This is a genomic window from Cellulomonas sp. Leaf334 (genome assembly GCF_001424195.1).
In the GTDB taxonomy this organism is placed as follows: Bacteria; Actinomycetota; Actinomycetes; order Actinomycetales; family Cellulomonadaceae; genus Cellulomonas.
The window spans coordinates 341047-396630 of sequence record NZ_LMOO01000008.1 but is presented as its reverse complement, the minus strand read 5'-3'; the positions used below and the strand labels follow the sequence as shown (position 1 = coordinate 396630).

56 protein-coding genes, 2 tRNA genes, 1 other RNA gene and 1 pseudogene (1 of these 60 only partly in view) are annotated in these 55584 nt (G+C 72.4%); 34 read left to right on the top strand and 26 right to left on the bottom strand.

The window, feature by feature from the left end; genetic code table 11:
* Positions 1-56: 56 nt before the first annotated feature.
* The 3 genes from ASF78_RS22500 to ASF78_RS19920 all read right to left on the bottom strand — a co-directional run bounded on the left by ASF78_RS22500 (position 57) and on the right by ASF78_RS19920 (position 1243).
* Positions 57-239, bottom strand: a complete 183-nt coding sequence (locus ASF78_RS22500) for a hypothetical protein (RefSeq protein ID WP_056593678.1) — start codon at positions 237-239, stop codon at positions 57-59.
* Positions 240-323: 84 nt separating this feature from the next.
* Complete coding sequence (locus tag ASF78_RS19925; RefSeq protein ID WP_056593675.1) at positions 324-950, bottom strand: LytR C-terminal domain-containing protein; 627 nt, start codon at positions 948-950, stop codon at positions 324-326.
* Positions 947-1243 carry a type II toxin-antitoxin system VapB family antitoxin gene (locus ASF78_RS19920; protein ID WP_055919049.1) on the bottom strand — a complete coding sequence of 99 codons (297 nt, stop codon included), beginning with the start codon at positions 1241-1243 and terminating at the stop codon, positions 947-949. Before ASF78_RS19920 ends, ASF78_RS19925 begins: the two co-directional genes overlap by 4 nt.
* A 269-nt stretch (positions 1244-1512) precedes the next feature.
* Between ASF78_RS19920 and ASF78_RS19915 the strand changes: the two genes are divergently transcribed.
* The 4 genes and pseudogenes from ASF78_RS19915 to ASF78_RS19900 all read left to right on the top strand — a co-directional run bounded on the left by ASF78_RS19915 (position 1513) and on the right by ASF78_RS19900 (position 7456).
* A complete protein-coding gene (locus ASF78_RS19915) occupies positions 1513-4104 on the top strand; it encodes a rhamnogalacturonan lyase (RefSeq protein WP_056593672.1) in 2592 nt (863 codons plus the stop codon).
* A 142-nt stretch (positions 4105-4246) separates the two neighbouring features.
* The gene (locus ASF78_RS19910) at positions 4247-4801 is read left to right on the top strand and encodes a PadR family transcriptional regulator (RefSeq protein WP_056593669.1); all 555 of its coding nucleotides are present in this window, start codon (positions 4247-4249) and stop codon (positions 4799-4801) included.
* Positions 4798-5531, top strand: a pseudogene (locus ASF78_RS19905) (ABC transporter ATP-binding protein). The gene ASF78_RS19910 and the pseudogene ASF78_RS19905 overlap by 4 nt, the downstream one beginning before the upstream one ends.
* A complete protein-coding gene (locus tag ASF78_RS19900; protein ID WP_056593665.1) occupies positions 5528-7456 on the top strand; it encodes an FtsX-like permease family protein in 1929 nt (642 codons plus the stop codon). Before ASF78_RS19905 ends, ASF78_RS19900 begins: the two are co-directional and overlap by 4 nt.
* A gap of 79 nt (positions 7457-7535) precedes the next feature.
* Here the strand turns inward: ASF78_RS19900 and ASF78_RS19895 are convergent, their stop codons facing one another.
* Both ASF78_RS19895 and ASF78_RS19890 read right to left on the bottom strand, forming a co-directional pair.
* Positions 7536-8615 (bottom strand): acyl-CoA desaturase, encoded by a 1080-nt coding sequence (locus ASF78_RS19895; RefSeq protein ID WP_056593662.1) that lies wholly within the window; start codon positions 8613-8615, stop codon positions 7536-7538.
* 136 nt (positions 8616-8751) lie between these two features.
* A complete protein-coding gene (locus ASF78_RS19890; protein WP_028049733.1) occupies positions 8752-8955 on the bottom strand; it encodes a cold-shock protein in 204 nt (67 codons plus the stop codon).
* Between the two features lie 298 nt (positions 8956-9253).
* On the opposite strand from ASF78_RS19890, the gene ASF78_RS19885 reads away from it, so the two are divergent.
* Together ASF78_RS19885 and ASF78_RS19880 are read left to right on the top strand one after the other, a co-directional pair.
* Entirely contained in the window at positions 9254-9661 is a 408-nt protein-coding gene (locus tag ASF78_RS19885; protein ID WP_056593659.1) for a YchJ family protein, read from the top strand.
* Between the two features lie 55 nt (positions 9662-9716).
* A complete protein-coding gene (locus ASF78_RS19880) occupies positions 9717-11237 on the top strand; it encodes an ATP-dependent DNA ligase (protein ID WP_056593658.1) in 1521 nt (506 codons plus the stop codon).
* An 8-nt stretch (positions 11238-11245) separates the two neighbouring features.
* Here the strand turns inward: ASF78_RS19880 and ASF78_RS19875 are convergent, their stop codons facing one another.
* Positions 11246-11581, bottom strand: a complete 336-nt coding sequence (locus ASF78_RS19875; RefSeq protein WP_056593655.1) for a hypothetical protein — start codon at positions 11579-11581, stop codon at positions 11246-11248.
* Positions 11582-11748: 167 nt separating this feature from the next.
* On the opposite strand from ASF78_RS19875, the gene ASF78_RS19870 reads away from it, so the two are divergent.
* Positions 11749-12066 carry a DUF2314 domain-containing protein gene (locus tag ASF78_RS19870; protein ID WP_056593652.1) on the top strand — a complete coding sequence of 106 codons (318 nt, stop codon included), beginning with the start codon at positions 11749-11751 and terminating at the stop codon, positions 12064-12066.
* Between the two features lie 121 nt (positions 12067-12187).
* Positions 12188-13399 (top strand): TIGR03862 family flavoprotein, encoded by a 1212-nt coding sequence (locus ASF78_RS19865; RefSeq protein ID WP_056594091.1) that lies wholly within the window; start codon positions 12188-12190, stop codon positions 13397-13399.
* Between the two features lie 3 nt (positions 13400-13402).
* Here the strand turns inward: ASF78_RS19865 and ASF78_RS19860 are convergent, their stop codons facing one another.
* The 3 genes from ASF78_RS19860 to ASF78_RS19850 form a co-directional block, all read right to left on the bottom strand.
* Positions 13403-13822 carry a hypothetical protein gene (locus ASF78_RS19860; protein ID WP_235518714.1) on the bottom strand — a complete coding sequence of 140 codons (420 nt, stop codon included), beginning with the start codon at positions 13820-13822 and terminating at the stop codon, positions 13403-13405.
* 165 nt (positions 13823-13987) lie between these two features.
* Entirely contained in the window at positions 13988-15142 is a 1155-nt protein-coding gene (locus ASF78_RS19855; protein ID WP_056593649.1) for a hypothetical protein, read from the bottom strand.
* A 112-nt stretch (positions 15143-15254) separates the two neighbouring features.
* Positions 15255-15339: transfer RNA gene (locus ASF78_RS19850), tRNA-Ser, on the bottom strand.
* A gap of 99 nt (positions 15340-15438) precedes the next feature.
* Here ASF78_RS19850 and ASF78_RS19845 point away from each other — a divergent pair.
* From ASF78_RS19845 to ASF78_RS19840, 3 genes are all read left to right on the top strand, one after another.
* A complete protein-coding gene (locus ASF78_RS19845) occupies positions 15439-15981 on the top strand; it encodes an inositol monophosphatase family protein (RefSeq protein ID WP_162243380.1) in 543 nt (180 codons plus the stop codon).
* A complete protein-coding gene (locus ASF78_RS22635) occupies positions 15923-16081 on the top strand; it encodes an inositol monophosphatase family protein (protein WP_369816349.1) in 159 nt (52 codons plus the stop codon). The genes ASF78_RS19845 and ASF78_RS22635 overlap by 59 nt, the downstream gene beginning before the upstream one ends.
* 69 nt (positions 16082-16150) lie before the next feature.
* Positions 16151-16705, top strand: a complete 555-nt coding sequence (locus ASF78_RS19840) for a DUF5134 domain-containing protein (protein WP_056593644.1) — start codon at positions 16151-16153, stop codon at positions 16703-16705.
* A gap of 1 nt (position 16706) precedes the next feature.
* Here the strand turns inward: ASF78_RS19840 and tsaA are convergent, their stop codons facing one another.
* The 4 genes from tsaA to ASF78_RS19820 are packed head-to-tail and all read right to left on the bottom strand — an operon-like array spanning position 16707 to position 20658.
* The gene (gene tsaA / locus ASF78_RS19835; RefSeq protein ID WP_056593641.1) at positions 16707-17117 is read right to left on the bottom strand and encodes a tRNA (N6-threonylcarbamoyladenosine(37)-N6)-methyltransferase TrmO; all 411 of its coding nucleotides are present in this window, start codon (positions 17115-17117) and stop codon (positions 16707-16709) included.
* Positions 17114-18580: a Si-specific NAD(P)(+) transhydrogenase gene (sthA, locus tag ASF78_RS19830; protein ID WP_082495217.1), complete on the bottom strand. Its 1467-nt coding sequence runs from the start codon at positions 18578-18580 to the stop codon at positions 17114-17116. The genes tsaA and sthA overlap by 4 nt, the downstream gene beginning before the upstream one ends.
* Positions 18581-18625: 45 nt before the next feature.
* Positions 18626-20161 carry a PH domain-containing protein gene (locus tag ASF78_RS19825; RefSeq protein ID WP_056593638.1) on the bottom strand — a complete coding sequence of 512 codons (1536 nt, stop codon included), beginning with the start codon at positions 20159-20161 and terminating at the stop codon, positions 18626-18628.
* Entirely contained in the window at positions 20158-20658 is a 501-nt protein-coding gene (locus ASF78_RS19820) for a PH domain-containing protein (protein ID WP_056593635.1), read from the bottom strand. The genes ASF78_RS19825 and ASF78_RS19820 overlap by 4 nt, the downstream gene beginning before the upstream one ends.
* A gap of 88 nt (positions 20659-20746) precedes the next feature.
* Between ASF78_RS19820 and ffs the strand changes: the two genes are divergently transcribed.
* Positions 20747-20843: signal recognition particle sRNA small type (ffs, locus tag ASF78_RS22125), an RNA gene on the top strand.
* On the opposite strand, the gene ASF78_RS19815 is transcribed toward ffs, so the two are convergent.
* The gene (locus tag ASF78_RS19815) at positions 20842-21270 is read right to left on the bottom strand and encodes an Lrp/AsnC family transcriptional regulator (RefSeq protein ID WP_056593632.1); all 429 of its coding nucleotides are present in this window, start codon (positions 21268-21270) and stop codon (positions 20842-20844) included. The genes ffs and ASF78_RS19815 overlap by 2 nt on opposite strands.
* A gap of 78 nt (positions 21271-21348) precedes the next feature.
* Between ASF78_RS19815 and ASF78_RS19810 the strand changes: the two genes are divergently transcribed.
* Entirely contained in the window at positions 21349-21963 is a 615-nt protein-coding gene (locus tag ASF78_RS19810) for a LysE family transporter (RefSeq protein WP_162243378.1), read from the top strand.
* Here the strand turns inward: ASF78_RS19810 and ASF78_RS19805 are convergent, their stop codons facing one another.
* Together ASF78_RS19805 and ASF78_RS19800 are read right to left on the bottom strand one after the other, a co-directional pair.
* On the bottom strand, positions 21964-22338 hold the full coding sequence (locus ASF78_RS19805; protein ID WP_056593627.1) for a roadblock/LC7 domain-containing protein: 375 nt from the start codon (positions 22336-22338) through the stop codon (positions 21964-21966).
* A gap of 73 nt (positions 22339-22411) precedes the next feature.
* A complete protein-coding gene (locus ASF78_RS19800) occupies positions 22412-22780 on the bottom strand; it encodes a hypothetical protein (RefSeq protein WP_056593624.1) in 369 nt (122 codons plus the stop codon).
* Positions 22781-23038: 258 nt separating this feature from the next.
* Between ASF78_RS19800 and ASF78_RS19795 the strand changes: the two genes are divergently transcribed.
* The 6 genes from ASF78_RS19795 to ASF78_RS19770 all read left to right on the top strand — a co-directional run bounded on the left by ASF78_RS19795 (position 23039) and on the right by ASF78_RS19770 (position 29977).
* Complete coding sequence (locus tag ASF78_RS19795) at positions 23039-23725, top strand: ABC transporter ATP-binding protein (RefSeq protein WP_056593621.1); 687 nt, start codon at positions 23039-23041, stop codon at positions 23723-23725.
* The gene (locus ASF78_RS19790; RefSeq protein ID WP_056593619.1) at positions 23722-25083 is read left to right on the top strand and encodes an ABC transporter permease; all 1362 of its coding nucleotides are present in this window, start codon (positions 23722-23724) and stop codon (positions 25081-25083) included. Before ASF78_RS19795 ends, ASF78_RS19790 begins: the two co-directional genes overlap by 4 nt.
* 114 nt (positions 25084-25197) lie before the next feature.
* Entirely contained in the window at positions 25198-26550 is a 1353-nt protein-coding gene (locus tag ASF78_RS19785) for an FAD-binding oxidoreductase (protein WP_056593616.1), read from the top strand.
* Between the two features lie 40 nt (positions 26551-26590).
* Complete coding sequence (locus ASF78_RS19780; protein WP_056593613.1) at positions 26591-28735, top strand: DNA polymerase III subunit gamma and tau; 2145 nt, start codon at positions 26591-26593, stop codon at positions 28733-28735.
* Between the two features lie 65 nt (positions 28736-28800).
* Entirely contained in the window at positions 28801-29400 is a 600-nt protein-coding gene (recR, locus tag ASF78_RS19775) for a recombination mediator RecR (protein WP_056593610.1), read from the top strand.
* A gap of 10 nt (positions 29401-29410) precedes the next feature.
* Positions 29411-29977: a DUF5063 domain-containing protein gene (locus tag ASF78_RS19770; RefSeq protein WP_056593607.1), complete on the top strand. Its 567-nt coding sequence runs from the start codon at positions 29411-29413 to the stop codon at positions 29975-29977.
* Between the two features lie 11 nt (positions 29978-29988).
* On the opposite strand, the gene ASF78_RS19765 is transcribed toward ASF78_RS19770, so the two are convergent.
* The 3 genes from ASF78_RS19765 to ASF78_RS19755 all read right to left on the bottom strand — a co-directional run bounded on the left by ASF78_RS19765 (position 29989) and on the right by ASF78_RS19755 (position 33341).
* Positions 29989-31119 (bottom strand): ABC transporter permease, encoded by a 1131-nt coding sequence (locus tag ASF78_RS19765; protein WP_056593604.1) that lies wholly within the window; start codon positions 31117-31119, stop codon positions 29989-29991.
* Positions 31116-32072, bottom strand: a complete 957-nt coding sequence (locus tag ASF78_RS19760) for an ABC transporter ATP-binding protein (protein WP_056593601.1) — start codon at positions 32070-32072, stop codon at positions 31116-31118. The genes ASF78_RS19765 and ASF78_RS19760 overlap by 4 nt, the downstream gene beginning before the upstream one ends.
* A gap of 75 nt (positions 32073-32147) precedes the next feature.
* A complete protein-coding gene (locus tag ASF78_RS19755) occupies positions 32148-33341 on the bottom strand; it encodes a cellulose-binding domain-containing protein (protein WP_056593598.1) in 1194 nt (397 codons plus the stop codon).
* A gap of 205 nt (positions 33342-33546) precedes the next feature.
* Between ASF78_RS19755 and ASF78_RS19750 the strand changes: the two genes are divergently transcribed.
* Together ASF78_RS19750 and ASF78_RS19745 are read left to right on the top strand one after the other, a co-directional pair.
* On the top strand, positions 33547-34818 hold the full coding sequence (locus ASF78_RS19750; protein ID WP_056593595.1) for an aspartate kinase: 1272 nt from the start codon (positions 33547-33549) through the stop codon (positions 34816-34818).
* 4 nt (positions 34819-34822) lie between these two features.
* Positions 34823-35872, top strand: a complete 1050-nt coding sequence (locus ASF78_RS19745) for an aspartate-semialdehyde dehydrogenase (RefSeq protein ID WP_056593592.1) — start codon at positions 34823-34825, stop codon at positions 35870-35872.
* A gap of 66 nt (positions 35873-35938) precedes the next feature.
* Here the strand turns inward: ASF78_RS19745 and ASF78_RS19740 are convergent, their stop codons facing one another.
* The gene (locus ASF78_RS19740; RefSeq protein WP_056593590.1) at positions 35939-37432 is read right to left on the bottom strand and encodes a heme peroxidase family protein; all 1494 of its coding nucleotides are present in this window, start codon (positions 37430-37432) and stop codon (positions 35939-35941) included.
* 141 nt (positions 37433-37573) lie between these two features.
* Between ASF78_RS19740 and ASF78_RS19735 the strand changes: the two genes are divergently transcribed.
* The 9 genes from ASF78_RS19735 to ASF78_RS19695 all read left to right on the top strand — a co-directional run bounded on the left by ASF78_RS19735 (position 37574) and on the right by ASF78_RS19695 (position 47855).
* On the top strand, positions 37574-37936 hold the full coding sequence (locus ASF78_RS19735; protein ID WP_056593587.1) for a GntR family transcriptional regulator: 363 nt from the start codon (positions 37574-37576) through the stop codon (positions 37934-37936).
* Complete coding sequence (locus tag ASF78_RS19730) at positions 37933-38829, top strand: ATP-binding cassette domain-containing protein (RefSeq protein ID WP_056593586.1); 897 nt, start codon at positions 37933-37935, stop codon at positions 38827-38829. The genes ASF78_RS19735 and ASF78_RS19730 overlap by 4 nt, the downstream gene beginning before the upstream one ends.
* Positions 38826-39566: a hypothetical protein gene (locus tag ASF78_RS19725; RefSeq protein ID WP_056593583.1), complete on the top strand. Its 741-nt coding sequence runs from the start codon at positions 38826-38828 to the stop codon at positions 39564-39566. Before ASF78_RS19730 ends, ASF78_RS19725 begins: the two co-directional genes overlap by 4 nt.
* A 72-nt stretch (positions 39567-39638) precedes the next feature.
* Positions 39639-40538 (top strand): ABC transporter ATP-binding protein, encoded by a 900-nt coding sequence (locus tag ASF78_RS19720; protein ID WP_056593580.1) that lies wholly within the window; start codon positions 39639-39641, stop codon positions 40536-40538.
* Positions 40539-40540: 2 nt separating this feature from the next.
* Complete coding sequence (locus ASF78_RS19715) at positions 40541-41329, top strand: ABC transporter permease (protein WP_056593577.1); 789 nt, start codon at positions 40541-40543, stop codon at positions 41327-41329.
* Positions 41330-41574: 245 nt separating this feature from the next.
* On the top strand, positions 41575-44874 hold the full coding sequence (locus tag ASF78_RS19710) for a glycoside hydrolase family 48 protein (RefSeq protein WP_056593574.1): 3300 nt from the start codon (positions 41575-41577) through the stop codon (positions 44872-44874).
* A 127-nt stretch (positions 44875-45001) separates the two neighbouring features.
* The gene (locus tag ASF78_RS19705) at positions 45002-46339 is read left to right on the top strand and encodes a sensor histidine kinase (RefSeq protein WP_056593571.1); all 1338 of its coding nucleotides are present in this window, start codon (positions 45002-45004) and stop codon (positions 46337-46339) included.
* Positions 46327-46995, top strand: a complete 669-nt coding sequence (locus ASF78_RS19700; RefSeq protein WP_056593569.1) for a response regulator transcription factor — start codon at positions 46327-46329, stop codon at positions 46993-46995. Before ASF78_RS19705 ends, ASF78_RS19700 begins: the two co-directional genes overlap by 13 nt.
* A complete protein-coding gene (locus ASF78_RS19695; RefSeq protein ID WP_056593567.1) occupies positions 46992-47855 on the top strand; it encodes a hypothetical protein in 864 nt (287 codons plus the stop codon). Before ASF78_RS19700 ends, ASF78_RS19695 begins: the two co-directional genes overlap by 4 nt.
* Positions 47856-47934: 79 nt before the next feature.
* On the opposite strand, the gene ASF78_RS19690 is transcribed toward ASF78_RS19695, so the two are convergent.
* The 4 genes from ASF78_RS19690 to ASF78_RS19675 form a co-directional block, all read right to left on the bottom strand.
* Complete coding sequence (locus ASF78_RS19690; protein WP_156374248.1) at positions 47935-48405, bottom strand: peptidoglycan-binding domain-containing protein; 471 nt, start codon at positions 48403-48405, stop codon at positions 47935-47937.
* Positions 48406-48766: 361 nt separating this feature from the next.
* Positions 48767-48840: transfer RNA gene (locus tag ASF78_RS19685), tRNA-Pro, on the bottom strand.
* A 237-nt stretch (positions 48841-49077) separates the two neighbouring features.
* Positions 49078-50028 carry a metallophosphoesterase gene (locus tag ASF78_RS19680; RefSeq protein WP_056593561.1) on the bottom strand — a complete coding sequence of 317 codons (951 nt, stop codon included), beginning with the start codon at positions 50026-50028 and terminating at the stop codon, positions 49078-49080.
* Entirely contained in the window at positions 50028-52478 is a 2451-nt protein-coding gene (locus ASF78_RS19675; protein ID WP_056593558.1) for a transglycosylase domain-containing protein, read from the bottom strand. The genes ASF78_RS19680 and ASF78_RS19675 overlap by 1 nt, the downstream gene beginning before the upstream one ends.
* 233 nt (positions 52479-52711) lie before the next feature.
* Between ASF78_RS19675 and ASF78_RS19670 the strand changes: the two genes are divergently transcribed.
* From ASF78_RS19670 to ASF78_RS19665, 3 genes are read left to right on the top strand one after another with little or no spacing between them, the layout of a single operon-like run.
* Complete coding sequence (locus ASF78_RS19670) at positions 52712-53005, top strand: WhiB family transcriptional regulator (RefSeq protein ID WP_304437713.1); 294 nt, start codon at positions 52712-52714, stop codon at positions 53003-53005.
* Between the two features lie 38 nt (positions 53006-53043).
* A complete protein-coding gene (locus ASF78_RS22495; protein ID WP_146847999.1) occupies positions 53044-53202 on the top strand; it encodes a DUF4177 domain-containing protein in 159 nt (52 codons plus the stop codon).
* The gene (locus ASF78_RS19665; protein WP_056593555.1) at positions 53202-53696 is read left to right on the top strand and encodes a RidA family protein; all 495 of its coding nucleotides are present in this window, start codon (positions 53202-53204) and stop codon (positions 53694-53696) included. Before ASF78_RS22495 ends, ASF78_RS19665 begins: the two co-directional genes overlap by 1 nt.
* Here ASF78_RS19665 and ASF78_RS19660 read toward each other — a convergent pair.
* Both ASF78_RS19660 and ASF78_RS19655 read right to left on the bottom strand, forming a co-directional pair.
* Entirely contained in the window at positions 53693-54370 is a 678-nt protein-coding gene (locus tag ASF78_RS19660) for a Crp/Fnr family transcriptional regulator (RefSeq protein ID WP_056593552.1), read from the bottom strand. The genes ASF78_RS19665 and ASF78_RS19660 overlap by 4 nt on opposite strands.
* Before the next feature lie 126 nt (positions 54371-54496).
* On the bottom strand, positions 54497-54907 hold the full coding sequence (locus ASF78_RS19655; RefSeq protein WP_056593549.1) for a hypothetical protein: 411 nt from the start codon (positions 54905-54907) through the stop codon (positions 54497-54499).
* Positions 54908-55084: 177 nt separating this feature from the next.
* Here ASF78_RS19655 and nth point away from each other — a divergent pair, with 177 nt between their 5' ends.
* On the top strand, positions 55085-55584 hold the 5' portion of the coding sequence (gene nth / locus ASF78_RS19650; RefSeq protein ID WP_056593547.1) for an endonuclease III. The gene runs 202 nt beyond the window's last position; only the first 500 of its 702 coding nucleotides appear in the window; its start codon is at positions 55085-55087; its stop codon lies off the right edge, out of view.

The window sequence follows — 55584 nt, the reverse complement described above, 5'->3', positions numbered from 1 at the left end:
AGGTGCTCAGGCTAGCCCGCCCGTCGGCCTCGTCGCGGCCCTGCTCGCTGTGAGTGTCAGCCGGGGCGGCCCGGGACGATCGGCGGCGGCACCGTGCCCGCCTGCGCACCCGCGATCGGGAACACGGCTCCGCGGGCGGAGTCGACGGACTCGTCGTCGCGCTGCGCGTCGTCGGGTGCGGGCGGTGCCTCCGGGGCCGTCTCGCGGACGGGGTCGGGCGTGCTGTCGGTCTCGGTCATCGTCGACCTCCCTCGTCGTCCGTGGTCGGTGACCACGGCAGACCCTCACGGTCGCACGGTCGTCCCCGCCGCGCACGACGGCCGTCAGCCGGCGGCGGGGGTCTCCGTCGGGGCCGCGGGTGCGGCGACCTCGTCGAACGGGGTGCAGCCCGGCGGGGCCACGAGGGGGACTGCGGGGTCGAGCACGACGGTGTCGGGGGCCTTGAGCTCGGCGAACTTCGCGCCGAGAGCCAGGTCGAGGGTGGCGTCCGCACGGGGGTCGAGGACGAGGACCGCGCCGTCGATGTGTGCCGCGAGCGTGTACGCCTGAGCGACACCGGCGACGCCGAAGATGATGCGTGCCGTGCCGTCGTAGGTGACTGCGGCGTTCTCCGTGGTCACGACGAGGAAGCCGCGCTCCGTCAGGCTCGCGCTCGTGACACCGGCGAGGCCGACGCGGGTCGTCGCGTTGAAGACCTTCACGCTGATCTGGTTGGTGGCCACCGGCAGCGCCCCGGCCGGCGGGCACGGGTACGGGTCCTGCAGCGTCGTGGGGGTGACCGGGGTCGAGAAGTCACGGGCGAACACGGGCAGGTTCAGGCTGCCGGTGAACATCGCCGCGGCACCGAGGCCGGCGAGCGCGAGGGCCGCGAGGAGCACGCCGAAGATGACGGCCTGCCGCTCGTGCATGTGCCGCCGGCGCAGCTGACGGGCGCGGTCCGGCTCGGTCACTTGATCACCAGCACCCGGGCGTGGAGCAGCGCGCGCTGGTGCAGCGCCGCACGGACGGCCCGGTGCAGACCGTCCTCCAGGTACATGACGCCGCGGTACTGCACGACGTGCGCGAACAGGTCCCCGTAGAACGTGGAGTCCTCCGCGAGCAGCGCGTCGAGGTCGAGGGTGCGCTTGGTCGTCACGAGCTCGTCGAGCCGCACCTGGCGCGGCGGGACCTCGGCCCACTGCTTGGCGGTCTCGAGACCGTGCTCAGGGTAGGGCCTGCCCTCGCCCACCGCCTTGAAGATCACGGAGGGAGTCTAGGTGACGCCCCGACGCTCCGTGACGTTCATGCGGGTGACGTCAGCACGGGCCGTGGGAGCAGGGGGAGGGATAGCGGTTTCCGTCGGCGGGAGCGCTCCCGGCGACGGTTTCCGGCGAATGTCGCAGGAAGGGTTGACTCGGGTGATTCAGGCGATACGGTCGTGGGCGGTCGGGGTCAAAGGCGCCCCCGGCTTTCCTCATCGGGAGCAACCCCTTCCCCCGTGGGGGACGCCTAGCCGATTGAAAGGATTCAAGGATGAGTCTGACGCAACGACGAGGACGAACGCTCACGGCGATCGCCGGCTCCGTGGTGCTCGTCGGCACCCTCGCCGCCACCCCCGCCACCGCAGCACCGGCGCCGGCGCACCTCGCCGCGCACGGGCCCACCAAGGGTCCCGACGGCCTCACCCTCGAGCGCCTCGACCGAGGACTCGTCGCCGCCGTCACGCCCCAGGGCGTGTTCCTGACCTGGCGACTGCTCGCCGGCGAGGTCACCGGCGCGACGGCGACCGGACTCGCCGGTCCCGACTTCGCGGTCTACCGCGACGGCACCCTGCTCGGCACGGTCACCGACTCCACGAACTTCGTCGACCCCGCCGGTACGCCGGCCTCGCGCTACCGGGTCGCCGCGGTCGTCGGCGGCGTCGAGGTCGACGGCGCGGAGGCGACCCCGTGGGCGCAGGCGTCGCTCGACATCCCGATGACCAAGCCGGCCGACGGCGTCACCCCCGTGGGCGAGGCCTACACCTACTCCGCGAACGACATGTCCGTGGCCGACGTCGACGGCGACGGCCAGTACGAGTACATCGTCAAGTGGGACCCGTCGAACTCGAAGGACGTCAGCCAGATCGGCTACACCGGCAACGTCTTCGTCGACGCCTACGAGCAGGACGGTACGCAGCTGTGGCGCATCGACCTGGGCGTGAACATCCGCGCCGGCGCGCACTACACGCAGTTCCCCGTCTACGACTACGACGGTGACGGCAAGGCCGAGCTCATGATGAAGACGGCCCCCGGCAGCAAGATCACGACCTACAAGGCCGACGGCTCCGTGGCGAGCGAGAAGTACGTGTCGCTGCCGAAGCGCGACCGTGCCGCGGGTGTCACCGACGCCACCGACTACCGGCTGAGCAAGCAGGGCTACTTCGACCACCTGGTCACCATGCTCCAGGGCTGGAGCAGCCACCCCGAGGTCGTCGCGGGCCGCTGGCCGTCCACCGTCGAGGCGGCGCTCGGCATCGCACCGCAGTACGCCTACCCGCTCTCCACGGAGGATGCGACGGCGCTGGCGAACTACTTCATCGACGTCTATGCGCCCGCCCGCAGCGCGCGCAACGTGCTGCGCAACTTCGAGGGCTTCATCGTCGACGGTCCCGAGTACCTCACGGTGTTCGCGGGAGCCACCGGCAAGGAGCTCCAGACGATCGACTACAAGCCGGGTCGCGGCGACGACGGTCTGCTCTGGGGCGACTACGCGATGGCCCGCATCGAGCCGGGCAACCGCGTCGACCGCTTCCTCGCCGGGGTCGCGTACCTCGACGGGCAGACGCCGTCGGCGATCTTCGCCCGCGGCTACTACACGCGCACCACGCTCGTCGCGTACGACTGGGACGGCAAGAAGCTCAAGGAGCGCTGGTACGTCGACTCGGGCCACGTCCCGCTGACCAACCCGTTCAACGACGGTCCCCACGGCCGCGACGGCACCGACCCGGTCTACGGGAAGATCACGACGCAGGGCTTCCACTCGCTGGCGGCGTCCGACGTGGACGGCGACGGCAAGCAGGAGATCGTCTACGGCGCCGCCACGATCGACGACGACGGCTCCGTCCTGTACTCGTCGTTCGACACGCTGCCCCCCGGCAGTGCCGCACCCGGCGAGGTGGTCCGCCTGGGCCACGGCGACGCGATGCACGTGACGGACATCGACCCGGACCGCCCGGGTCTGGAGATCTACACGGCCCACGAGGGCGGCACGTTCGCGCCCTACGGCATGGCGATGCGCGACGCGAAGACCGGCGAGGTCCTCTTCGGCGTGTACTCCGGGCGGGACACGGGCCGCTCCATGGTCGGTGACGTGCTCCCGGACGTCCGCGGCCGTGAGGTCTGGGCCAGCCTGCCCGGCGGCACGGACTCGCTCGGGCTGTACTCGGCGGCAGGCGTCGTCACCCCGGGTGCCATCCCCGGTACCAACATGAGCATCAAGTGGCTGCCGGACGGCACGACGCAGATCGTCAACGGGTCCGCGGCTCAAGACGTGACGATCGACGACTGGACCCGCGGCCGCCAGCTGACCGCCACGGGGACGCGGTCGAACAACGGCACCAAGGGCAACCCGTCGCTGGTGGCGGACGTCCTGGGCGACTCGCGCGAGGAACTGCTGGTCCGTACCGAGGACTCCACCGCGATCCGGCTCTTCATCAACACCGACCTGAGCCACACGAAGATGTACACGCTCATGCACGACCCGCAGTACCGCGTCGAGGTCGCCCGTCAGCAGACGACCTACAACCAGCCGTCGGACGTGGGCTTCTACCTGGCCTCGGACACGGACTACACGCAGGTGCCGGTGCCGTCGTTCTACGCCCCGGGCAGCATCGACGCGCTGCGTGACGCCACCAAGGCGCAGATATCCTCCGGTGCGGTCAAGGGGGTCGCGGCCGCCGGGCTGCTCGCCGCGGTCGAGGTGGCCGACAAGGCGGCCGACGCCGGCAACGAGAAGATCGCCGTGAAGTCGCTGAAGGCGTACGTGGAGCTCCTCACGCCGCGGACGCGGCTCTCCACCGTCACCCCGGCCGCCCGGGCGATCCTCGGGTACCAGGCCCAGCAGGTGATCTCGATGCTCGACTGAGTATCGAGGGGTCCGCGAGGGCAACGCGCGACCCACAGGGCGCCGGTCGGGGTCACTACCGACCGGCGCCCTTCTGCGTGTCGCTTGACCGTCGACGGGTTACTGCGAAACTTCTAGTTACCGAGTAACTACGGAGGTCGAGATGTCGGTCCGGCAAGGGATGCTCGCGCTGCTCGCGGACGAGCCGATGCACGCCTACCAGCTCCGCCAGCAGTTCGAGCAGCGCACCGGCGGCACCTGGCCGCTCAACATGGGCCAGGTGTCGACGACGCTCGACCGGCTGGTCCGCGACGGCCTCGTCGAGAGCCCGAGCCTGAGCGACGACGTGCCGCAGTACGCGCTCACCGCCGCGGGCCGTGCCGAGCTGGACCGCTGGTGGGGCACCCCCGTCGTGCGCAGCACCCCGTCGCGCGACGAGCTCGCCATCAAGCTCGCGCTCGCCGTGACCGTGCCCGGCGTCGACGTCGTGCGGCTCGTCCAAGCCCAGCGCACCGAGACGCTGCGCGCGCTGCGGGACCTCACCCGCCTCAAGGCGAGCACCGGTCCCGACGACCTCGCGTGGTCGCTCGTGCTGGACAACCTGGTGTTCGCCGCGGAAGCGGAGGTCCGCTGGCTCGACCACGTCGAGGCGCGGGTCACGACCGCTCCGGCCCGACGGAAGGCGCCGGTGCCCGTGCGCGACGAGGTGTCCCGATGAGCCTCGGTCCGGTCCTGGTCACCGCCCGTGGCCTGACCCGCGTGCACGGCACGGGCGCGACCGCCGTCCGCGCGCTCGTCGACGTCGACCTCGACGTCCGGCTCGGCGAGCTGGTCGCCGTCATGGGTCCCTCGGGCTCCGGCAAGTCGACGCTCCTGCACCTGCTGGGCGGTCTCGACGTCCCCACGTCGGGCTCGGTCACCGTCGCGGGGGAGAACCTCGGCGCACTGGGCCGGGCGCACCGCGCGGGGCCCGCCGTCGCGGCATCGGCTACGTGTTCCAGCAGCTCAACCTCGTCCCGTCGCTCACCGCTGCCGAGAACGTGGCGCTGCCGCGGGAGCTCGACGGCGTCCGGCGGGCCGCCGCGCGGGACGAGGCGCTGCAGGCGCTGACCGAGGTGGGCCTCGCTGACGCGGCCGACCGGTTCCCCGCCGAGCTCTCCGGCGGCCAGCAGCAGCGCATCGCGATCGCCCGCGCACTCGTCGGCCCGCGCCGCCTGGTGCTCGCCGACGAGCCGACCGGCGCACTCGACTCGGTGACCGGCGAGGACGTGATGCGGCTGCTCCGGGCGCGGATCGACGCCGGCGCGTGCGGCGTGCTGGTGACCCATGACGCCCGGTACGCGGCCTGGGCGGACCGCACGGTCTTCCTGCGCGACGGACGCCTGGTCGACACGACAGGTGACGCAGGTGGACCCGAGCTCCTCCTGGCGCGGGAGGTCGCCCGGTGAGCGCGCCGGCCGAGGTGCCGCTGGCCGCCCGCTGGGCCGTCGCGCTCCGGCTCGGGCGGCGCGACGCCTCCGCGCACCGGCTCCGGTCGGCCCTGGTCGTCGTGCTCGTCGCCGTCGCGACGGCCGTCGTCGCGCTCCCCGCGGTCATGCTGGCCCGCGCGGTCACCCCGGGGGCCGGCCTGGGGATCAGCGGGACGCGGTTCGGCTTCCTCGCGAGGTTCCAGGTCGATCCCGCGACCCTGACGACGCTCGGCGTCGTGGGCGCGCTCGCCGCAGTGCAGGCGATCCTGCTCATCACCCCGGCGTTCCTGCTGGGGGTGCGTCGCCGGGTGCGGGAGCTGGGAATGCTGTCGGCCGCCGGGGCCCGGCCGTCCGACCTGCGCCGCGCGATCCTGGCACCCGGGCTGATCTGCGGGGTGCTCGGCGCGACGATCGGCGCGGTGGTGGCCTACGTGATCGTGCTCCTCGCGATCCCCGTCGCCACGCCGGGCGAGCCGCTCACTGGCGCCCTGGGGGCGCTCGCCGCGGCACTCTTCGGGACCGCGGTGGCCGTCGCCGCCGCCTGGTACCCCGCGATCGTCGCCATGCGCGACTCCGACCTGGGCGCGCTGCGGGGTGGACGGCTGGAGGGTCCGTCCCACCGCAGCGCGCCCTGGATCCTGCCCGTCGCCCTGCTCGCCGTCGCCGCAGGCGCGTTCCTCGCGGTGCAGGGCGCCACCTCCCGCCCGGTCCAGGTGATCGTCGGCGTGGTGGTCGCGGAGGTCGGCCTGATCGCGGTCGTCGGCGTGCTGCTCGGGCTGGTGGAGCGGCTCCCGGCGCGCCGGGCCGTGACCATGTTCGTCCTGCGCGACGCCGCCCGGCACCGCCTCCGCGTGCTGCCCGCGGTCGCGGCGAGCCTGGCGATGGTCGCCCTCGCGACCTCGGCGATGGTCTACCAGCAGAGCCAGCACGCCCAGGAGGTGAGCCGGTACGTGGCGGCGGCGCCGATCGGGTCGGCGCTGGTGCTCACCGACCTGGACGAATCGGACGACCGCGACGCCCTCGCGGACCGGCTGGCGCTGGCGGGCATCGAGGACGCGACGACGGTCCGGGCCGCGGTCGGTCCGGAGGGGCCGCCCGTGGTCGTGGTCGGCGGTCAGATCTCGGGCGGGTCCCTGCTGCCCAGCCTGGGCCCCCTCGTCGGTGACGCCGCGCTCGCCGAGGCGCTGGGTCTGCCCGCGCAGGCCGGCGCCGACCTGGCTGCGGGTCGCGTCCTGGTCGCTGACGCCGGCGCGATCGACGACGGCGCGGTCCGCCTCAGCGTGCTCGGCAGCTCCACTGAGGCGGTGGTGCAGGCGGCACCCGCGGAGAGCATCGGGCGCTACGCGGCCGTCGTCCTCTCGCAGGATGCCGCCGACACGCTCGGCCTCACGGTCCACGACGTCGGTGTCATCGCGTCGGGCAAGGGCCCGCTCGACGACTGGCAGGTCGCAGTGCTCGGGAACGGGGGCGGAGACGTCGTCGTGATGGACAACGGACCGCCCGCCTTCCAGGACACCGCCACGCTGTACGGGCTGGTCGCGGGCGGCATCGTCGCGGTCCTCCTGGTCACCTGGGTGGTCACCGCGCTCGCCGCGCAGGAGGCGCGCGCCGACCTCGAGACGCTCGAGGCGGTCGGCGCCCCGCCGGGCACCCGCCGACGTGTCGCCGCAGGTCAGGCAGGGCTCGTCGCGACGGCGGGTGCGTGGTGCGGTGTCCCGGCGGGCATCGCCCTGGCGGCCCTGCTGCTCGAGGTCCGGGCGGGGTGGGGTCGGTCCGCCCCGGACGTGGTGATCCCGGGGGTGCCCATGACGGTGCTCCTGGTCGTCCTGCCGATCGTCGTCGCGCTGGTCTCCGCGCTGACGGCGTCGACCAGGGCGGAGCTGTCCCGGCACCCCGACCGCTGACGGGGGTCCCCACGCTCGCGCGCGTGAACGACGAAGCCCCCGCCGTCCATGAGGACGACGGGGGCTTCGGTGACGAACGTCAGACGCGGTAGAGCGCCGTCATCGGGCAGTTGAACGGGTCGCGGTCGGGCTTCCCGACGGTGTTCAGGTACTTCACGATGATCGCGTACGAGCGCGGCAGCGAGACCTGGACGTAGGGGATGTTGTGCTCCCGGCAGTACGCCTCGACGATCGGCTTCGCGCGGCGCAGGGACGGGCGGGGCATCGACGGGAACAGGTGGTGCTCGACCTGGTGGTTGAGCCCGCCCATGAGCACGTCGACCCACTTGCCGCCGCCGATGTTCCGGCTGGTGAGCACCTGGCGGCGCAGGAAGTCGAGACGCGAGTCCTTGGGGATCAGGGGCATGCCCTTGTGGTTCGGGGCGAACGAGGCGCCCATGTAGAACCCGAAGACACCCATCTGCACGGCCAGGAAGACCAGCGCGATCGGCCAGGACATCGTGAGGAAGACGAGGGCGGTCCCGCCGACGAGCCGGACGGTCATCATGACGATCTCGGCGGCGCGGTGCTCGAGCTTCTCGCGTGACGACAGCCGCTTGATGGCGGCGACGTGCAGCGCCAGGCCTTCGAGCAGGAGCAGCGGGAAGAAGAACCAGCCCTGGTGGTTCAGGTACCAGACCGACAGCTTCGACGTCCGCTTCGCGGCCTGGGCGGGCGTGAACGCCAGCGCCTCGATCTCGATGTCGGGGTCGGTGTCGATCTTGTTCGGGTTGGCGTGGTGGCGCGTGTGCTTGCGCTGCCACCAGCCGTGGCTCAGGCCGACGAACAGGTCCGCGAGCACGAGTGACGTCCAGTTGTTGGCGCGCCCGTCGGCGAAGATCTGGCGGTGCGCGGCGTCGTGGCCCAGGAACGCGACCTGCGTGAGGATCACGGCGGCGACGAACGCGACGGCGATCTGCCACCAGGAGTCACCCACGAGGATGATCGTGGCGATCAGGCCGAAGACGGCGACCACGGCGGCGGAGAGCCGCACGGCGTAGTGCGCGGGGCGGCGCTTCATGAGACCGGCGGCCTGGATGGTGCGGGTCAGCTCGGTGAAGTCGCTGACGGCGCGGTCGCGGGGTCGAGTGGGTGTGGCGGTAAGCGTCGGGGAGCTCATGGCGTCCGTCCTGTCGGTCGTGCGAGGTGCGGCGCGAGTGCAGTCGGGATGAGCGGGAGCGAAGGCGCCTGGTCGAGGATGCGACGAGACCCCGGCCGGTAGTCGGCCGGGGTCTCGTGCTCTGGAGCTATGAGGCTCAGAGGGGCGTGATGTTCGACGCCTGCGGGCCCTTCGGGCCCTGCGTGACCTCGAACTGGACCTTCTGGTTCTCCTCGAGCGTGCGGTAGCCGCTCGTCGTGATGGCGCTGTAGTGCGCGAACACGTCGGGGCCGCCGTCCTCGGGGGCGATGAAGCCGAAGCCCTTCTCGGCGTTGAACCACTTCACGGTGCCAACAGGCATGATGTTCTCTTCTCTCACGTGCGGTATGGACAACTCCCGGGTGACCGGGACCGGTATTCACGGTGTTCGTCGTCCGTCTCCGAGGTGGTCCTCGAGAACGTCCTGCCAAGTTTCCTCGGCCGTCATGACAAGCGATTCACTGCGACTACAGGGACAACCGTACGGCACTATGGCTCTGACCGGAACGTGCGACGTGAACTGGTCTGCTCACACTCCCCGCCGCGGAGGAGCTGGGTCCCCTCTGCGAGCCCCCCGGAACGTTGCTAGGTTTCGCCGGGACGACGGGCCGGGAGGATCCATGAGCGAGCACGAGGGCCGCTGTCCGTGCGGGTCGGGGGAGACGTACGTGGAGTGCTGCGGGCGCTACCTCGCCGACGGCCGACGGGCGCCGACGGCCGAGGCGCTGATGCGCTCGCGGTACAGCGGCTTCGCGACACGGGCCACCCACTACCTGCTCGTCACCTGGCACCCGAGCACCCGACCGGACGTGCTCGAGCTGGACGAGGCCATGCTCTGGCACCGGCTGGACGTGCTCCGCACGGATGCCGGCGGCCCGTGGGACGACGCCGGCACGGTCGAGTTCGTCGCCCACTACCGGCTCGACGACGGGACGGCGATCGGCCAGCGCGGCCGGCTGCACGAGACGAGCCGGTTCGTGCGCGAGGACGGTTGCTGGCTGTACGTGGACGGCGGGATCGGCTCGTAGCCCCGACGGGGCGCCCGGCGCGCGGGATGTCGGTGGCGGGCGGCAGGATGCAGGGATGCTGCTGGTCGACCTGGCGACGACGTCGTCCGCCCTCACCACGACGCGGTCGCGGCTGGCGAAGCGCGCGCTGCTGGTCGACCTGCTGCGCCGGACGCCGCCGGAGGACGTCGGGATCGTGTCGCGGTACCTCGGGGGCCAGCTGCGTCAGCGGCGGACCGGGCTGGGCTGGCGCTCGCTGAAGTCGCTGCCGGAACCCGCGACCGACCCGACCCTGACCGTGGTGGGGGTCGATGCCGTCTTCGAGGAGATGTCGCAGCTGGAGGGCCCCGGATCGGTGCTCACCAGGAACGCGCTCGCGGCGGAGCTGTTCGGGGCGGCGACCGCCGACGAGCAGCGCCTGCTCGGCGGGCTGGTCAGCGGAGAGCTCCGGCAGGGGTCCCTCGACGCGCTGCTCCTGGACGCCGTCGCGGAGGCTGCGGCCGTCCCGCCGGAGGTCGTGCGGCGCGCCGCGATGCTCGCCGGCGACACCGAGCCGGTCGCGGTCGCCGCGCTCACGTCACCCGACCCGGAGGCCGCGCTCGCGGCGTTCCAGCTCGCCGTCGGGCGGCCCGTGCGGCCGATGCTGGCGCAGTCGGCGCCGGACGTCGACGGTGCGTGGGCGAGCCTCGGGCCGGGACCGGTGGTCGTCGACTCGAAGCTCGACGGCATCCGGATCCAGGTGCACCGCCAGGGCGACGACGTGCGCGTCTTCACGCGGAGCCTCGACGACATCACCACCCGGGTGCCGGAGATCGTCGCGGCGGTCCGGGCGATGCCCGCGTCGGACCTCGTGCTCGATGGCGAGGCGCTCGCGGTCGGCCCCGACGGACGCCCACGACCGTTCCAGGAGACGGCGGCGCGCTCCGCGACGAAGGACGCCGAGGTCGCCGCGGTGACCACCCTGACCCCGTTCTTCTTCGACGCCCTGCACGTCGACGGCACGGACCTGCTCGACGCGCCGCTGCTGCGCCGTCTGGACGCGCTCGACGCCGTGGCAGGTCCGTCGGTGGTGCACCGCCTGGTCACGGCGGACGTGGACGAGGCGCGCGCCTACTTCGCCGACGTGGTGCGCGCCGGGCAGGAGGGCGTCGTCATCAAGGCGGCCGACGCCCCCTACGAGGCCGGGCGCCGCGGAGCCGCGTGGATCAAGGTCAAGCCGCGCAACACCCTCGACCTGGTGGTGCTGGCCGTCGAGCGCGGATCCGGGCGGCGGCAGGGGACGCTGTCGAACATCCACCTCGGGGCGCGCGACGGCGACGGGTTCGTGATGCTCGGCAAGACGTTCAAGGGCATGACCGACGCGATGCTGGCCTGGCAGACGGAGCGGTTCACCGAGCTCTCGACGGGCGACGACGGCTGGGTGGTGACGGTGCGGCCCGAGCAGGTGGTCGAGATCGCGTTCGACGGGCTGCAGCGGTCCACCCGCTACCCCGGCGGCGTCGCCCTGCGCTTCGCGCGCGTGCTGCGCTACCGCGACGACAAGACCGCGGCCGAGGCGGACACGATCGAGACCGTGCTGGCGATGCGCGCGACGTGACGGGCCGGTCAGTCGTCGTCGACGGCCACGTCCGTGATCTGCCACGGGTCGCCGGGTCCAGCACGACGGGCGAGGGTCCCGGGTGGCATCCGTGCCAGTTCCGCGATGGAGCTGTTCCACTCGATGGCGTGCCAGATGTGGGTGGCGACGGAGGCCCCCGGCGGGTTGGGGTCCGAGACGCCGTCGCCGATCGCCCAGGTGCCGTCGTGGTCGTGGAGCACCTCGCGGGCGGGCGAGGTGCCGTCGAGCACGGTGCGCTGCACGACGGCGCCCAGGGCGTCGGGGAACCGGTCACCCTCGAACGGGAACGGCAGGTACCGGAACATCTCGCCGTGGCTCGCCATCGCCCCAGCGTCTCAGAGGAGGGTGTCGGGCGTCGTGCTCCTGGGCTCGCGCCGCGGTCCCCGACCACACGGCGCCCGGTCCTGCTGCCAGGCCGTGACAGGGTGAGGGCCATGGACGCACCGACGGCTGCGGGCGACGAGTCGGTCCGCGCGGACGCGGACGCGTTGTGAGCCTGTTCCGGCGGCGGACCGGGTGGACGCTGGCCGACGCCGTCGCGCGGCACACGGCAGCGCCGGACACCTTCCGGGTCCCGAGCGGCGAGGCGACCGCGGCCGTGCGGGTGGGCGACCGGGTCAAGCTGCTCGTCGAGCCGCAGACCGGGCTCGCCGAGCGGCTGTGGGTCCGGGTGACGACCGTCGGCGAGGAGTCGCTGGAGGGGACGCTGGCGTCCGACCCGGTCGAGCTGCGCGGGCTGCACGCGGGCGACCCGGTGCAGTTCGAGCGCAGGCACATCGTCGCGATCAGCCGACCGACCGGCCCCTGAGGCCGGCGGTCCCCGCCCTCCAGCGCAGCCGGCCGTCGCCCCGTGCTTGACTGCCCGCCATGCGGCGCAACCGGTCGACCCATCGGTGCGGCCACCCGTCGACCGTCGTGCGGACCCGCCGATGACGACCGCGACGGTGGTCGGGGGTGGACCAGCCGGGCTGATGGCGGCCGAGGTCCTGGCCCGTGCGGGGGTCGCGGTGACGGTCCACGACCGGATGCCGTCGCCGGCCCGCAAGTTCCTGCTGGCCGGTCACGGGGGGCTGAACCTCACGCACAGCGAGGACCGGGACGCGTTCCTGGCCCGGTACGGGAGCTCCGCCGAGCGGCTCGCGCCGATGCTGGAGGTGTTCGGCCCGCAGGACCTGCGCGACTGGTGCGCCGGCCTGGGGGAGGCGACGTTCGTCGGGTCGAGCGGGCGCGTGTTCCCGCGGTCGTTCCGCGCGACGCCGCTGGTCCGGGCGTGGTTTTCGCGGCTGGCGGACCTCGGGGTGCGCATCGAGCGGCGGTCCCGCTGGACGGGATGGGCCGACGGGGGGCTCTCGTTCGCCGATGTCGACGGCCGGCAGACCGATGTCTCCGGCGACGTGACCGTGTTCGCGCTCGGCGGTGCGTCGTGGCCGCGGCTCGGCTCGGACGGTGGCTGGGTCGAACCGTTCGCCGACCGAGGCATCGCCGTGGCGGCGCTGCGACCGGCGAACGTCGGGCTGCGCGTCGACTGGACCGACAGATTCGCCGACGGTTTCGAGGGGTCGCCGCTCAAGCACGTCGCGCTGTCGGTCCGGGGCCGCCCCGGTCCTGGGGGGCGCGGTGACGCGATGGTCACGAGGTCGGGGATCGAGGGTGGGCCGGTCTACGCGATCGGGTCCACCATCCGCGACGCCCTCGACGCCGGGGAGTGCGTCCTGGAGGTCGACCTGCGGCCCGCGCTGACGGTCGAGCAGCTCACCGAGCGCCTGCTGCGCCGCCGCCCGAAGGACTCCGCGTCGAACTGGTTGCGTCGGACCCTCGCGCTGGACCGGGTCGGGATCGCGCTGCTCCGGGAGTCGGCGTCGGGAGTCCTGCCGACCGACCCTGCGGTGATGGCCACCCTGGTCAAGGCGGTCCCGGTCACGGTGTCCGCGACGATGCCGATCGAGAAGGCGATCTCCACGGCCGGCGGCATCGCGTGGTCGGAGGTCGACGACGCGCTGATGCTCCGCAGGATGCCCGGCACCTTCGTCGCGGGGGAGATGCTCGACTGGGAGGCACCGACGGGCGGCTACCTGCTGCAGGCGTCGTTCAGCACCGGGGTCGTCGCGGCGCGCGGTGCGCTGGCGTGGCTGGAGCGCTGAGGTTCAGCCGCACTCGTCGCAGATGCCCGTCGCCGGGAGCGTCATGAAGCACGTGGGGCAGGTCGCCGACGGTGCCTCCCGCACCGCGGTCGCCCGCGCGACCGGTGTGCGCGGTGCCCGCGGCGCTCGCGCGGCACGCACCGGCGCCGGCCGGACGGCGACCGCCGGCTCGGTCACGTCGAAACCCCGCTTGCGCAGGATCGCGACCGCGCCGTCCGTGCTGCTGCCGAACTCCTCGGAGGTCGCGAGCCGGCCGGTCGCGAACCGGTGCGCGACCCCGACGACCGCCCTCAGGTCGTAGCTGTGGCCCTCGTGGACGACCGCGTAGCCGGGGAGCGGCTCGAAGCCGTAGACGTCGAGGAAGCCGGTGCTGCCGCGGGAGTCGTACTCGGCGATCGCCTGCAGGACGTTCTGTCTCGACACGGAGGAGAAGGTGGCCACGACGACGAGCCTACGTCGGGTGTCCGAGCGGCTCGCGGTCGGGCGGCTGATCGGAGCGGGCGCCACGTCGGGCGCAGCAGCAGCTCTCCGTCGACGTTCCGCCACGGCAGCGGTTCTCGTCAACGCGCTGGCAGGCGACTCGCCAGATCACGACTCGTTGTCGAACCACGCCTCGCACACGAGGTGAACCTGAGCTGAGCCGAACACGTACACGTCGACCGTGTCGACATCGTCGATGAACCAGCCGAGCCGGACGGTGCCCATCGTGGTGTCAACAAGGACTCCGTCCTCCTCGTCCGGCGGCGCTGTTGCGACGACGGCGACGACGGCTCGCCCGATCGGACCGGAGAGGTCGCCGCGGAGGGCGCGGCCCAGGTGCTTGGCGAACGGTTCCCAGTCGCCCAGGTCGAGCGACGTCGACCATTCAGCGGCGCTCTGCGCAAGCGGCTCGACCTCTCGGCGGCCGAGAGCAGTCTCGAGGCGCTTGCGAGCCGCTGCGTGCCTCTTCGTCGTGTCGGCGACCGTCCTCTCGTGCAGCCATGAGACCCACGGCATCTCGGCCGTACCGACCGACACAGCGAGGTGGTCCTGAGTCGTCGGCAGCGCCGGGTTGGGCCGCATGTATGTGAACGCCTGCTCGCCGAAGAGGTCGCGGAGCTCGGCCTCGTGTCGCAGGGTCGACTCGGGATCGGTGACCCATGGCACCTCGGAGGTCTGCACGAGAACGCCGCCGTTGGAGAGAACCCGAGCGCCCTTCATGCCTGCGAGCGCGGGGCGACTCGCGAGGAACGCCGGTCCGAAGTAGTTGAGCCAGAACACGCCCGGGAGCCAGGCCTCGATCGCGCCGGCGGCCTGGGGGACAGGAGAGTCGGCGGCGAGGTAGCCGTAGGCCGCGTCGATCGCGAGAGAGAGGTCCTCGAAGAGCCCCGACGCCTCGGTCACAGTCGCTGTTGCGGCCGCGGCCTCATGCAGCCAGTGCTGCCTCAGGTGATGACCGGAGAGGAGGTACTCCCACTCGCCGTTCTCACGAGATCCGACCCAACCTCCGCGGCCGGGGAGCAGCACGATCTCGCCCCCTTCGAAGTCATCGCCGTTGTTGCGCCGCACGGTCGACCACTCGACCGGGAGGCCACGCTCGGTGATGACAGCTTCGAGCGACGAACCGACGGCGATCCGTGCCGGATCGCCACCGACCTTGACCGGTCGTAGAGCCGGGTGTGCATCGAAGGCACGGCCAACCGCTTGCGCGCGTTCCAGGCTCATGTCGGCGAAGGAGACCAGGTCGAGGCGGATTCCGGGCACGGCGGAAGTGTGTCAGTTCATGCGCGGGGACTGGTGCTGGAGTGCGAACGGTGCCGACGCACGACGAAGGGCCCGTCACCCACATCGCTGCGGTGACGGGCCCTTCGGTGCGCGGAGGATGGGGGATTCGAACCCCCGAGGGCTTTCACCCAACACGCTTTCCAAGCGTGCGCCATAGGCCACTAGGCGAATCCTCCCGGCCGACAGAGGATACCCGACCGAGGACGTGGGACCGAACCGGCTGTCGGCACCTGACGTTCGCCTCCGCGTCGCTCGGGAGGGAGAGGATGCGCACCATGACGTCTCTCCCCGCCTCCGACCGGCAGCACGACCTGGACCTGGCGCTCAGCGCTGTCGATGCGGGGCTCGCCGTCGTCCGAGGGGCCGACGACCGGGCGGTCCTGCGGCTCAAGGGCCCGAACGATCTGGTCACGGCCGTCGACCTGGCGACGGAGGACGCCGTCGTGCGCACGCTGCGAGAGGGGTCACCGCTCCCGGTCCAGGGCGAGGAGGGCTCGCCGCAGGAGGACGCGGACGACCGGTGGGTGGTCGACCCGATCGACGGGACAGCGAACTTCGTCGCCGGTCTGCCGCTCGTGGCGTGCACGCTGGCCCGCCTCTCGGGCGGTGAGCCGGTGGTGGGCGTCACTGCCGACGTGACCACCGGAGAGGTCGTGTGGGGTGCGTACGGCGCCGGGACGTGGCGTCGGGCGGCCGGGCGCGACGTGCGGGTGTCGACCGTCGGCGTCGCTGGCGTTCGGGAACGCGGCCTGGGACGTCGTGGCGGGTGTCGTGCTGGTCCGAGAGGCGGGCGGGGTCGTCATGGATGCGCGGGGTGAGCCCTGGTCGCTCGCGTCCGACTCGATCCTCGCGGCGGCGTCGCCCGAGATCGCCGACGCGATGGTCGCCGCCGTCGCGCGTGGCCTCGCGGCGGTCTGACCGGCAGGTCGGGTTCCCGCCGACGAGTTCCGGAGTGTCGAGATCCGTCGTCGCGCGCGTCATGCAGTCATGCCCACAACGTCAGTCGTCACCGTCGCGCTCCTCGTCTCCACCGGGGTCGCGTTCGCGCTGGGGGTCGTCGGCTGCTCCCGCCGGACCGTCCGGCAGTGGGTAGGGCACGGCGTCATGGGGTGCGCAATGGTGGCCATGGTCGTGCCCTCCCGGGACCCGGTCGGCCCCGCGATGTGGGCGGTCGTCCTCGGGTGCGTGCTCCTGTGGACCGCGGCGGCTGCGCTGCGCGAGCGCGTGGCGGGGGACGTCCCGGGACCGTCTGCTCTCGAGTCGGCGCGGGAGGTCGTCGAGCTGGGACTCATGGTCGTGCTGGTCCTGGTCATGCCGGCGGTGCACGGTCGGGGTGCCGTGCTCCCGGCCGGACACCACGGCGAGCACGCCGCCGACGTCCGCACGCTCGTGCTGACGGTGCTGGCCGGGTGGTTGACGGCTGCCGTGGTGCTGCACGTGCGCGTGGCGTCGGCGGGCTCGCGTCACGCCCACCGCACTCCTGCGGCGGTCGGCGGGTCGGTCGTGGCGGTGGGCACGATGGCCGCGATGGCCGCCATGTGACTCACCGTTCGTCGACGGCCCCGAGCACAGGCTTGATGTCGACGACCGGTGTCCCGTCGACCGCCTCGCAGCCGGACACGTGCAGGCGCAGACCGTCGACGCGCAGGAGCCGGACCCGGTGCAGGCCGATCGGGTTGGGCCGGTCGGGGGAGCGCGTCGAGAAGATGCCGGTCACGGGCCGGGTGAGGTCGCCGCGGGGGTGGACCGCCAGGAGAGAACGGTCGGCGAGGTGGAACCAGGTGAGCAGGAGGAGGTCGTCGCCGGGGTGCAGGTCGGCGGCTGCGGCGGCGACCGACGGGTCGAGCTCGACGACGACGTCGGGTGCGCCCTCGTCGCCCTGCCGGACGGCGTCGGACAGGTCGGTGACCGTGCTGCGCACCCAGCCGACCGGCCGGAGCTCGGTGGCGCTCACAGGCTGAACCGCGCGACCTGACGGATCTTGTTGGTCGCATCCAGGGCGGCCACCTTGTAGGCCTCGGACAGCGTCGGGTAGTTCAGGACCGTGTCGACGAGGTAGTCGACGGTGCCGCCGCACGCCATGATCGCCTGCCCGATGTGCACGAGGTCGGTGGCGGACGTCCCGAAGATGTGGACGCCGAGCAGCTCGCGCGTCTCGGTGTGGACCAGGAGCTTGAGCATCCCGTAGGAGTCGCCGACGATCTGCCCGCGGGCGAGCTCGCGGTACCGCGCGACCCCGACCTCGTAGGGGACCGCCTCGGTGGTGAGCTCCTCCTCCGTACGGCCGCAGTAGGAGATCTCCGGGATCGTGTAGATGCCGATGGGCTGCACGGACTGGAGCTCGCGGGCGGGCTCGTCGAACGCGTGGTACGCCGCGAGTCGACCCTGGTCCATGCTCGTCGCCGCGAGCGCGGGGAACCCGATGACGTCACCGACGGCGAAGATGTTCGAGACCTCGGTGCGGTACTGGTCGTCGACGGCGATCCGCCCGCGGGAGTCGGCCGACAGGCCCGCCGCCTCCAGGTTCAGCGCATCCGTCTGGCCCTGCCGGCCGGCGGAGTACATGACGGCGTCGGCGGCGATCCGCTTGCCGGACGCCAGCCGGGTCACGGTGCCGTGGGTGTTGCTGTCGACGCCGGACACCTCCTCGCCGAACCGGAACGACACCGACAGGTCCCGCAGGTGGAACTTCAGCGACTCGGCGACCTCCGGGTCGCACATCTCGAGCATCGCGGGGCGCTTGTCGATGACGGTGACGCGGGTGCCCAGCGCCGCGAACATCGACGCGTACTCGATGCCGATGATCCCGGCACCGACGACCACCATCGAGTTCGGCACGCGCTCGAGGGCGAGCACGCCGTCGGAGTCGAGGACCGTGCGCTCGTCGAACTGGACGGTCGTCGGCCGGTGCGGCTTCGACCCGGTGGCGATGACGACGAAGCGTGCCGTGACCTGGGTGCGTCGGATGCCGTCGTCGTCGAGGACGCCGAGCGTGTGCGCGTCGAGGAACGAGCCGGTGCCGCTGAGGATGTCGATGTGGTTGCGCAGCAGCTGGGCGCGGATGGCCTCGTGCTCGCGGCCGATCACGTGCTGGGTGCGCGCGAACAGGTCCTCCATCGTGATGTCGGACTTCACGCGGTAGCTCGCGCCGTACACCTCGCGCTGCGCCATGCCCGTCAGGTACATGACCGCCTCGCGCAGGGTCTTGCTCGGGATGGTGCCGGTGTTCGTCGAGACGCCGCCCATCATGTGCCGACGCTCGATGATGGCGACCTTGTGGCCCAGCTTCGCGGCGGCGATCGCGGCCTTCTGCCCGCCCGGGCCGGTGCCGACGACCACGAGGTCGTAGTCGTACCGGGCGTCGGTCGCGCCCTCGGGCGCGGAGGGGTTCTCACCGGGAACACCGTCAGTCGCCATGGAGGCAGTCTGCCGACAAAGAGGTCCCGGCGAGAGTCGAGGAGGTCACGCCCCGGTGAACGTCACGACGCTCGACTCGGCGGTCAGGGCGGCCGCGAGCACGGTGGCGTCACCGACCGCCACGTCGACGGCGCGGTACGCCTGCTCCCCGGCGGCCGTCGTCGCGACGAGGTGGGCGAGCCCGAGCCAGCGCTGCACGGGACTCTGGGTGACGTTCGCCCCCGAGATGCCGCGGACCTCGAGGACGTCCGTGCGCCGGATCACGACCCCGCGCCGCAGGTAGAGGTGGTCGTCGACGAGGGCGTGGCCCAGGGCGCGGTAGGCGGCTCGCCCGGCGAGCACGCACAGGGGCAGGAGCGCGACGGGCACCGCGAGCAGCCACGCAGGCCAGCCCCACAGTGCGGTCCCGAGTGCGACGAGGCCGGCGACGACGGCGTCGGCGATCAGCCAGCGGGCCACCGCGCGCCGACGCGCAGCCGGCGGGTGCGTGACCAGCCGGACGGTGCCGTCGTCGAGCGACTGCAGCAGACGGCTGCCCAGCAGCGTGTCGCCGAGGCGGACCGCCTCGTCGTGCGTGGTGGTCGGCAGCAGAGCGGCGGACTCGTTCATCGTCTGCCGCAGGCTGACGCCGGTCATCACCGGGCGGGCGAGCCCGCCACCGAAGAGGCGCACGAGCGGTGAGCTGGTCAGGGTCACCCCGCGCATCCGGGCCCGGTCGGCGGTGAAGGAGCGTGTCGTCAGCAGCCCGCGGGACGCCACGAACGTGCCGCCGGGCTCGCGGACGAGCCGGTAGCCCCACCAGCCGGTCACGAACGTCACGGCCCCGGCGACGGTGCCGACGAGCAGGAACACCACCAGGCCGACGACGGCGGCGAACACGCCCAGCGCGGTCGCGGCCGCCGCCACCCCGTTCGTGAGCCAGTCCCCGCGCCCGATCGCGGACGCCATGCCGAACAGGGTCCCGCCGACGGACAGTGCGCCCACCAGGAGCCACACCCCCGACATCGCGTAGACGATCCAGGCCCAGCGCAGCTCGACGACGGTTCCGTCGTCCCGGACGGGCTGCTCGACGGTCGCCGGAGGGCTCGCGAGCTCCGCCTCGTTGGCCAGCCGGGAGCGCAGGGCAGCGGCGACGGGTGCGCGCAGGCCCGCGAGCGCCACACCCGAGGTCGGGTCGGACATCAGGTTGCTGCCCGTCCCGACGGTCAGCACGGCCAGACCGAGCAGCCGGTGGATGAGGGGCGAGGTGATGTCGACGGTTCGGATGCGGTGCAGGGGGACCGAGTGCGCGGAGCGCACGAGCAGCCCCTTGCGGACCTGCAGCTCGCCGGGGGTGATCCGGTACCGGACCTTGAGGTACTTCAGCGCCTCGTTGGCGGGGTGGACGAGCGCGACCGCGGCGAGGACGGCCACGGTGACGCGTGCGGCGGTGTCGTCCTGGTCGAAGAACCACCAGGCCAGCGCAGCGGGGACGAGCCGGACGAGCGCCCCGAGGAACGCGGCGAGCACGATCCGCACGTCGAGCCGCTCCCACGGGACCTCGGTCGTCGGCTCGCGCGTGGGGTCCGACGGGGTGCTCATGTCGCGTCGCCCCGGGTGCTCTCGGTCGCTGTCGTGAGGGCTGCGACGAGGTCGTCGGCGACGGTCGCGTCGAGTCCCTGGATCACGATCGCGCCCTGTGCCGACGCGGTCGTGACCGACACCGCCGCCAGCCCGAACGCCTGGTGCAGCACGTTGCGCTTGGCCTCGACGGTCTGCACGCGGGACAGGGGTGCGATCCGCCACTCCCGGCCCCACCACCCGGTCCGGGAGTACACGGCGGTCTCGGTCGCCTCCCAGCGGTGGGTGCGGTACCGCAGCCAGGGTGCGACCAGGACCTGCGGGAGCACGAGGAGCGCGACGAGCCCGCCGATGCCGAGGAACCACGGACGGACCGGCTCCCAGAGCAGCGCCGGCACGACCGCGACGACGACCACGGTGACGAGGCTGATCAGGCCGGAGGTGAGCCAGTAGCGGACCGCCCGGGGGTCGACCTGGTGGCGTGGTGGGCGGGGCGGGGTGCCGGCCGGCGTGGTCATCGGGGTCCTCGAGGTGGGGGCCATGACTGCCCAACGTCAGCAGACCCGGGCCGGTTCCGGGCACCCGCGGGGCTGGGTTAGGCTTTTCCCCGACCCCTCGTGCGGCGTCATCTCGCTGAACTCCCCCAGGGCCGGAAGGCAGCAAGGGCAGGTGAGCTCTGGCGGGTGTGCGGGGGGTCCTTTCTATGCCCGCAGCGCGAGGCGCGTGAACGTCTGCCCGGCACCGGCCTCGCGCTTCAGGCGCCGGACGAGCAGGTCGAGCGCCGCCGGGTCCGCCACCACGGCGTGCAGCAGGTAGTCGTAGGAGCCGGTGACGTGCACGGCGTCCAGCACCTGCGCGAACCCGCGGCTGAGCGCGGCCGTGAAGATCTCGTTGGTGGTGCCGTCGGCGAGGCGCACCTCGATGAACACCTCCAGGCCCGACGGCAGCCCACCCGGTGCCGACGCGGCCGTGACGACGGTGAACCCCCGGATGGTCCCGGTCTCGACGAGCCGGCGGACGCGCTGGGCCGCGGCGTTGGCGCTCAACCCGACGCGGGCACCGAGCTCGCGGTAGGGCAACCGCGCATCTACGGTCAGCTCGCGGAGGATGGCCTCGTCGATGGCGTCCACACGGTGATCATCGCAGTCTCGCGGTGCTATCCGCAGCACCGGCGTGACCCGGTCCCGTCCACCGTCGAGGCTGGACGGGTGTCCTCACCTCTCCTGCTCGGTGTGCTGGCCGGCCTGGCGGTGGCCGTGCCGGTCGGTCCGGTCGGCGTCCTGCTGCTGCGGACCGGTGTGGTCGACGGTCTGCGGGTGGCGGTCGGCGCGGCGTTCGGCGTCGCCACGGTGGACCTCGCGTACGCCGTGGTGGCGGTCGCCGTCGGCACGCCCGTCAGCCGTGCGCTGGGTGAGCACGCCACGCTCGTGCGCGGCATCGGCGCGGCCGTGCTGGTCGTGGTCGGCGCCGTGGGGCTCGTCGCCTCGGCCCGAGCCGCCCACCGCCCGCCGTCGGACCTCCCGGCGGGTGATCGCCTGTCACCCGTGGGTGCCTACGCGCGCTTCGTCGGGCTCACCGTGATCAACCCGTCGACCGCGGTCACGTTCACGACGGTGGCGGTCGGGCTTGCGCTGGGGGTCAGCGGGACGGCGTCGGTCGCCGCCTTCGTCGTGGGTGCGGGCGTCGCGTCGCTCGCCTGGCAGCTGCTGCTCGCGGTCGCCAGCGGCGTCGTCGGGCACCGGCTCCCCMCCCGCGCGCGGGTGGTCGCCTCGGTCGTCGGGGCGGGCGCGGTCGTCCTGGCCGGGGTCGCGATGCTCGTCTGATCAGGCCGACGCGCCGACCGTCGCCGTGACCCGGGCGAGGACACGCCCGAGCAGGACGAGGTTGACGTCCGGGGCGCAGGTCACCACCAGCACGTGCAGGTCGTCGAGGGGTTGCGCGACGACGGTCGCCTCCCGGCCGCGGACCGTGATCGCGTCGATCGACCCCGTCGCCAGCGCGGTGCCGGTCCGGCGGGCGTAGGAGACCGTCCCGGCGACGGCGGCCGCCACGGCGTCGGGCCCCTCGCCGGCCGGGTCGTCGCCGGGGTCGTCGAAGAACGGACGGCCGTCGGTGCGCACGACGCTCACGCGACGGATGCCGTCCAGGTCCCGTCGGACGCTCGCGGCGATCTGCAGGGCATGCTGCCGGACGATCACGGGAACCTCTTCGGAGCTCGGGGACGAGACGGGCCGCGGTGGTGCCCGCGCGACCCGCGCGGGCGTCCGCGGGTCAGATCGTGAGGGTGCGCTCGAGGTTCGACAGCTGGCGGCGGGCGAGGGCGAGGTTGGCGCGGCCCTTGTCCAGCACCAGATAGAGGAACAGCCCGCTGCCGTCCGCGCCCTGGAGCAGCCGGATCAGGTGGTACTGCTGGCCGAGCGTGATGAGGATGTCCTCGATGCTGTCGTCGAGGCCGAGCGCGGCCATCGTGCGGAGCTTGGCCCGGATGACCTCGGTGTTGCCGGCCGCGGCGACGTCGAGGTCGATCCCGGTGCCCAGGTGCCCGAGGGACATGCCGCTCTCGTAGTCGACGAGGGCGACGGCGGTCGCACCGTCGATCTCGAGCGCGCTGGCGAGGGTCTGGTCGAGGGTCGTGCTCATGGGTGGGCCTGCTTCCGGTCGGTCGGGTGGCTGCGCCGGGCTCCGTCGATCGGCATGTCACGACCGTACGATCTGGTTGAACCTTCATCCATCGGAGATGCGGTCTTCGGGATGGTTCGCACGATGACTTCGCCCACCCCGTCACCCGTCCGGCGTAGACGTCCCGCGGTGCGTCCGCCTCAGGGGGCACACGGCGACCGACCGGCCGAGCCCGGGGGCCGATGCCGGACGCCCGCCGCCCCGGGCAGCCTGGGCACCATGAACACCGCCACCCCACGCCTGTCCGCCCGCGGCCTGGTCAAGCGCTTCGGCACGACGACCGCGCTCGCCGGGGTCGACGTCGACCTCGCCGACGGGGAGTCGCTCGCCGTCATGGGCCCGTCGGGCTCCGGCAAGTCCACGCTGCTGCACTGCCTCGCGGGCATCCTGCTGCCCGACGCCGGCACGGTCGCGCTCGACGGCCGGGAGGTCGGCGGTCTGTCCGACCGCGAGCGCTCGCTCCTGCGCAGGCGGCGCTACGGCTTCGTGTTCCAGTTCGGCCAGCTGCTCTCGGAGCTGCCCGCGATCGAGAACGTGGCGCTGCCGGCGATGCTCCTGGGCACCCCGCGGAGGGAGGCCACCGATCTGGCGGGACGGTGGTTGGGGTCGCTCGGGCTCGCAGGCATGGAGGGCCGACGGCCCGGGGAGCTGTCCGGCGGGCAGGCGCAGCGCGTCGCCGTGGCGCGGGCCCTCATCACCGGTCCCGCGGTCGTCTTCGCCGACGAGCCGACGGGGGCCCTCGACCAGGCCACCGGCCACGACGTGATGCGGATCCTCACCGAGACGACGAAGGCTGCCGGGGCATCGCTCGTCGTCGTGACCCACGACGCGCAGGTCGCCGACTGGTGCGACCGTCGTATCGAGGTGCGCGACGGTCTGGTGCGCCACGCGGAGGCCACCCGATGAACGCCGTCCTCGCGCTCGCACCCCGGTTCCAGCGGGCGGGCGGGCGGGACGCGCGCGTGACGACGGGTCTGGCGATCACCGCGTTCGCCGTGACGACCGGTCTCACGCTCAGTGTGGTCGGCGGCCTGATGGGGTTCACCACGCGCGCGCAGGTGCCGGTCCCCGAAGGGCAGGGCGACGACGCCGGCGTCTACGTGATCCTCGCGTGGATCGCCGTGGTCCTCCTCGTCGTTCCCCTCATCACCCTGGCCGGTGCCGCCGCTCGCCTGGGCGTGGCCCGTCGGGACGCCCGCTTGGCCACCCTCCGTCTGCTCGGCGCGACACCGCGCGAGGTGGTCGGCCTGACCGTCACCGAGACCGCCTGGCAGGGACTCGTCGGGGCGGTCCTCGGCATCGTGCTCTACCTGGTTCTGCTGCCCGTCTGCGCACTGCTGCCGTTCCAGGGCACCACGTTCAGCGTCGCCGAGCTGTGGGTCGGGTGGGAGGGGCTCGCGATCGCACTGGTGGCGGTCCCGCTCCTGGCCGCCCTGTCCGGTGCGGTGTCGCTGCGGCGCGTGAGCGTGTCGCCGCTCGGTGTGGCCCGGCGGGAGACGCCGAAGAAGATGACCTGGCTGCGGGTGGTGGTCGCCGTCGTCGGGATCGGCGTCTTCATGGTGATCAGTGCCGTCGCAGGGTCGCTCGGCGCCACAGCCGCCGCCGCGCTCATCGGCGCGATGGCCGTCGGCTTCGCGACCCTCAACGCCGTCGGGCCGTGGGTGCTGGGGATCGTCGGCAAGGTGCAGCTGCGCCGCGCGACGACCCCCGCCCGGCTGCTGCTCGCCGCGCGTCGGCTCCTCGACGACCCCAAGGCTGCGTGGCGCGTGGTCGGCGGGCTGGGGCTCGCCGGGTTCGTGGCCGGGGCGCTCGCGGTCCTGCCGTCGATCGTCGCGGTCGACATGTCCGACGACCCGCAGGGCGCGATCCTCATGGACGACCTGGTGACCGGCGCGATGGTCACGCTCGTGGTGGCGTTCCTGCTGGCTGCCGTGTCCGCGGGGATCGCGCAGGCGGCGAACGTGCTGGACCGGCGCCGGGAGATCGCGCTGCAGAACCTGGCCGGCACCCCCGTCGAGCTGCACGACTCCGTGCGCCGACGCGCCGTGCTCGTGCCGCTGCTGTTCGTCGCGGTGGGGTCCGCCATGACGGCTCTCGTGATGTTCTACCCGCTGCTCGGCCTGGCGGCCGTGTCCTCGCCGCAGGGACCGCTGATGCTCGTCGCGTTCCTGACGGGCGGCTGCGCGCTGGTGTTCGCCGCGACCGAGACCTCGCGGCCGCTGCTGCGGTCGGTGCTGGCCGACACGGTGGTCCGCGCCGACTGACTGTGGGTGGGTGCCCGTCCGGGCAGGGTGCTCGTCGCCTCCTTGACGACGCGTGGGCCCCGCGCTGCACTGGACGGGGTCGCGGTCTGGTCGCACGGCAGGGGGCCTCTCGACATGACGCAGACGACGAGCTCCGAGGTGTGCGCACGATTGCGCGCGCACGTGCGCGGGCACGTGTGGCAGCAGGGCGACGACGGGTACGACGACGCCCGGCGGGTGTGGAACGGGGCGGTCGACCGGCGTCCGGTGGTCGTGGTCCGGTGCGTCGACACGGACGACGTGCGGACGGCGCTGCTCGTCGCGCGGGAGAGCGGCGTGCCGCTCACGGTGCGCGGGGGTGGGCACGACTGGGGCGGCCGGGCGCTGGGCGACGGCGTCGTGCTCGACCTGTCCGCGATGCGCGGCGTCGACATCGACCGGGGCGCGCGCGTGGCGGTGGCGCAGGGTGGTGCGCTCGTCGCGGACGTCGTGGACCCTGCGGCGGCGCACGGTCTGGGCACCGCGACCGCGGTGGTGCGGACGGTGGGGATGGCCGGGATGACGCTGGCCGGTGGGTACGGCGGGCTCGTCGGGCGGTTCGGCCTCGCACTGGACAACCTGCTCTCGGCCGAGGTCCTGCTTCCCGACGGGACCCGTGTCCACGCGGGGGCCGACGGGGACCCGGAGCTGTACTGGGCGCTGCGGGGCGGCGGTGGCAACTTCGGGATCGTGACCTCCGCGCGCTACCGGCTGCGCGCGCTGGGGCCGGTGCTCGGCGGCATGGTCCTGTACCCGCTCGACCAGGCCGTCCAGGTCCTGCGCGGGTACCGCGACGTGATCGCCTCGGCGCCCGACGAGCTCACGGTGATGGCTGGCTTCGTCGGCGGGCCGACGGGTCAGGCGGCGGCGTACATCGCGCCGACATGGTGCGGGGACCTCGAGACCGGCGAGGCCGCGATCGCACCGCTGCTGCGGCTCGGCACACCGGTCGGCGGGGGCGTCGGCCCGATGCCCTACCCCGACCTCATCCGCATGTTCGAGGCCGGCGCCCAGCCGGGCCAGCACTACGCGCTGGGCACCCGCTGGCTCCCGACCCTGACCGACGGAGCGATCGACGTGCTCGCCGAGGCGGCCTCGACCTGGCCGTCGTCGTCGTCGCTGCTGGCCCTGCACCACTTCCACGGCGCCGCGACCTGGGTCGCGCCGGAGGCGACCGCGTTCGCCCTGCGCCAGGAGCACGTGCTCGCGGAGGTGATCGCCGCGTGGCGTCCTCCCGCGGACGCCGCGGCGAACCGCGCGTGGGTCGAGCGGGTCGCGACGGCGCTCGCACCCGGCGCGCTGCCCGGGGGCTACCCGAACATCCTCGGGCCTGCCGACGCGGACCGGGTGCGGCTCGGCTTCGGCGCGAACGCCGACCGGTTGCTCGCCGCCAAGCGTCGCTACGACCCGGACGGGGTGCTCACCGCGATCGCTTCCCTCGCCACCTGAGCGGCGACGACTGTCGGCGCAGGCGTCTAGAGTCCGTGGCGTGACGACTGCCCTGTACCGCCGCTACCGGCCCGAGAACTTCGCCGAGGTGATCGGTCAGGACCATGTCACCGCGCCCCTGCGGCAGGCGCTGCGCAGCGGCCAGGTCAACCACGCCTACCTCTTCTCCGGCCCGCGCGGCTGCGGCAAGACGACGTCGGCGCGCATCCTGGCCCGCATCCTCAACTGCGCGCAGAACACCGAGGAGAACCCGACCGACACCCCGTGCGACGTGTGCGAGTCGTGCCGGGAGCTGGCGCGCGGCGGACCGGGCAGCCTGGACGTCGTGGAGATCGACGCGGCGAGCCACGGTGGCGTCGACGACGCCCGTGAGCTGCGGGAACGCGCGACGTTCGCGCCCGCGCGGGACCGCTACAAGGTGTTCATCCTCGACGAGGCGCACATGGTCTCGAACCAGGGCTTCAACGCGCTGCTCAAGATCGTCGAGGAGCCCCCGCCGCACATCAAGTTCATCTTCGCGACGACGGAGCCGGACAAGGTCATCGGCACCATCCGCTCGCGCACCCACCACTACCCGTTCCGGCTGGTCCCGCCGGACGTCCTGGTGCCGTACCTGCAGCAGCTCTGCGACAGCGAGGGTGTGCCGGTCGCGTCCGGCGTCCTGCCGCTCGTGGTGCGCGCAGGCGGCGGGTCGGTGCGCGACACCCTCTCCGTGCTGGACCAGCTCATCGCGGGCTCCGGCGGTGGCGAGCTCGGGTATGAGGGCGCAGCTGCGCTGCTCGGGTACACGCAGGCCTCGCTGCTCGACGACCTGACCGAGGCCATCGCCGCTCGCGACGGTGCGTCGGCGTTCCGGGTGGTCGAACGCGTCATCTCCACCGGTCACGAGCCGCGCCGGTTCGTCGAGGACCTGCTGGAGCGCCTGCGCGACCTCATCGTCATCGCTGCCTCGGGTGACGCCGCCGACGCCGCCCTGCGCGACGTCCCCACCGACCAGCTCGACCGGATGCGCCTGCAGGCCCGCCACCTCGGCGCCTCGGAGCTCTCCCGGTCGGCCGACCTCTGCAACGCCGCCCTCACCGAGATGACCGGCGCGACCTCCCCCCGCCTGCACCTCGAGCTGCTCATGGCGCGGCTGCTGCTGCCCGCCGTCGAGGACACCCGCTCCGGCTTCGGCGCCCGCCTGGACCGGCTGGAGCGCGGGCTCCCCGCTGACGGCTCCGCGCCGGTCCGCGTTCCCGTGGAGACCACACCAGCACCGGCGGCGACCCCATCGGTGGTGACCGCCCCCCGTCCCGAGCCGGTACCCCCCGCCTCGCCGGTCACGCCACCAGCAGCCACCGCCGCACCCGAGAAGACGGTCCCCGTCCCGCCGACGGTCGCCGACACCGAGGACAGCCCGCCGTGGGACCCCGCTCCACCGACGGAGCAGATCGCGGCCTCGCCGGAGCCCGAACCCGCGCCGGCACCGGTCGTAGCCCCTCCGACGCCTGCAGCCCCGCCCGCGCCCGTCGCGCCCGCCGCCCGCGCGGCCGGCGCCGGGCCCGACACCGAGGTGCTGCGCCGCCGCTGGCCGGAAGTTCTCGAGACGGTCAAGGGTCTGCGCCGCGTCACGTGGGCGCTCATCGACCCGCGCAACGCCCAGGTGGCGGAGCTCGACGCGACGACGCTGAAGATCGCGTTCGACAACCCTGCGCTCGCGACGACGTTCCGCAACGGCGCCCACGCGGACGTCGTCGCGCGGGCCGTGCGGGAGACGCTCGGGTTCGACGTGCGCGTCGAGGGCATCCTCGCCGAGCAGGTGACGTCGACCCCGGCTCCCGCCGCGGCGCCCCGACCGGCCGCCGACGAGCGCAGCAACCCCCGGGCCGTGACCCCGGCGGAGGCGGCAGCGTCCTGGGACGACGAGCCGCCGATGCCGGAGCCGCCCGACGACGAGCCCGGCGAGCCGGCCACCCCGGACGCGCCGCCGCAGGACGTCGCACCACCGGCGCCGGGCACCGCCCGGGAGCGCGGGATGGCGGCCGCACGGGAGTCGGCGTCGAGGTCGAACCCGAACGTCCCCGACGACCCGTCGCCGGACGACCCGGACATCACGACGTCGAGCCTGATCGGTGCGCCGCTGGTCGCGCAGATGCTCGGCGGCACGGTCATCGACGAGCAGCTGGACGACGGCACGTCCTGATCGCAGGTCGCTGGTCGGGGGTGGCGGCACGCGGTGCCGAGCCGTGCACCCCGTAGGCTGACGGTGTGTACGAAGGCGCGGTCCAGGACCTGATCGACGAGCTCGGGCGACTGCCCGGGGTCGGTCCCAAGAGCGCCCAGCGCATCGCGTTCCACATCCTGTCGGCGGATCCGGCGGACGTCCGCCGGCTGTCCGACGCGCTCACCGAGGTCAAGCTGCGGGTCCGGTTCTGCGAGGTCTGCGGGAACGTCGCGCAGGAGCCGCAGTGCCGGATCTGCCGGGACCCGCGCCGCTCGCCGACGTCGATCTGCGTGGTCGAGGAGTCGAAGGACGTCGTCGCCATCGAGCGCACCCGCGAGTTCCGCGGCAAGTACCACGTGCTCGGCGGGGCCATCAACCCGATCGCGGGCGTCGGCCCGGACGACCTGCGCATCGCGGGGCTGATGACACGCCTCGCGGACGGCACGGTCACCGAGGTCATCCTGGCCACCGACCCGAACGTGGAGGGCGAGGCGACCGCCACGTACCTGGCGCGGCTGCTGGTCCCGATGGGTCTGACGGTCAGCCGGCTGGCGTCGGGTCTGCCGGTGGGCGGTGACCTGGAGTACGCCGACGAGGTCACGCTCGGCCGGGCGTTCGAGGGCCGCCGACGGATCAGCGCGTAAGGGGAGACCGATGAGCACCACGGCAGACGCGGACCTGCGGGACATCGCCGACGCGGTCGCGTCCGAGGCGCGCAGCTATCTGACGACGGTCACCGAGGTCGCGTCGGGGGCGAACCCCGACGCGTCGTTGCCGCTGCTGCTGCTCGCGGTGAGCGACATGCTCGCGGCCGGCGCGCGGCTCGGTGCGACGACCGACGTCGTACCGTCCGAGCGGTTCGAGCCGGACGTCGGCCCCGACCCGGACGTGGAGCCGCTGCGGGCCAACCTGGCGAACGTGTTCGAGGGCATCGACGAGTACGCCGAGGTCGTCGACCCGCTCCTGGGCGTCGACGTCCAGCCCGCGAGCGTGTCGGGGGATCTCGTCGCGATCGCCGGGGCGCTGGCCCAGGGGCTGCGGCACTACGAGTCCGGTGGCGTGCTCGAGGCCCTGTGGTGGTGGCAGTTCTCGTACCTGTCCGACTGGGGCGAGCGCGCCTCGAGCGTCCTGCGCACCTTGCAGACGATGCTGGCGCACCTGCGACTGGACGTGGAGGACGACGTCGCCGCGGAGGCGGAGTACGACGCCCTGCAGCCCTGACGGACGACCGGTCAGGCGACGCGGGTCCCTCGCGGGAGGGTGCGCTGCGGGATCCGCAGGCGGCGGACGGCGACGACGTAGCCGGCCGCACCGAGGAGCACGTCGACGGCGAGCCCCCAGGGCCAGACGGGCGCCCGGGAGACGGTGTCCTGCCTGTCCTCGACGGAGGAGTCGAGCCAGCACTCGTCGACGGGGATCGCGGGGCCGGCGCGCAGCTGACGGACGCCGTCGCGGATCATGCCGAGGGGGTCGTTGCTGTTGTCGGCGAACCGCGCGTGCTCAGTGGTGCCGGCGCCGTCGGCGAGCACGACGAACGGGTTGATCCCGAGGAGCCACCAGGTGCGTTCGGTGTGGGCGACGGAGCGTTCCTGGACGGTGACCTCGCACGCGGCGGTGCCGGACTCGTCGTCGAAGCTCATCGGCCCGGAGCTGACGGGGACCTCCTGCGTGCGGGAGATCGTCGGGAAGGTGAGCCCGAACAGGATCGGGGTCAGCAGGGTGAGGGCGGCGACGGTGAGGAACGTGAGGACGGTCGAGCCGGCGGTGCGGGTGGTGAGGGCGGAGAACCCGAGCCCGATCCCGCACACGCACGCGAGCAGGACCGCGACGAGCAGGACGACGCGCAGGAGCGCGGTCCCCGGTGTGCCCTCCATGGCCAGGGCGATGCCGAGGAACGGCAGGCTCGCGACGAGGAACGCGCACGCGACGGCCCACGCGGCCAGCAGCTTGCCGGCGGCGATCTCGGCGGGGGTCAGGAGCGTGACCTGCAGGGTGGCCAGCGTGCCGGCGTTGCGGTCGCCGTTGATGCCGGTGGAGGCCAGGGTCGGGGTGACCAGGAGGCCGAGCCCGAGCACCAGGAACGTGACCGCACCGAACAGCAGAGGTCCTGCCGACGGGCCGGGACCGGACTCGCCGGACGCGCTCGTGGAGATGGCTCCGGAGGTGAGCAGCGTGATCCCGCCGACCACCACGAACCACACGACCAGCGCGACGACCCACCGGGTCGACCGCACCCGCTGACGCAGCTCCAGGACGGCGACGGTGCGGACGCCGTGCCAGGTCAGCCCCCAGGTCGCACCGCGGGCGGCGCGCGGCGGCTTCGTCGACGGCTCGTGCTCGAGCTCGACCTCGGACAGCGTCATCGCCGCTCCTCCTCGAGGGTCAGGTAGGCCTGTTCGAGCGTGCCGGCGGCGGGCACGAGGGACACGAGCGGCACCCCGGCCGCCACGGCGTCGCGGACCAGCCGGGCGGCGTCGTCGTCACCGTCCATGTCGAGGAGGACGCCGCCGGCGCCGGTCTGGGTGACCGCGGCGCCGTCGGGCTGCCAGGTGGCCCCGGTGCTGGTGAGCCACGTGGTGAGTGCGTCGAGCGACAGCGCCCGCACGTGCCAGGACGTCGTGCCGGTGGCCGCGGCGTCCGGGACGACGGTGCGGCCCTTCGACAGGAACACCGCGTCGTCGGCCATCTCGTCGAGCTCGGACAGGACGTGGCTGGAGACGAGGACGGTCCTGCCCTCGTCGGCGAGCCTGCGCAGGAGGATCCGCAGGTCGACGCGGGAGCGGGGGTCCAGACCGCTCGCGGGTTCGTCGAGGAGCAGGACCGACGGGTCGTGCACGAGCGCGCGGGCCAGCCCGAGGCGTTGCTTCTGCCCTCGGGACAGGACGCTGGCGGGCCGGTCGGCGTACTCGCTGAGGTGCACGGTGGCGAGCAGGTCGGTGGCCCGGGCCGCGGCGGCCGCGGGGGAGAGCCGGTAGGTGGCGGCGAAGGTCAGCAGCACCTCGCGTGCGGTCAGGGAGTCCCAGGTGCCGAACGTGTCCGGCATCCACCCGGTCCTGGCGCGCGCGGCCGGTCCGTGCGCGACGGGGTCGTGCCCGGCGACGCTCACGGAGCCCCGGTCCGGGACGAGGAGGCCCGCGAGCACCAGCAGCAGCGTGGTCTTGCCGGAGCCGTTGGGGCCGACGAGCGCGGTGACGGCACCCGCGCGGGCGGTCAGCCCGACGCCGTCGAGCGCCCTGACCGTCCCGAAGGCGCGGTGCAGGTCGCGCACGACGATGCCGTCGCCCGTGGCCGACGGGGGAGGCGTGGTGCTCGACATGGGCGACACCGTAGGACCGGGCAGCCCGCGGACGGGAAGGTTCCGTCCGCGGGCTGTGTGCAGGTGCTGTGCAGGTCAGCAGCCCAGGCGGCTCGCCGCGACGGCGACGTCGTCGTACCAGAGGGTGTCGGCACCCTCGCCGTAGCTCTCCCAGCCGAGCCGCAGGTCGGTCAGCCGCGGTGCCCACGCCTTGTTCAGCCACTGGCCGTCGACGTCGTGGGTCGGTGTGCCGTCGGCGACCAGGCCGGGGACCGTGGACCCGTCGACCCACGTGGTCAGGCGGCCGGCACCCTCGACGAGCAGCTCCACGCAGTGCCACGAGCCCGTCGGCAGGGCGGTGCTCATCGAGACTCCGGTCGGGCTCTGCTCGGGCAGCGTGGCGTCGTCGGACGACCGGTTCCACTGGAGCGCGCCGTTCTGGCCGCCCATGCGCAGGTCGCGGTTGCCGTCGGCGGAGTCCTTCATCGCGAGGAACGTGGTGTGCGAGGTCGGCAGCGCGGTGGTGTGCCGGACGTAGAAGCGCACGTAGTACGACTGCGGCAGCGACGACAGGTCCGCGGCGGCCTGGGCGAACACGTGGTTGCAGTAGCCGGCGGTGCCGACGACCTTGAGCGAGCGGCTGCCCGAGTGCGCGACGGTGCTGTCGACCGACGCCGCGCCGGTGCCCGAGCAGTCCGGGTGCGAGACGGTCCACGGGCTGGTCAGCGCGGTGCCGGTCTGGGACTCCAGGCCGTCGCAGAAGAGTGCGGGGCCGCAGTCGGGGTCGGGGTTGGGTGGGACGGTCGGGGTCGGGGTCGGGGTCGGGGTCGGGGTGGCTGTCGGGGTCGGGGTCGTCGTCTCCGTGGGCGTCGTCGTCGGCGAGACGGTCGGGCTGCCCCCGTTGCACGCGACGCCGTTGAGCACGAAGTCCGTCGGCGGGGTGTTGGTCCCGCTGAACGTGCCCTGGAACCCGAACGACGTGCTCCCCCCGGCAGGGACCTCGCCGTTCCACGGCGCGTTCGACGCGGTCACGCTCGACCCCGTCTGGACCACGGTCGCGTTCCAGCCCTGCGTCACGCGCTGCCCCGACGGGAAGGCCCAGGTCAGTGTCCAGCCCTGCGCGGCCTCGCCCGGACTCACGCGCACCTCGGCGGTGAAGCCGCCAGGCCAGGAGCTCGCCGTCCAGCTGACCTGACAGCCGGTGGCGGCCTGGGCGGTGATCCCGACGAACGTGCCGACGCCGGCCAGGACGGCGACGACGACGGCGGTGAGCGCAGCGCGGACGCGCATGGTGGGTCCTCTCGGTCGCGCGCCCGGTGCCCCCTGCGGTCAGGCGTCGCACCTGGCAGCGTGGCGGGTGGTGCCGCGCAGGGGGAGGTACCCAAACGCTTCACCATGAGCGGCGGCGATCCGCCATCTGAAACTCGATGCCCACCTGGTGAACACGCACGTACACTCGCCCGGACCTGTCCCGAGCCCGCGAAAGAGCTCTCCCGTGGCCCTGATCGTGCAGAAGTACGGCGGTTCCTCCGTCGCCGACGCCAGCAGCATCAAGCGCGTCGCCAAGCGCGTCGCCGAGGCGAAGCGCGCCGGTCACGACGTCGTCGTGGTGGTCAGCGCGATGGGCGACACGACGGACGAGCTCATCGACCTCGCCCAGCAGGTCACCCCGCTGCCGCCGCAGCGTGAGATGGACATCCTCCTGACGGCCGGCGAGCGCATCTCGATGTCGCTGCTCGCGATGGCGATCCACAACCTCGGGGTCGACGCGAAGTCGTTCACCGGTCAGCAGGCCGGCGTCATCACGGACGAGACCTACGGCAAGGCGCGCATCATCGACGTGACGCCCAGCCGCATCCGCGACACGGTCGCGCGCGGCTCCGTCGCGATCGTCGCCGGGTTCCAGGGGGTCAACCCGTCCACCAACGACGTGACCACGCTCGGTCGGGGCGGGTCGGACACGACGGCGGTGGCGCTCGCCGCCTCGCTCAAGGCCGACGTCTGCGAGATCTACACGGACGTCGACGGCGTGTTCACCGCGGACCCGCGCATCGTGCCGACCGCCCGCAAGCTGGACCGGGTCAGCTACGACGAGATGCTCGAGCTCGCGGCCAGCGGCGCCAAGGTGCTGGTCCTGCGCTGCGTCGAGTACGCCCGCCGCTACGGGGTACCGATCCACGTGCGCTCGTCGTTCACCACTCATACGGGCACGTTCGTGACCGACCAGCCCGCCGAAGGAGAGATTGTGGAACAGCCGATCATCGCGGGCGTCGCGCACGACCGCAGCGAGGCCAAGATCACGGTCGTCGGGGTGCCCGACGTGCCCGGCAAGGCCGCGCGCATCTTCGAGGTCGTCGCCAACGCAGGCGTCAACATCGACATGATCGTGCAGAACGTCTCGGTCGCCGCGACGGGCCTGACGGACATCTCCTTCACGCTGCCCGCCACGGACGGCGCGGCAGCCACCGCGGCGCTCAGCGAGCACCAGCCCGACATCGGCTTCGCGTCGCTGCAGTACGACGACACGATCGGCAAGCTCTCGCTGATCGGCGCGGGCATGCGGTCGCACCCCGGCGTCTCGGCGCGGCTGTTCGCGGCGCTGTCGGACGCCGGGGTCAACATCGAGATGATCTCGACGTCGGAGATCCGGATCTCCGTGGTCACGCGGGCCGACTCGCTCGACGAGGCGGTCCGTGCGGTGCACACGGCGTTCGACCTGGACTCCACGGAAGACGAGGCCGTCGTGTACGGCGGGACGGGACGGTAGGGACATGGGACTGAACATCGCGGTGGTCGGTGCCACCGGCCAGGTCGGCAGCGTCATGCGCCGGCTGCTGGAGGAGCGCGACTTCCCCGTCGCCTCGATCCGCTACTTCGCGTCGTCGCGCTCGGCCGGCACGACGCTGCCGTGGAAGGGTGCCGACGTCGTCGTCGAGGACGTCGAGACCGAGGACCTCTCGGGCATCGACGTCGCCCTGTTCTCCGCCGGTGGCGCTGCCTCCAAGGTGCACGCGCCGCGGTTCGCCGCCGCGGGTGCGCTCGTCATCGACAACTCGTCGGCGTGGCGTCGTGACCCCGAGGTCCCGCTCATCGTGTCCGAGGTGAACCCCGGTGCGCTCGCGGGCGCCGTCAAGGGCATCATCGCGAACCCGAACTGCACCACGATGGCCGCGATGCCGGTGCTCAAGGTCCTGCACGACGAGGCCCAGCTGACCCGCCTGGTCGTCTCGACCTACCAGGCCGTCTCCGGCTCCGGGCTCGCGGGGGCCGACGAGCTCGACAGCCAGATCCGCGCCGCCGTCACCCAGGACACGCTCGCCCTGGTCCACGACGGGTCCGCAGTGACGCTGCCCGCCCCGGTCAAGTACGTCGCGCCCATCGCGTTCGACGTCATCCCGCTGGCCGGCTCCATCGTCGACGACGGGCTGAACGAGACCGACGAGGAGCAGAAGCTCCGCCACGAGTCGCGCAAGATCCTCGACATCCCCGACCTGCTGGTGTCCGGCACCTGCGTGCGGGTCCCGGTGTTCACCGGGCACTCGCTGTCGATCAACGCCGAGTTCGCACGGCCGCTGAGCCCGCAGCGTGCCGCCGAGCTGCTGGCCGACGCCCCCGGGGTCCAGCTCACGGACGTGCCGACGCCGCTGCAGGCCGCCGGTCAGGACCCGTCGTTCGTCGGCCGGCTGCGCCAGGACGAGGGCGTCGAGGGCGGTCGCGGTCTTGCGCTGTTCATCAGCAACGACAACCTCCGCAAGGGCGCCGCGCTGAACGCGGTCCAGATCGCGGAGCTGGTAGCGGCGCAACGCCTCACCGCCGTCTGAGCACACAGCAACGTCCGCACTCGAGGGCCCCCCAGCCCACCCGAGCGCGAACGTTGCTGCGTGTGGTCAGGCGAGGGCGCCCACCACACCGGCTGCCGTGAGCAGGTCGGTGATGCCGAACGTGTCGTTCGTGCCGTAGGTCGGGGTCCAGTCCGGGTCCTGCGACAGGTACGACGACGGGTCCCCGTCGATGAGCCCGTGGAAGACCTCGGCCACGATCCGCCCGCCGACCCGTCCGAGGTGCTTGCCGTCGGCCTGCTTCTCGGCCTCCCGCAGCACGTAGAACCAGAGCGGCGTCCGCTTGTGCAGCCCGTACGGCTCGAGGTCGGCCAGGTCGGACTCGGGCAGCGGGGTCTCCTGCATGGCGGCGGCGACGCGCTGCCCGGACGGCACCTCCAGCGACAGGCTGCGCAGGAGGTTGCGGATGGCCAGCGAGTCAGGCTCGTCCGACGGCTGACCCAGCAGGTGGAAGAGGGTCGTCGAGAGCTTCGTGTCGATGCGCTTGTTCTGCCGCACCTCGCCGCCGCCGAAGTCGAAGAACGTCTGCCAGTCGATGAACCGCCGCGGTGCCCGGCAGCCGCCGCGCAGGTCCCCGGGGTCGGTGCCGGAGGCGGTGTGGTCGAAGATGACCGCGAAGAACTGGAGGGTGCGGTCGGTGGCGGACGTGCCGAAGTTCGCGCGGTAGCTGGGCCGCACCTGCGAGTGGCCGAACCGGTACGCGGCGACGGAGAACTCCACCGGGATGTACGGGGAGTTGCGCCAGTCGTAGAACTTGCGGCCGTTGGTCCAGATGTCGGCCATCAGGGCGTCGCCGCAGGTCAGCGGCAGGAACTCGTGCAGGATCATCCATTGGTAGTGCCACCGGACGATCCGCTGGGCCTCCGCGAACACCTCGCCCGGTGTGGCGAGCGGGCCGAGGTCGTCCCGCACGTCGGCGACGACGCGGTTGTGGAAGCGCAGGAACGCGAGGTGCAGCTGGTTGAGGATGAGGTTCTCGTCGTTGCGCGGGTCCCCGATGAGCGCGGTCAGCTGGGCGTTGCGCGGGACGTCGAACCGCTGGTCCTGGTCGATGCAGTGCGTCTCGGAGCCGACGTTGGGCTCGACCAGCATCGTGGTGCGACCGTGGTCGACGGTCTGGTCGTACAGGTGCGGTGACGCGCCGGGGCCGCCGCCGTAGACGCTGTCGAGGTCGAGTGCCGGGATGCGGAAGTTCCGGATCGACTCCGGGTCCTGGGTGCGGGCGAGGCTCGACGTCGGGTCGAACGTCATGTCGTGGTCGAGGAACTGCCCGAGGAACGTCATGCCGGCGGTGAGCCGCGGGTTGTCGGGGTTGTCGACGCGCAGGGTCGGGTCCACGATCAGCGCGAACGGGTCGGCGGCCGGGCTCTCCTGGGTGTCCATGAGGCCGCCGGGCTTGCCCAGCTCGACGAGTGCGGCGCGCACGCTGGGCGTGTCGGCTGCGAACCCGGGCAGTGCCGGGAACAGCCGGCCGAACCGACCCTGGTCGTAGAACGTGGACTTCGGTGTGTGAATGCCCTTGTCGGCATCTCCGTGCGGCATGGCTCCCCCTCCGGCATCAATGACGGTCCTCCCGAGGAGCCCCCTGCGGTCCCCCCAGATACATCGTGCTCGTCCTCTTGCGCCGGCAGGAAGTCCTATGGTTAGTTGGTCAAGTAACGAACCACAGAACGGAGGCGCGCGATGTTCGACGGGCGTCACCCCCTGTACGTGCAGATCGCCGACCAGATCCGGTCGGACGTCCTCACCGGAGCCCTACGAGCGGAGGAACAGGTCATGTCGACCACGCAATACGCGACGACGTTCCGGATCAACCCTGCGACCGCTGCCAAGGCGTTCACGGAGCTGGTCGACGAGGGCGTCCTCTACAAGCGCCGCGGGATCGGGATGTTCGTCGCCGAGGGCGCCCGCGAGCAGCTGCTCGCGCAGCGTCGGGCCTCGTTCTTCGCCGAGGTCGTCGAGCCGATGCTCGAGCAGGCGCGCGTGCTGGGCATCGGCGTCGACGAGATCGTCGACACGCTTCGCGAGAAGGAGGGACCGCGATGAGCGGCTTCGGTGTCGAGGTCCGGGACCTCACCGCCCGCTACGACACGACGGTCGCGCTCGACGCGGTGTCGTTCAGCATCCGCCCTGGCGTGATCACCGGCCTGCTCGGCCGCAACGGCTCGGGCAAGACCACCGCGCTCTCGGTGCTGGCCGCGTTCCGTCGTAGGACGTCCGGCACCGTGCTCGTCGACGGGGAGGACCCGTGGGAGAACGAGCGGGTCCTCGCCGGGACGTGCCTCGTGCGGGAGAGCGGCGACGTCGCCCTCGACCAGAAGCTCAAGCGGACGCTCGACTTCCTCGGCGACCGTCGGCCCCTGTTCTCCCGCGAGCTGGCGGACACGCTGATGGACCGCTTCGAGCTGGACCCGCAGTCCCAGCCCAACAGGCTGTCCCGGGGGAAGCGGTCCGCGTTCGGGGTCGTCGTCGGGCTCGCCAGTCGCACGCCGCTGACCCTGCTCGACGAGGTGCACCTCGGCATGGACGCCCCCTCGCGGTACGCGTTCTACGACGTGCTGCTCGCCGACTGGTTGGAGCACCCCCGCACGATCGTCCTGTCCAGCCACCTGATCGGCGAGGTCGAGCGGCTGCTCGAGGACGTCGTCGTGCTGGACCGCGGGACGGTGCTGACGGTGTCGGACGCGGAGACGCTGCGCTCCGGTGGCCTGACCGTCACCGGCCCCGTGGCCGCGGTCGAGGCCTTCGTCGCCGGCCGCGACGTCGTGGCCCGGCAGAAGCTGGGCGGCACGGCGCAGGCGACGCTCGTCGGTGCGCAGGCCGACGACGCCACCCGGGCGCGGCAGAGCGGGCTCGAGCTGGGCCCCGTCGCGCTGCAGGACCTGTTCGTCCACCTGACCGACCGCCCCGCCGCGGTCAGCACGGAGAAGTCACGATGAGCATCGACACGGTACGCCGCCCGACCACCAGCTCCGTCCGCGCCACCGCGACCTGGCTGCTCTGGATGAACCTGTACCTGGCCGCGTGGTTCTGGGGGCTCGCGATCATCGTCGTGACCGCAGCGCTCCTGCTCATCAACCAGGTGGGCGAGGTCAACAACAGCGTGCTCGCGTTCGCCCGGCAGGGCGCCCTGTGGTTCCCGTTCTCGGTGCTCATCGCCATCACGGCCGCCTACCTGCCCGTGCACGTCGCGGCCGGTCTGACCCGGCGGTGCCTCGCCCTCGGGTCGCTGGTCGCCGCGACCGGTACGGCGGTCGTGTACGGGTCGGTGTTCTCGGGCCTGCTGCTGGTCGAGCGCGCGGTCTTCGACGCGCTCGGGTGGCAGTGGCGGATCCTCGAGGACCTCACGCCGGCCCAGGAGGAGCCCCTGACGATGTGGGTCAGCACCACGATGCTGCTCGTCGTCGGCTACGTCTCGGGGGTGCTCGTCGGGATCACCTACCAGCGCGTCGGAGGCTGGTTCGGGACCCTCGCCCTGCCGCTGACCGTCGGGCCGGTCCTGCTGGTCTTCGCGCTGTTCGCGCAGAACGCCGGTCCGTTCTCGACGTCCGAGTGGTTCGGCGGCGAGCAGCCGCTCCTCGTCGCCTGCGCGGCGACCCTGCTGATCGTGGGCGCCATGGCGTTCGCGTTCGACCGCCTGACGCGCGGTGCGTCAGTGCCCAACCGCACCTCCTGATCCCACACCCCCGCTCCGGGACCGGCTCCGCGCCGCTCCCGCGGCACCTCACACCCTTCGGAGGGAAGACGCATGTCCGTCATCCAGGTCCAGAACCTGCACAAGCGCTACGGCAGCAAGGTCGCCGTCGACGACGTCAGCCTCGAGGTCCACCGCGGTGAGATCTTCGGCATCCTCGGCCGCAACGGGGCCGGCAAGACCACGACCGTCGAGATCATCGGCGGCCTGCGCGACGCCGACGGCGGGACCGTCCGCGTCCTCGGCCTCGACCCGGCGCACGACCGGACCCGGCTGCGGCAGGTGGTCGGGCTGCAGCTCCAGGAGAGCCAGGTGCAGCCCAAGCTCGGGGTCCGCGAGGCCCTCGACCTGTACGCGTCGTTCTACCCCGACCCGGCCGACCCGGCCCAGCTCCTCGACGAGCTGGGCCTGACCGAGCGGGCCGACGCGCGGTTCGAGCAGCTGTCCGGCGGCCAGAAGCAGCGCCTGTCGGTCGCGCTCGCGCTCGTCGGCAACCCGCAGGTCGCCATCCTCGACGAGCTCACCACCGGGCTCGACCCGCACGCCCGCCGGGACACGTGGGAGGTCGTGGAGCGTATCCGGGACCGTGGCGTGACGATCGTGCTGGTCACGCACCTCATGGAGGAGGCCGAGCGGCTCTGCGACCGCATCGCGCTCATCAACGCGGGTCGCGTCGTGGCCACCGGCACGCCGGCGGAGCTGGTCGCGCGAGCGGCCTCCGAGCAGGTCCTGCGGTTCCGGCCGTCGGCTCCCGTGCCCGTCGGGCTGCTCGAGCAGGTCGCCACCGTCACGCACACCGACGACGGCACGATCGAGGCCCGCGGTCAGGACAACGTCGTCCAGGACGTCCTCGTCGCCCTCGCCCAGCACGGCATCCGCCCCGAGAACCTCCGCCTCGAGCAGAGCTCGCTCGAGGACGCGTTCGTCACGCTCACCACCCCTCTGGAGGCCTGACCATGTCCACCACGACGATCACGCGGACCCCCGGGTCCGGCGCCTTGTCCCGCCTCACCGCCGTGGAGGCCCGGCTGTTCCTCCGGGAGCCGTCCGGTGCGTTCTTCGCGGTCCTGTTCCCGGCCGTCCTGCTCACCGTGCTCGGCCTGGTGATGCCGTGGGCGGACCTGCCCTTCAACGACCAGGACCCGGTCCTGTCGCAGATCAACGGCATCACCGGCTACGCCCCGACGGTCCTGGCGCTCGCCGTGGCGACCGTCGGCCTGTCCGCGTACCCGCAGACCATCGCCGGGTACCGCGGCCGCGGTGTGCTCAAGCGGATGTCCACCACACCGGTGCCGCCGTCGCGGATCCTCGTCGCGCAGCTGGCGGTCAACCTGGTGGCCCTCCTGGTGGCGGCCGTGCTGATGTTCGCGGCCGGTGCCCTGGTGGTCGGGGTCGCCGCGCCGGCGGAGCCCCTCGTGCTGCTCGGGGCGTTCCTGCTCAGCGTGCTCTCGGCGTTCGCCGTCGGCTCGGTCATCGCGGCCCTGGCACCGAACGCACCCGCCGCCACCGCGTGGGGGATGTCGGTGTACTTCGTCTCGCTGTTCTTCGCGGGCGTCTGGCTGCCTCTGCCGCTGATGCCCGACGTGGTGCAGACGATCGCCGGGTACACCCCTCTGGGTGCGGCCAGCGAGGCAATGGCGGCCGCTTGGTACGGGCAGCCCCTCGACGTCGCGCCGTTCCTGGTCATGGCCGCGTGGACGCTGGTCGCCCTGCCGGTGGCCGCGCGGTTCTTCCGGTGGTCGTGACCCATGTGGTCGCGCTCCCACCAGAATCGTTTAGGACCCTGGACGCTGGCTGTGCGCCGCCGGAAAGTGGGCGCCGACCCGGCCGTCGTCTGCCCGGAGGTCCGCGCCGCTGCGGACCGAACCGGCACCGTCGGCCAGTTCCTTCGCGCACCTCCGTCACCGCTCCCGCACGCGTGCGTGCGGGGCGCCGGGACGCGCCCGCGACGTCGCGGGCGCGTTCCCGACAGCCAGAAAGGTACGAGTAGATGTCCTCATCGACCCGACGGCGAGCTGCCTGGGTGGCCACGGCCACCCTGAGCGCAGCATCGCTGCTGGCCATCTGCGGGGTCTCTCCCGCGACGGCCGCACCAGCGCCGGCGACGTTCGTCGTCCCGGCATCCTCCATGGTCAAGGCCCCCATCAAGGCCGCCGTGGCCGACGGGGAGTACGCCCAGCGGTTCCTCACGCAGTACGAGAAGATCAAGGACCCGGCCAACGGCTACTTCAGCGCGCAGGGCATCCCGTACCACTCCGTCGAGACCCTCATCGTCGAGGCTCCCGACTACGGCCACGCGACGACGTCGGAGGCCTACTCCTTCTGGATCTGGCTCGAGGCGCTGTACGGCCAGACCACGGGCGACTGGGCGCCGATCAACAACGCCTGGGCGACCATGGAGAAGTACATGATCCCCCAGACCGTGGACCAGCCGACGAACTCGTTCTACAACCCGAACTCCCCGGCCACGTACGCCTCGGAGTACGACCACCCGAGCAAGTACCCGAGCCAGCTCAGCAGCGGCGTGACGGTCGGCAAGGACCCGATCGCCGACGAGCTGAAGTCCACGTACGGCACGCCGGACATCTACCAGATGCACTGGCTCGCGGACGTCGACAACAAGTACGGCTTCGGTGCGACCCCCGGGACGGGCTGCGAGCTCGGCCCGACCGCGACCGGCTCGTCCTTCATCAACACGTTCCAGCGCGGCGAGCAGGAGTCGGTCTGGGAGACCGTCCCGCAGCCGAGCTGCGAGGAGTTCAAGTACGGCGGCAAGAACGGGTTCCTCGACCTGTTCACGGGTGACGCCTCGTACTCGAAGCAGTGGAAGTACACCTCGGCGTCCGACGCCGACGCGCGTGCCGTCGAGGCGGTCTACTGGGCCAACAAGTGGGCCACCGAGCAGGGCAAGCAGGCCGACGTCGCCTCCATCGTCACGAAGGCCGCCAAGATGGGCGACTACCTGCGCTACACGCTGTTCGACAAGTACTTCAAGACGATCGGCTGCACGTCGCCGAGCTGCCCCGCGGGCACCGGCAAGGACAGCGCGCACTACCTGCTGTCCTGGTACCTGGCGTGGGGCGGCGCGCTCGACACCAGCGCCGGCTGGGCATGGCGCGTCAGCTCGTCGCACGCGCACATGGGCTACCAGAACCCGCTCGCCGCGTACGCACTGTCGACGGACTCGGCCCTGACGCCGAAGTCGGCGAGCGCCAAGAGCGACTGGGCGGCCTCGCTCGAGCGTCAGCTCGAGTTCTACACCTGGCTGCAGGCACCCCAGGGCGGCATCGCCGGTGGTGCGACCAACAGCTGGGGCGGCGCCTACGCGACGCCGCCGAGCGGCACGCCCACGTTCTACGGCATGGGCTACACCGAGGCGCCCGTCTACAACGACCCGCCGTCGAACCAGTGGTTCGGCATGCAGGCGTGGGGCGTCCAGCGCGTCGCCGAGCTGTACTACGCCTCCGGCAACGCGCAGGCCAAGAAGATCCTCGACAAGTGGGTCCCCTGGGTCGTCGCGAACATCTCCACGGACGGCGCCGACTGGAAGGTTCCCTCGGAGCTGACCTGGACCGGTAAGCCGGACACCTGGAACAAGACGAGCCCCGGTTCCAACTCGGGTCTGTCTGTCGCGGTCAAGAGCTACGGCCAGGACGTCGGCGTCGCCGGCGACACCGCCCGTGCGCTGCTCTTCTACGCCGCCAAGTCGGGCGACACCGCGTCGCGTGACAAGGCCAAGGCCCTGCTCGACGCCATCTGGGCCTCCAACCAGGACGACCTGGGCGTCGGCACGGTCGAGACCCGTGGGGACTTCCTGCGGTTCGACGACACGTACGTCGCCGGCGGCAACGGCATCTACATCCCCTCCGGCTGGACGGGCACGATGCCCAACGGCGACGTGATCAAGCCGGGCGTCTCGTTCCTGGACATCCGCTCCTGGTACAAGAACGACCCCGCCTGGCCGAAGATGCAGACGGCCCTGGCCACGGGTGTGGCGCCGCAGTTCACGTTCCACCGGTTCTGGGCGCAGACCGCCATCGCGGGTGCGCTCGCCGACTACGCGCGGCTGTTCGAGGGCACCACGCCCCCGCCGGTCGACACCACGGCGCCGTCGGTCCCGACGGGTCTTCTCACCGGCACCACCACGTCGACGTCCGCCGCGATCTCGTGGACGGCCTCGACGGACAACACCGGTGGCTCCGGCGTCGCGGGCTACGACATCTACCGCGGCGGCGCGCTGGTCGGCTCCTCGACCACCACGTCGTACACGGACACCGGCCTGACCGCGTCGACGGCGTACTCGTACACCGTGCGGGCCAAGGACGTCGCGGGCAACGTGTCCGCCGCGTCGTCGGCCCTGTCCGTCACCACCCGGGCGACGCCGTCCGACACGACCGCGCCGAGCGTCCCCACGGGTCTCGCGGCGAGCTCGGTCACCCAGAACAGCCTCACGCTGTCCTGGGCGGCGTCGACCGACAACAGCGGCGGGTCCGGCCTGGCCGGGTACGACGTGTACCGGGGTACGACGCGCGTCGGCTCCACCACGACGACGTCGTACTCCGACACGGGTCTGACGGCGAACACGGCGTACTCGTACACCGTCCGGGCGAAGGACGTGGCGGGCAACATCTCCGCGGCGTCGTCGGCCCTGTCGGTCACGACCCTGCCGGGGTCGACGCAGGACACGATCGCACCGTCGGTGCCGTCCGGCCTCGTCGCGACGACCGTCACCCAGACCAGCGTCGCCCTCACGTGGACCGCGTCCACGGACACGGGTGGCTCCGGCCTGGCCGGCTACGACGTCTACCGGGGCACGACGAAGGTCGGCACGCCGACCTCCGCGTCGTACACCGACAGCGGCCTCACGGCGGCGTCGGCGTACCAGTACACCGTCCGGGCACGGGACGTCGCGGGCAACGTGTCCGCCGCGTCGTCGGCCCTCTCGGTGACGACCCAGCCGAGCACGCCGACCGGCTCCTGCAAGGTGACGTACAACGCCAGCAGCTGGAACACGGGCTTCACGGCCTCCGTCAAGGTGACCAACACGGGCACGTCGGCGCTGAACGGCTGGACCCTCGGGTTCTCGTTCGCCAACGGCCAGAAGGTCACGCAGGGCTGGAGCGCCGACTGGTCGCAGTCCGGCACGGCGGTCACGGCGAAGAACGCCGCCTGGAACGGCACCCTCGGTGCCGGTCAGACGACGGACATCGGGTTCAACGGCTCCCACTCGGGGACCAACACCAACCCGACCGCGTTCACGCTGAACGGTGCCACCTGCACCGTCGGCTAGTCGCATGACGGACGGGCCGGTCTCCCTCGGGGGACCGGCCCGTCCTGCGTGGTAGGGCTGACCCCACCCTGCCCTCGTGGGTGGTCAGGCTGTCTGCGGATCGGCCCCGAGCCCTAGCGTCACTGTCATGACCTCACCGACACCTCCGAGCAGCGCGTCCGACGACATCCGCGTCGTCGCTCCCGCGCTCGCCGACTGGCGCGCGCTCGCCGCGGCACCCGTGTCCGTGGCGACGTGGCGCGGCATCTCGCAGATCGTCGTCGGATCCTTCGTCCTCCTCGTCGCGGCGATCGCGTTCACCGTCGCCCTGTCGCTCTCCCTGTCCCTGCTCGTGCTGGTCGTGGGCATCCCGATGCTCGTCGCGACGCTGTGGGCGTGCCGGCCCTTCGCCGCCATCGAGCGGGCACGCCTGCACGCGCAGCTCGACGTCACCATCCCCGCGCCGACGTACCCGCGCCGTGACGGGGTCTGGGCCAGCTGGTGGGCCGTGCTGTCCGACAGCCGCACGTGGGCGCACGTCGCCTACCTGGTGGTCGCCGGGCTGCTCCTGACGGCCCAGGGCATCGCTGTCACGTTCGCCGGCGGGTTCGCGCTCGGCGGGCTCGTGTACCCGGTCATCGCCACGGCCGCCGGCCTGACCCAGCCCCCGATCCCGCTGGTTCTCATGGTCCCGGCGGCCCTCCTCTGCGCGTGGATCGGCGCCCTCGTCGTCCAGGCGGGGTCGCTCGCCATCGTCCGCCTCGGGCGGACGCTGCTCGGGTCGTCGCCCCGCGCCGAGGCCGTCGAGCTGGCGCGGCAGGCGCAGGCTCGCGCGGTCCGGGCCGAGGGGCGGGCCGTGCAGCTCACCGAGACCCGCACGGCCGCCGTCGGTGCCGCCGACGAGGAGCGCCGACGCATCGAGCGCGACCTGCACGACGGCGCCCAGCAGCGGCTCGTGGCGCTCGGCGTCGAGCTGGGCAGCGCGCGGCGCAAGGTGTCGAGCGACCCGGAGGCGGCCGCTGCCCTGGAGCACGCGCACCGCGAGGTCAAGGAGACGCTCGCCGAGCTGCGCGACCTGGTCCGCGGCATCCACCCGGCGGTCCTCACCGACCGCGGCCTCGACGCGGCCCTGTCCGCGCTGGCGGCCCGCAGTCCCGTCCCCGTCCGCGTCGACGTCCCCGACCCACCCGCCCTGGGCCGCGCCAGCACGTCCGCGCAGGCCGCCGCGTACTTCGTCGTCGCCGAGGCCCTGACCAACGCCGCCAAGCACGCGTCCGCCTCGGCGGTGACCGTGACGGCGACCGTCACCGGCCCGAACCTGCGCCTCCTCGTCGCCGACGACGGGCGTGGGGGAGCGGTCGCGACCCCCGGCAGCGGGCTCGACGGACTGCGCAGCCGTGTCGCCGCCCTCGACGGCACGTTCGACCTGGACAGCCCGGCCGGAGCCGGCACCCGACTGACCGTGGAGGTGCCGTGCGCATCGTGATCGCGGAGGACTCGGTCCTCCTCCTGGACGGCCTCACCCGGCTGCTCGCCGCCGAGGGGCACGACGTCACCGGCTACACCACCGCCGACGAGGTCGTGGCCGCCCTCGGTCCGGCCGACGCCGTGCCCGACATCCTGGTCACCGACGTCCGGATGCCCCCGTCGCACACCGACGAGGGCCTGCGGGCCGCCGTGCACCTGCGCAGCCTGCACCCCCGGCTGCCCGTGCTGGTCCTGTCGCAGTACGTCGAGCAGCGGTACGCCCGGGAGCTGTTCGCCGGCGACGTGCGCGGCCTCGGCTACGTGCTCAAGGACCGGGTGGCGGACGTGGACGAGTTCCTCGACGCCCTCGGCCGCGTGGCCGGCGGCGGCACGGTGATCGACCCCGAGGTCGTCGCCCAGATCCTCGCCCGGACCCGTCGGTCCGGCCTCGAGACCCTGACCCCGCGCGAGCGGGACGTGCTCGGTCTCATGGCGGAGGGCCGCTCCAACGCGGCCATCGCCGACCGTCTCGTCGTCGGGCTCCCCGCCGTGGAGAAGCACGTCACCTCGATCCTCACCAAGCTCGACCTCCCGCAGGCCGCCGACGACCACCGCCGCGTGCTCGCCGTGCTGCGCTGGCTGGAGCACGAACCCACGAACGGAGAACGACCATGACCAGCACCCTGGAGCGGCCGGTCGACGCGCCGAGCCCCACCCCGCGCAGCCCGCGTGCCCGCGCCCTGACGTGGGTCGGCGGGATCGTCGGCGGCGTCCTGCTCCTGTCGGGCGGGTTCAGCGCCGTGGACCTGCTCGCCCTGGGGTCCGAGGGCGCGACCACCGTGACCGAGTCCGCCACGTACGCCGGGGCGCCCGTGGTCGAGCTCGTCGCCGACGGGCACGTCACGGTGACCACCGGCGGCGACCGGGTCGAGGTCGACCGGACGGCGCGGACGGTCCTGTCCGCCGCGAGCTACCGCGTCGACGAGTCCCCGGACCGCCTGCGCGTGAGCTACCGGTGCGAGTGGTGGCGGCCCGGCTTCTGCTCGGCGTCGCTCGACGTGACCGTCCCCGACGGCACGGCCGTGCTCGTCCGCACCAGCGACGGGTCCGTGACCGCCACCACGCTGCGCGGCCCCCTGGACGTGCACGTCAGCGACGGGTCGGTGGACGTGTCCGACATCGACGGCGACGTGACGGTCCGGTCGTCCGACGCCCGTGCGTCCGTCACCGACGTCCGCGGCACGGTGGACGTGAGCTCGTCCGACGGACCCATCGAGGTCTCCGACATCTCCGGGGACGTCATCACCCGGTCCAGCGACGGGCGGACCGAGATCTCGGACGCGCGGGCGAACATCGACGTCCGCTCGATCGACGGCGGCGTCACGGTGTATGGCACGGGCGAGCCGGTCGCGCTCGACATCACCACTCTCGACGGCCGGCAGACGGTCGAGGGGGCCGTCGACCCCACCTCGTCGACCCACGTGCGGATCGACACCGTCGACGGGTACGTGGAGTACCTGGGCCCGCGCGGCTGACCTGGCCTCAGACCGCCAGAGCACGGACAGGCCCGGCCAGCACGTCCTGGCCGGGCCTGTCCGTGCTGCCGCCGGTCGATCAGTTGTGGATCTCCCAGGTGCTGAAGCACCCCCAGTAGCTGCCGTTGTCAGCCCAGTAGCGCGGCCACTTCATCCAGAACTCCGTGTCAGGGCCGAAGACACCGTCGGGGTTCCTCCCGAGGCTGCGCTGCACGGCGACGAGCGCCGAGCGGGTGCCGTTGCCGAAGTAGCCGTCCACGAGAAGACCCTTGCCGTAGCAGGCGTTGAGAGCGGTCTGGAGCGCCTTCACGGCCGTCCTGCTCGACACGTTCTGGTACAGGACGCACTGGTTGAAGTGCGTGGCAGTGGTCGACACGGGCTCCCACGTCGTGAAGTCCCGGGCGCCGTTGGTGAAGTCGGTGTCCCAGACGTTGGCGGCCGTGTTGCAGACGGGCAGGGCCGCTGCGGCGCTGCCCGCGGTGGCGACCGAGATCCCGGCGAGCATGAGCAGCGACACGGCGAACGCGCTGACTCTGTGCCTTGTCTGCATGGATGTCTCCTCTGTGAGTTCGTCTGACCCGAGGCCGGCAACCGTGCCCGGCCCGAGCGGCGTGGACATGAGCCCGGAGGTCCGGGTCGGGACAGACTATGACAAATGTCACAGGGTCTGTGGCTGTTTCGTCGAGGAGTTTCCGCGACGTGGCGGCGGCGTCCACGCACTGGGCTCAGGCGATGAGGCATCCCTGTGGCCGAGGGGTCTCGCGATCATCGTGCACCCGACGATCGTCACGAGATGGGCGTCCCCATCGATCCCACCCGCGACTACCGACGCCGACCGTCTCGCCCGCCAACGACGAAACGGGCCGAACCATCGGTTCGACCCGTTTCCGATCTCCTGCGAGATCACACTGTCGGGGTGGCGGGATTCGAACCCACGACCTCTTCGTCCCGAACGAAGCGCGCTACCAAGCTGCGCCACACCCCGTGGAGCCTGGCAAGGATAGCCGACGCCGTGCCCATCTACGAAACTGGTGGAGGAGGCTCGCTCCTGTCCGGCGGTCGCAGCCGGAGAGGTCGACGCGGCTCGTCTCGCGGCGCCCCGGCATCGGCACGGGGGTCATCAACCACGGCATCCACGGACTGCCCGAGAACATCCACGGTGTCATCCTGAAGAGCCCGACGAGTACCCGGGAGTGCTGACGTGAGCCCTCTGGGCCCCGCGTCAGCCGGCGACGAGCGTGAGCAGCGTCGCCTCGGGTCGGCACGCGAACCGCACGGGTGCGTACGGCGAGGTCCCGAGCCCGGCGGACACGTGCATCCACGTGGAACCCGCACCGCCCGGCTGGTCCGGGCGCGGGCCCGGCCACCCGTGCAGGCCCTTGGCGCGGCGCGTGTCGAGGTCGCAGTTGGTCACCAGGGCGCCCCAGAGGGGCGCAGCGAGCTGGCCGCCGTGCGTGTGCCCGGCGATCGCCAGGTCGACGTCGTCGGCGTGCATCGCGTCGAGGACGCGGCGGTAGGGCGCGTGCGTGATGCCCAGGTGCAGGTCGACGGGCACCGGTCCGGTCCGGGCGTCGTCGACGTCGCCGGCGGCGGGGAACCGGTCGCGGTCCAGGTGCGCGTCGTCGGTCCCCACGAGGGACAGCACCCGGCCGTCGACCTTGAGCACGTCCCGGCGGTTGGTGAGGTCGACCCAGCCGGCCGACCGGAAACGCGACGTGAGCTCGCGCCAGGGCAGCTCCGCCGGGCGTCGTTCCGGGTGTCGCCGAGCGTCCGGCAGGAGGTACCTGGCGGGGTTCTTCGGGGTCGGCGCGATGTAGTCGTTGGAGCCGAGCACGAACGCCCCGGGGACTGCGAGGTGCGGCTCCAGAGCCTCCAGGAGCGCCGGCATCGCGTCGAGGTGCGCCCAGTTGTCGCCCGTGTCCACCACCAGGTGCGGGTCCAGAGACGCCAGGTCCTTGACCCAGTCGACCTTCTTGCGCTGGCCGGGCGTCAGGTGCAGGTCCGAGATGTGCAGGATGCGCAACGGGTCCTGGCCCGCGGGGAGCACGGGCACGGTGACCTGCCGCAGCGTGTACCAGCGCACCTCGACCAGCGAGGCGTACGCGAGCGCACCCGCACCGGCGAGCGCGAGCGCCCCCGCGGTGCGGGCGACGCCGGACGTCGTGACCGCCACTACGGCTTCGGCCCGCCGCCGCCGCCGCCACCGTTGCCGCCACCGTTGCCGTTGCCCGGCCACCCGGGCAGGCCGGGCTGGTTCGGGTCCGGACCGGCGGGTGGCTGTCCGTTGGACAGCGTCAGGACGACCGACGTGCCGCGCGTGGCGGTGCCGGACGGGTTCTGCGCCGCGACGGTCCCGGCCGGGAGGGTCGAAGGCACCTGGGTCGGGTCCACGGCGGCGTTGAAGCCGGCCCGCTGGAGGGTCGCTCGCGCGTCAGCCTCGGACTTTCCGACGACGGACGGCACGGGAACCTTCTCGCCGAAGACGAGCTTGTCGTCCGGAGCTCCGAAGCCGGGGTTCTCGGCGCCGGCCAGGACCTGGGTCATGAAGCGCTTCCAGGTCGGTGCGGCGATGGTCGAGCCGTAGGCGTTCGGAACCCACCGGCCGTTGACCGTCATGTCCTGGACAGGCCTGGGGGCCTCGGAGAAGCCGACCCAGACGGCGGTCGCCAGCAGCGGCGTGTAGCCCACGAACCAGGTGTCCTCGTTGTTCGTCGTCGTGCCGGTCTTGCCTGCCGACGGGAACGGCGGGGCGCCGACCTTCGAGGCGGTGCCCTTCCACACGTTGCTCAGCGCGAACGTCACCGTGTTGGCGTACTTGGTCTCGACCGCCTGCGTGCAGTTGGCCGGGGGGATCGGGAGCTCCTCGCCCTGGGCGTTCTGGACGCTGGTGATCGCGATCGGCTTGCAGTAGATGCCGCCCGACGCGAACGTGGCGAACGCCGACGCCATCGTCAGGGGGGCCACGGAGTCGGTGCCGAGGACGTTCGACGGGTTGACCGACGGCGTGGTCGTACCGTCCGGCTTCGGCTTGGCCGTGTGCACGCCCAGGGCCTCCGCGCCCTTCATGATGTTGCACATGTCCAGCTGGCTGGCCATGGTCACGTAGGCGAGGTTGACCGACTGCTGCGTGCCCTGCAGCACGGTCATCATCCCGGCGCCGCCCTCGGAGTTCCGGACCGGCCAGGGGACGTTCCCGCCCTTGGCGCCGCAGGTGGTGAACATGTTCTCGTTCATGGTCCGCGCGGTGCCGTTGACCTGCTCGTAGAGGCTGTGGCCCTGCTTGAGCCACTCGAGCAGGGTGAGCGGCTTGAACGTCGAGCCCGGTGCGAAGCCGCCCGAGCCGCCGTACGCGCCGTCGGTGTTGAAGTTGACGGACTCCTCGCGCGTCCCGGGCGTCGCCGCCGCTGCGTACGTCCGGTTCTGCGCCATCGACAGGACCTTGCCGGTGCCGGGCTGCACGGTCACGATCGCGCTGGCGACACCCGACGGGTCGTCGACCGGGATGCCGGCCTTCACCTCGGCATCGGCCAACCGCTGCATCCCCGGGTCGAGCGTCGTGGTGATGGTGAGCCCGCCCTGGTACAGCAGGCCGATCCGCTCGTCCCGAGTGGCACCGAAGGCCTCGTCGTTCGCGATGATCTTGGTGACGAAGTCGCAGAAGTAGCCGGAGCCGGCGATCACGTCGCCCGCTGCCATGCAGCCCTGCTTCAGCGGGGTGACGTGCAGGGTGTCCGGGAGCGGCGTCGCGACGCCGGCGGCGTACTCCTCGTCGGTGATGAAGCCCTGCTCGTTCATGAGCTTCAGGACGCGGTCACGTCGCGTCTGTGAGGCCTCGGGGTTGAGCACCGGGTCCCACTTGGTCGGGCTCTGCGTGACACCCGCGATCGTGGCGGCCTCGAGGTAGTTGAGGTCCTTGGCCGGCTTGGTGAAGTAGTACTGCGCCGCGGACTCCGCCCCGTAGACCGAGGCACCGAACGGCGCGATGTTCAGGTACTTCTCGAGGATCTGCTCTTTCGTCATCGTCTTCTCGAGCGCGATCGCGAGCTTCGCCTCGCGCAGCTTGCGCGCGTACCCCTCGGTGCCGCTCGCCCCGCGGGCATCCTGGAGAGCCGCGAGCTTCTCGGCCTCGGTCTCCTTGCTGAGCGCCTCCTCGATGAGGACGTTCTTGATGTACTGCTGCGTGAGCGTCGAGGCGCCCTCCTGCCCGCCGTCCTCGTCCGTCTGGTTCTTGACGAACGCGCGGAGCATGCCGGTCGGGTCGACACCCACGTGCTTGTAGAAGCGCTTGTCCTCCGTCGCGACGACGGCCTGCTGCAGCAGCGGGGCGATCTCGGTGAGCGGGACCACCACGCGGTTCTGCGTCCAGAAGGTCGCCAGCAGCGTGCCGTCCGCGGCCTTGATGACCGACTTCTCCGGGAGCTCCTTCTGGTCGAGCTCGGTCGGCAGGTCGTCGAAGGCGGTGACCGTGATGTCGGTGACGCCGTTCGCGACGGCAACTCCGGGCAGGACGAGACCGGCGGCGAGCACCCCGGACACGCCCGCGACGAGCGCGAACGTGAGCAGGAGGGCCAGCGCCTGGAAGGCGTTGACCTGTCGGCCGCGCTGGCGCGCAGGGTTCGGCATGCCGTCAGGGTAGTAGGAGGTCCTGTCATACCCCCGCCCTCACGGCCCTCGGCGTCCCGACCTGCACGGGACCTGCACATCGGCGCAGGACCGGATCTGACCCGGTCACGCGTCCATCTGACGAAATGACCCGAACGGAGTCTCGCCACAGGGGTGCTCGGACCAGTAGTTTCCCGGCAGGACTCGGGTGCGGATGCCACGGCACGCTCCCGTCGGCGTGCTCAGGAGGATGAGTGACCACACTCGTGCAGGACGCGCACTGGACAGCGCTCGCAGCGTGCGGGACCGGCAAGGTCGCCCCCGACGCTCTCTTCGTCGAGGGCGCTGCGCAGCGTGAGGCGCGCTCGGTGTGCACGGGCTGCCCCGTCCGGCTCGCCTGCCTCGCCGACGCGCTCGACAACCGCATGGACTTCGGCGTGTGGGGCGGGATGACCGAGCGCGAACGGCGTGCCCTGCTCCGGCGGCGACCCGAGGTGCGGTCCTGGCGCAGCGAGCTCGTCGGGACGGACGTCGTCGACGCGGTGTGAGAGCGCTCCGACTGCTCGCCGGGCCCTAGGGTGAGCCCATGGCAACGACGTGGGAGTACGCGACGATTCCGCTCATCATTCACGCCACGAAGGCGATCCTCGACCAGTGGGGAGCCGACGGCTGGGAGCTCGTCCAGGTGATCCAGGGACCCGACGCCGGCCTCGTGGCCTACCTCAAGCGGCCCAAGGAGTCCTGATGGGCGCCGCCGCCCGGCTCGCGGAGCTGGGTCTGGAGCTGCCCGAGGTGGCGCTGCCCCTCGCGGCGTACGTCCCGGCCGTCCGGTCCGGCGCCTACGTCTACACCTCGGGCCAGCTGCCGTTCGTCGCGGGTGCGCTGCCGGCCACCGGCAAGGTGGGGATCGGGCCCGGCCTGATCTCCCCGGACGACGCCGCGGGCTACGCGCGGACGTGTGCGCTCAACGCGCTCGCGGCGGTCGCTGCCGTGGTCTCCGCCGACGGTGGCCCGCAGGGTGCCGACGCGCTCGACCGGATCGTGCACGTGACCAAGGTCGTCGGGTTCGTCGCGAGCGACCCGGCGTTCACCGCCCAGCCCGCCGTCGTCAACGGTGCCAGCCTCCTGCTGCACGCCGTCCTGGGCGACGCGGGTGTGCACGTGCGCTCCGCCGTGGGCGTGGCGGTGCTGCCGATGGACTCGCCGGTCGAGGTCGAGATCGTCGTCGAGCTCGCTTAGCGCGCCCGGCGCTCCAGACGCTCGACGTCGAGCAGGACCACCGCGCGGCCCTCGCGACGCACCCAGCCGCGTGCGGCGAAGTCGGCGAGGGCCTTGTTGACGGTCTCCCGCGACGCACCGACGAGCTGCGCGAGCTCCTCCTGCGTGAGGTCGTGGGCGACCCGGATTCCCTCGTCGACCTTCTCGCCGAAGCGCGTCGACAGGTCCAGCAGCGCCTTGGCGACGCGACCGGGGACGTCCGAGAACACCAGGTCGGCGAGCGCCTCGTTGGTCCGGCGCAGCCGTCGCGCGAGCGCCTGGAGCAGGTGCTGCGCCACCGTCGGCTTGTCCTGGAGCCACTGGATGAGGTCGCTGTGCCCGAGCTCGAGGACCACCGCGTCGGCGACGACCGTCGCGGTCGCCGTGCGGGGGCCGGGGTCGAAGAGGCTCAGCTCACCGAACATCTCACCCGGGCCGAGGACGGCGAGCAGGTTCTCGCGGCCGTCGTTCGAGCGTCGGCCGAGCTTGATCTTGCCCTCGCGGACGACGTAGAGCCGGTCGCCGGGCTCGCCCTCCTGGAAGAGGGCGTCGCCGCGCGCGATCTCGATCGGCTTCATCGTCGCGACGAGCGTCTCGGACGCCTCGGGGTCGAGCCCGGCGAACAGCGGCGCCGACAGCACGATGTCGTCCTCCACGGGGACACCTCACCTCTCTGGCCGCGCCCCGGGTCGTCCCGGTGGCGGCATCGTTCACGATGGAGACGGTGGAACCGGCTGCTGGTCAGCGGCCCGATCCGCACTCAGTCTGCCCCATGGATGGTGTCATCCGCGGCCCAGGGGCTCCCGCAGGCCGACGGCGACGACGGCGGGGTCCGCCGCCAGGCGCGTGATGAGCCGGTCCGTGGCCCGCGTGAGCGCGTCCTCGACCCCGGCGGCGTAGGTGGAGAGCTGCTCGTCGAGGGCCTTCAGCTCGCCCAGCCGGTCGACGGCCTCGGTGCTGGAGTCGAGCACCGCGGCGAGCGCGGCAGGGCGGGGGACGTCGAGACCGACGTCGAGCGGGAGCTGGAACGCCATCTCCTCGCCGAGCGAGTCCGGGCGGGCCGCCTGCGCGACCGCCAGGTCGAGGCGGGCGCGCACGAGCCGGCGCCACCAGGCGACCCGAGCGCGCTCGGCGCGCAGCGCGCGCCGGTCGAGGCGGAGATCATTGACCCGTTGCTCGACGGGTGACGTCATGGGGCAGGTCCTCCTCGGACGGGCACCTCGAACGGGTGCCGTGGGTGGATTCGGCCCGATACGGGCCGACCTTGAGCGCAGGCACCCGTGTGCGCCCCGGGATCACCCCAAGGGAGCAATGTCCCAGGTCAGTGGCACCCCGCACGGGTGTGGGCGGTTCGTCGTACGCTGCCGGGCGTGACTGGAGCAGAGATCGACGAGTCGCCCCTCGCCCGCACCCGTCGCGCCCGTCGCGTGGACCGTGCCCTGACCGTGCGTTACCCCGACGCGCACTGCGAGCTGGACTTCACGAGCCCGTTCGAGCTGCTGGTCGCCACCGTGCTGTCGGCGCAGACCACGGACGTCCGCGTGAACCTCACGACGCCGGTCCTCTTCGCGCGCTTCCCGGACGCGGCCGCGCTGGCGGCCGCGAACCCCGAGGAGGTCGAGGAGATCCTGCGGCCGACGGGCTTCTTCCGGGCCAAGACGAAGTCGGTGATGGGGTTGTCCCAGGCCATCGTCGACCGGTTCCACGGGGAGGTCCCGGGGCGCCTGAAGGACCTCGTGACGCTGCCGGGCGTGGGTCGCAAGACGGCCAACGTGGTGCTGGGCAACGCGTTCGGCGTCCCGGGGATCACCACGGACACGCACGTCATGCGCCTGTCCCTGCGACTCGGCTACACCACGAGCACGGACCC

Coding starts and splice junctions, on each gene's coding strand:
- ASF78_RS19735 (WP_056593587.1), top strand. CDS start 37,574: ATGTTCGACGGGCGTCACCCCCTGTACGTGCAGATCGCCGACCAGATC.
- ASF78_RS19890 (WP_028049733.1), bottom strand. CDS start 8,955: ATGCCTGTTGGCACCGTGAAGTGGTTCAACGCCGAGAAGGGCTTCGGC.
- ASF78_RS19845 (WP_162243380.1), top strand. CDS start 15,439: ATGACGTCTCTCCCCGCCTCCGACCGGCAGCACGACCTGGACCTGGCG.
- ASF78_RS19745 (WP_056593592.1), top strand. CDS start 34,823: ATGGGACTGAACATCGCGGTGGTCGGTGCCACCGGCCAGGTCGGCAGC.
- ASF78_RS19740 (WP_056593590.1), bottom strand. CDS start 37,432: ATGCCGCACGGAGATGCCGACAAGGGCATTCACACACCGAAGTCCACG.
- ASF78_RS19910 (WP_056593669.1), top strand. CDS start 4,247: ATGTCGGTCCGGCAAGGGATGCTCGCGCTGCTCGCGGACGAGCCGATG.
- ASF78_RS19715 (WP_056593577.1), top strand. CDS start 40,541: ATGTCCACCACGACGATCACGCGGACCCCCGGGTCCGGCGCCTTGTCC.
- ASF78_RS19655 (WP_056593549.1), bottom strand. CDS start 54,907: ATGACGTCACCCGTCGAGCAACGGGTCAATGATCTCCGCCTCGACCGG.
- ASF78_RS19915 (WP_056593672.1), top strand. CDS start 1,513: ATGAGTCTGACGCAACGACGAGGACGAACGCTCACGGCGATCGCCGGC.
- ASF78_RS19730 (WP_056593586.1), top strand. CDS start 37,933: ATGAGCGGCTTCGGTGTCGAGGTCCGGGACCTCACCGCCCGCTACGAC.
- ASF78_RS19820 (WP_056593635.1), bottom strand. CDS start 20,658: ATGACCACGCCGGCCGGCACCCCGCCCCGCCCACCACGCCACCAGGTC.
- ASF78_RS19880 (WP_056593658.1), top strand. CDS start 9,717: ATGCTGCTGGTCGACCTGGCGACGACGTCGTCCGCCCTCACCACGACG.
- ASF78_RS19755 (WP_056593598.1), bottom strand. CDS start 33,341: ATGCGCGTCCGCGCTGCGCTCACCGCCGTCGTCGTCGCCGTCCTGGCC.
- ASF78_RS19765 (WP_056593604.1), bottom strand. CDS start 31,119: ATGACGCTGTCCGAGGTCGAGCTCGAGCACGAGCCGTCGACGAAGCCG.
- ASF78_RS19865 (WP_056594091.1), top strand. CDS start 12,188: ATGACGACCGCGACGGTGGTCGGGGGTGGACCAGCCGGGCTGATGGCG.
- ASF78_RS19790 (WP_056593619.1), top strand. CDS start 23,722: ATGAACGCCGTCCTCGCGCTCGCACCCCGGTTCCAGCGGGCGGGCGGG.
- ASF78_RS19695 (WP_056593567.1), top strand. CDS start 46,992: ATGACCAGCACCCTGGAGCGGCCGGTCGACGCGCCGAGCCCCACCCCG.
- ASF78_RS19690 (WP_156374248.1), bottom strand. CDS start 48,405: ATGCAGACAAGGCACAGAGTCAGCGCGTTCGCCGTGTCGCTGCTCATG.
- ASF78_RS19895 (WP_056593662.1), bottom strand. CDS start 8,615: ATGAGCTCCCCGACGCTTACCGCCACACCCACTCGACCCCGCGACCGC.
- ASF78_RS19885 (WP_056593659.1), top strand. CDS start 9,254: ATGAGCGAGCACGAGGGCCGCTGTCCGTGCGGGTCGGGGGAGACGTAC.
- ASF78_RS19710 (WP_056593574.1), top strand. CDS start 41,575: ATGTCCTCATCGACCCGACGGCGAGCTGCCTGGGTGGCCACGGCCACC.
- ASF78_RS19760 (WP_056593601.1), bottom strand. CDS start 32,072: ATGTCGAGCACCACGCCTCCCCCGTCGGCCACGGGCGACGGCATCGTC.
- ASF78_RS19770 (WP_056593607.1), top strand. CDS start 29,411: ATGAGCACCACGGCAGACGCGGACCTGCGGGACATCGCCGACGCGGTC.
- ASF78_RS22495 (WP_146847999.1), top strand. CDS start 53,044: ATGGCAACGACGTGGGAGTACGCGACGATTCCGCTCATCATTCACGCC.
- ASF78_RS19725 (WP_056593583.1), top strand. CDS start 38,826: ATGAGCATCGACACGGTACGCCGCCCGACCACCAGCTCCGTCCGCGCC.
- ASF78_RS19665 (WP_056593555.1), top strand. CDS start 53,202: ATGGGCGCCGCCGCCCGGCTCGCGGAGCTGGGTCTGGAGCTGCCCGAG.
- ASF78_RS19785 (WP_056593616.1), top strand. CDS start 25,198: ATGACGCAGACGACGAGCTCCGAGGTGTGCGCACGATTGCGCGCGCAC.
- ASF78_RS19795 (WP_056593621.1), top strand. CDS start 23,039: ATGAACACCGCCACCCCACGCCTGTCCGCCCGCGGCCTGGTCAAGCGC.
- ASF78_RS19840 (WP_056593644.1), top strand. CDS start 16,151: ATGCCCACAACGTCAGTCGTCACCGTCGCGCTCCTCGTCTCCACCGGG.
- ASF78_RS19875 (WP_056593655.1), bottom strand. CDS start 11,581: ATGGCGAGCCACGGCGAGATGTTCCGGTACCTGCCGTTCCCGTTCGAG.
- ASF78_RS19705 (WP_056593571.1), top strand. CDS start 45,002: ATGACCTCACCGACACCTCCGAGCAGCGCGTCCGACGACATCCGCGTC.
- ASF78_RS19800 (WP_056593624.1), bottom strand. CDS start 22,780: ATGAGCACGACCCTCGACCAGACCCTCGCCAGCGCGCTCGAGATCGAC.
- ASF78_RS19825 (WP_056593638.1), bottom strand. CDS start 20,161: ATGAGCACCCCGTCGGACCCCACGCGCGAGCCGACGACCGAGGTCCCG.
- ASF78_RS19720 (WP_056593580.1), top strand. CDS start 39,639: ATGTCCGTCATCCAGGTCCAGAACCTGCACAAGCGCTACGGCAGCAAG.
- sthA (WP_082495217.1), bottom strand. CDS start 18,580: ATGGCGACTGACGGTGTTCCCGGTGAGAACCCCTCCGCGCCCGAGGGC.
- ASF78_RS22500 (WP_056593678.1), bottom strand. CDS start 239: ATGACCGAGACCGACAGCACGCCCGACCCCGTCCGCGAGACGGCCCCG.
- ASF78_RS19675 (WP_056593558.1), bottom strand. CDS start 52,478: ATGCCGAACCCTGCGCGCCAGCGCGGCCGACAGGTCAACGCCTTCCAG.